We start from the raw sequence: 55,938 nt of genomic DNA, 5'->3' as shown, positions 1-55,938 counted from the left end.
ACGACGTCGACTACGTCTCGATCAAGGTCTCCTCGAGCACCGCCCCGCACAACCCGTGGGCCTTCGACGCCGCGGTCGACGACATCGTCGAGGAGCTGGCGCCGCTGTTCGCCCGGGCCGCTGCCTCCTCGCCGCAGAAGTTCATCAACCTCGACATGGAGGAGTACAAGGACCTCGACCTCACCATCGCGGTCTTCACCCGCATCCTCGACCGGCCGGAGTTCCTCGGCCTCGAGGCCGGCATCGTGCTGCAGGCCTACCTGCCGGACGCGCTCTCGGCGATGATCCGCCTGCAGGAGTGGAGCGCCGCCCGCCGGGCCCGCGGTGGCGCCGGCATCAAGGTGCGCCTGGTCAAGGGCGCGAACCTGCCGATGGAGCAGGTCGAGGCCTCGGTCCACGGCTGGCCGCTGGCGACCTGGAGCAGCAAGCAGGACTCCGACACGAACTACAAGCGCGTCGTCGACTACGCGCTGCACCCGGAGCGGATCCGCAACGTGCGGGTCGGCGTCGCCGGGCACAACCTCTTCGACGTCGCGTACTCGTGGCTGCTCGCCGGCACCCGCGGAGTCCGCGAGGGGATCGAGTACGAGATGCTCCTCGGCATGGCCCAGGGCCAGGCGGAGGCGGTGCGCCGCACGGTCGGCTCGCTCCTGCTCTACACGCCGGTCGTCGCGCCGGCCGAGTTCGACGTGGCGATCGCCTACCTGATCCGCCGGCTGGAGGAGGGCGCGTCGAGCCAGAACTTCATGTCGGCCGTCTTCGAGCTCGAGGCCGACCCGGCGCTCTTCGCGCGGGAGGAGGAGCGGTTCCGCGCCTCCGTCGCCGCCCTCGACGGAGCCGTCCCCCCGGCGCACCGCGTGCCCGACCGGTTCGCCGCGAGCGGCCGTCCGGGACCGGGCGACTTCCGCAGCACCCCCGACACCGACCCGTCCGTCGCCGCGAACCGCGAGTGGGCGCAGGCGATCCTCGCGCGCGTCCCCTCCTCCCGGGCCGGCGCCGACGCGATCGAGGCCGCCACGATCGGCACCCTCGACGAGCTGGAGTCGGTGCTCTCCGGCGCCCGCGGCAGCGGCTGGAGCGACGTCCCGGCCGAGGAGCGCGCCCGCATCCTGCACCGCGCCGGCGACGAGCTGGAGGCGCGCCGCGCCGAGCTGCTCGAGGTCATGGCGGCCGAGGGCGGCAAGACCCTCGACCAGGGCGACCCCGAGGTCTCGGAGGCCGTGGACTTCGCCCACTACTACGCCGAGCGCGCCCTCGAGCTCGACGCGGTCGACGGCGCCCGCTTCCACCCGGCCGCGCTGACCCTGGTCGCTCCGCCGTGGAACTTCCCGGTCGCGATCCCGGCCGGCGGCGTCCTCGCGGCGCTCGCGGCCGGCTCCGCCGTGGTGCTCAAGCCCGCCGGACCGACCGCGCGCTGCGGCGCGGTGGTGGCCGAGGCGCTGTGGGCGGCGGGCGTGCCCCGCGAGGCCCTGCGCCTGCTCCGCCTGCCGGAGGAGGAGCTGGGGCGCGACCTGATCGCCTCCCCGCAGGTCGACCGCGTGATCCTCACCGGCGCCTACGAGACGGCGGAGCTGTTCCGCTCCTTCCGGAATGACCTCCCGCTGCTGGCCGAGACGAGCGGCAAGAACGCGATCGTGGTCACCCCCTCGGCCGACCTCGACCTGGCGGTGAAGGACGTGGTGGCGAGCGCCTTCGGGCACGCGGGCCAGAAGTGCTCCGCCGCCTCGCTCGTCGTGCTGGTGGGCTCCGTCGCGCGCTCGAAGCGGTTCCGCGCGCAGCTGCTCGACGCGGTCTCCTCCCTCACGGTCGGCTACCCGACCGATCCCGCGACGCGGATGGGGCCGGTGATCGAACCCGCCGAGGGCAAGCTGCTGCGCGGCCTGACCGAGCTCGGCGCCGGTGAGACCTGGCTGCTGCAACCGCGGAGCCTCGACGACTCCGGACGCCTGTGGAGCCCCGGCGTCCGCGACGGCGTGCGCCGCGGGTCCGAGTTCCACCGCACCGAGTACTTCGGGCCGATCCTCGGGATCATGACGGCGGCGACCCTCGACGAGGCGATCGCGATCGTCAACGAGGTCGACTACGGGCTCACCTCGGGCCTGCACGCGCTCGACCCGGAGGAGATCGGCACCTGGCTCGACGGGATCGAGGCGGGCAACCTCTACGTGAACCGCGGGATCACCGGGGCGATCGTGCAGCGCCAGCCGTTCGGCGGCTGGAAGAAGTCGGCGGTCGGCCCGGGCACCAAGGCGGGCGGGCCGGACTACCTGCTCGGCCTGGGCTCGTGGACCGCGGCGTCGTCGGAGGCGACCGCTCCGGTCGTCGGACCGGCCGCCCGCCTGCTCGCCGCGTCGCGCGCGGAGCTCCCGGCGGAGGAGCACGCCGCGGTGGAGCGGACGGCGCGCAGCTGCGCGGCGGCGTGGGCCGCGGGTGCTCCTCGCGACGTGACGGGGCTGGAGGCGGAGCGCAACGTCTTCCGCCGCCTGCCCTACGACTCCGCCGTGCTGGTGCGCCTGGCCGCCGGGGAGCCGCTGGGCTCGCTCGTGCGGGTGGCCGTCGCGGCGGCGACCGCGCAGGCACGGGTGGTCGTCTCGAGCGCCGTGGCGCTGCCTCCGCAGCTCGCCGCCGGTCTCGACGAGGCGGCAGGCGCCGTCGTGGTCGAGGACGACGCGGCGTGGGAGGCGCGGGTGCGCGCGCACGGCGCCGGACGGGTGCGTCTGCTGGGCGCGTCCGCCGCGACGGTGACGGCCGTGACGGGCGGGCGCCCCGACCTCGCGGTCTACGCGGGCGCGGCGACCGAGGCGGGCCGGCTGGAGCTGCTGCCGTTCCTCCGCGAGCAGGCCGTGTCGATCACGGCCCACCGCTTCGGCACGCCGGACCATCTCACGGACGGGCTGCTCTGACCGGCGCGATCCGACCGGCGTGATCCGACCGCCCGCCGCGGGATCCCGCTCCGGTGAACCCGCTCCGGTGTGTCGACTACCGGAGCGGCGTCTCGCGGAGAGGGCGACGGAGGAACGACCGGGCGGAGAGGGGTCAGCCGCAGGCCGCACGTCAGTCCGCGTCAGCTCCGCGGCGGGTCCGCAGGGGTGGAGCGCGCGTCGTTGCTGGCGCGCGGGCCCTCCGGGAGGAGCGCGGCGCGTCCCACGCCCGATCGACGGCGGCGGCCGGGGTCAGCAGGATGTGCGCATGACCCGCCAGGAGAACGTCCGGCGCACCGCCGCGCCCGCCCGCGCGCCACGCACGCGCCCGACCGTCGGCTCCGCCTTCGACCCGCGGTCGAACAGCATCAACGCCCTGCGGCTCGGGCTGGCGGTCCTCGTCATCGTGTCGCACTCCTTCCCCCTCGGCGGCTACGGCGACGACCCCGGGTTCGGAGGCTCGACCCTCGGCGCCTGGGCGGTCGGCGGGTTCTTCGCCACCTCCGGCTTCCTGATCACCGCGAGCCGGCTGCGCTCGCGATCGCTGGTCGACTTCCTCTGGCGGCGCTTCCTCCGCATCTATCCCGCCTTCCTCGTCTCGCTCCTGGTCGTGGCCTTCGTCGCCGCACCGCTCGCGTCGCTCCTCCTCGGAGCCGGCGAGTACAGCGCGGCCGGGGCGGTGCGCTTCGTGGTCGCCAATGCGGCCCTCTACATCCGGGAGTACGGCATCGCGGGGATGCTCGGCTCCGTGCCCTACCCGGGCGCGTGGAACGGCTCGCTCTGGAGCCTGTTCTACGAGTTCGTCAGCTACGTCGTGATCGGCCTGCTCGTCTCCCTGGCGCCCGCGCGCTGGGTGCGCCCCCTCGTGGTCGCGGGATTCGCGGGCCTCACCCTCGTCACGGCGGTGCTCGCGACGGACCTCGTCCCGTTCCCGGCGCCCCTCAACCAGACGGTGACGCTCGTCGGGTACTTCCTCGCCGGCGCGGTCGTGCACCTGTACCGCGACCGCCTCCCCCTGACGGGCGCGCTCACCGCTGCCGCGGCCGTGCTGCTCGTCCTCGTGATCGCGACCGGCCTCTACCGCGTGCTCGCCGGCCTCCCCCTCGCCTATCTGATGGTCGCGCTCGGCGCCCGGCTCCCCCTCCGCCGGGTGGGCGCGACCCACGACGTCTCCTACGGGATGTACATCTACGCGTTCCCCGTGCAGCAGCTGCTCTCGCTGGCGATCGTCGGAGCCGGAGCCGACGTGCCGCTCTGGGCGTACATCGCGCTCTCGGTCGCAGCGACGGTCCCCCTCGCGTGGGCGAGCTGGCTGCTGGTCGAGCGCCCCGCGATGCGGCTGAAGCGCCTCACCGCCCGGGCTCCCGTCGACGTCGAGGGCCACGTCCTGCGCTGAGGCGCGGAGCCGAGAGCCCGCAGCCGAGAGCCCGCGGCCGAGAGCCGAGCCGAGAGCACGGAGCCGCGAGCCCGGAGCCGTCCTCGCACATCCGCCTGCCCGCAGCCGTCCATGCCCGGTCGCGCCCCCGGAGCCGCCCGCCCGCAGCCCCCGCCGGTACCCGCGAGCCCCGCGCAGCCGCCGGACTCCGACTCTCCGCGTCAGCCGTCCCAGCCGCCGGGGAGGTCGCGGACCACCCGCCAGCGCGGGTCGAGCTGCGTCGCCGCCCCGCCGTTCCACGCGCGGCTGTGGAACCACGGCGCGATCACGTCGGCGCCGCCGTGCACGTGGTCGCCGAGATGAGCGCCCCAGTACGAGAAGGTCGAGTTCGTCAGCACGAGGCGGCGGGACGCGGCCAGCAGGGCGAGCTGCTGCGGCACCGGCGTCCCCGCCCCCGGGAAGCGCACCTCGAGGCCCTCGAGGACGCGGGCCAGCTTCACCCGGCACCAGTCGAGGTCGTCCGACACGATCAGGACGCTGCGCACGGGCTCCCGCTCGCGGGCCAGGGCGAGCGCCGCGTCGACGTACTCGACCACGTCGAAGGAGTAGCGGCCGCGGAAGGCCGGGACGCTGTAGTAGTCGCCGCGCCGGATGTTCACGGTGAGGTCCGCCGCCGGTCGCGCCGCCGCCGCCAGAGCGGTGAACGGGCCGCCGGGCGGGAGCAGCATCGTCGCGACGAAGTCCGCCAGCTCGTCCGCCGTGAACTCCACGCCGAAATCCTGGTGGACGCTCCCGAGCTCGCGGGGGCTGAAGAACGACATCTCCGCCGGGGGCACCACGAGCTCCTCGAGGACCCGCGGGAAGACCTCCGCCCACTCCGCGGTCCGCCGCGTCGCGCGCACCGCGGTCGGCACCCCGCGGCCCCGACGGGCGTGGGCCTGCAGCCAGAAGTAGGCGAGGTTCCCGACCCCGAACGACTCGCCGGGCAGCAGCACCGTCGTGCCCCGTCGGCGGAGGGGCGCCAGCAGCGCCGAGCGGACGTCGCCGAGCGTCACCACCGCGGGCCTCCCCTGCTCACGAGAGCTCTCCGAGCGCCACGAGCTGGGCGAAGCCGGGGTGCGCGGCCCGCACCTCCTCGAAGGTGCCGGCCCCCTCGATCCGGCCGCCGTCGAGGAAGAGCAGCCGGTCGGCGCCGCGCACGGTCGAGAGCCGGTGGGCGACCACGAGGACGGTCATGCTGCCGTGCAGCTCGGCGACGGCCCGCGAGATCTCGTGCTCCGTGCGGTTGTCGAGCGCCGACGTCGCCTCGTCGAGGACGAGGACGGAGGGGCGCCGGTACAGCGCCCGGGCGAGGCCGAGCCGCTGGCGCTGGCCGCCGGAGAGGCGGACGCCGCGCTCGCCCACGCGGGTGTCCAGACCCTGCGGCAGCCCGCCGACGAACTCCTCGAGCTGCGCCGTCCGCAGCACCTCGCGCACGCGCTCGTGGTCGACCTCGGCCGCCGGCACCCCGAAGGCGACGTTCGCGGCGACGGTCGCGTCCAGGAGGAACACGTCCTGCGGCACCACGCCGAGCCCCGCGTACCAGGCCGCCGGGTCCTCGTCGATCGGCCGCCCGCCGCAGAGGATCCGGCCGCTCGTGGGCGGGAGCAGGCCGAGGACCAGGTCGAGGAGGGTGCTCTTGCCGGCGCCGCTGGATCCGACGAAGGCGGTCGTGGCGTTCCGCTGGATCACCAGGGAGACGTCCCGCACCACGTCCACGTCGGAGTCGGCGTAGCGGTACGTGACGTGCTCGAGCGCGATGTCGCCGGAGTAGCGGCCGCCCGGCCCGGGCGTCTCGTCGTGCGCCCCCTCGGAGGCGAGCTCCTCGACCGCCTCGGAGACGATCCGCAGCCCCGCCTGCCCGCTGCGCACGATCGCGAAGGTGGCCGAGACGCGGTTGAGGGTCGGCAGGGCGCGGAGGGAGGCGGCCGCGAAGACGCCCAGGACGGAGAGCGCCTCGGCGCCGGAGCCGGTGGCGACCAGGATCCCCGAGACGCCCACGACGGCGACGACGAAGCCGATCTCGAGCAGGTACTTCGGCAGCTCCGAGACGAGCGAGAGGGAGCGCAGAGCCTGGGCGCTGCGGCGCTTGGCCCCGCTGAAGCCGGCGACCAGGTTCGCCGCGCTCGAGGTGAGGCGCGCCTCGCGGAACCCGTCGAGCGAGGGGAGCAGGAACTGCCACGACTCCAGCGCCGCCTCCGCCATCTCCTCGCCGATCCGGCCCTGCCGCCGCCGCAGGAGGGCCTGGACTCCGCCGAGCAGCACCGCGAAGAAGACGGCCGCGAACAGGGTCGCGACCGGCGAGGCGACCAGCAGGATCGCCACGATCGCGACGAGCACCAGCAGATCGGAGGCGATGCCGATCACGCCGAGCAGCACGCCGGCCGCCTGCGCGCTGGCGTCGTTGATGGTCCGGTACACCTCGGCGAGGCGCCGGGAGCGGTGGACGGCGTAGGGCGCGAGGACGTACCGCCGCAGCAGCTCCGTCGCAGCGTCGGCCGAGATCCGCGTGGTGCGGCCGAGCAGCCACCACCGGAAGACGATCGTCCCGGCGCTCTTGAGCACGAAGACGACCGCGACGAAGCCGGCGATGATCGGGAGGAGGGTCTGGACGTCCGTCGAGCCGAGGACGCCGGAGAGGACGCCGAGCGCGCCCGTGGTGGTGTCGGTCCCGGTGAGCAGCGCCATGAGCGGCACCATCGCGGCGACGCCCAGGGTGTCGAGGACCGCGAGCGCGAGGGAGCCCGCGACGGCGGCGGTGATCCAGCCCGGAGAGGCGGCGCCGGCCAGCGAGAGGAGGGTGCGCAGTCCCGGTCGCAGGGACCCGCCGCTCACGCCGCCACTCCCTCGTACACGGCGGCGATCCCGCCGCACATGGCGGCGACGTCCCGCACGGCGCGAGGAGCCGCGGCCCTCGACGCCTGCCGCTCCAGCGCCGCGGCCACCGCCTCCGGGTCGTCGGCGTCGACCAGCGAGTCCCGCTCGACGATCTCGGGGTTCCCGCCCACCGCGGAGGCGACCACGCCGATCCCGCGGGCGGCCGCGTCGAGCAGCGTGTAGGAGCAGTTCTCCCAGACCGAGAGCTGGGCGACGACGTCCGCCGCGGCGAGCGCCGCCTCCGGATCGGCGAAGCCGGGGAACGACACGGCGTCGCCGAGGCCGAGCCGCTCGGCCCGGGCGCGCAGGGCGCCGTCGAGCGGACCCTCGCCGGCGACGGTCAGCGTGGCGCCGGGGACGCGCCGGTGCAGCACCGCGAAGGCCTCGAGCAGCGCGTCGAGGCGCTTCTCCGGCGCCAGGCGCGCGAGCGAGAGGACCCGGAGGGAGCCCGGCTCCCCCGGCTCGCGGTCGCGGGGCGCGGCGTCGACTCCGTTGAGCACGACCTGCACCGGCAGGCTCGGCCGCCACTTCTCGATCATGGTGCGGCGGGTGGCCTCCGAGACGGCGATCGCGCCGTCGAAGGACCGCAGCCGCGCGTGGTGCGCCGCCGCGGTCGTCCGCGCCCGCAGGGCGGTGCGGTGGTAGACGTCGGGCCCGGCGATGCCGTGCTCCGTCGTGACGCGGCGGACCCCGCGGGGCAGCGGGGTCGCCGCGGTCACGAGGTCGGCGTGGGCGAGGTGGGAGTGGACGATCGCCGGGCGGAGAGCCGCCGCGGTCGCGCGCAGGGTCGCCGCGGAGGCGGCGGCACCGGCGGACACTCCGAAGCGCCCGGTCGTCACGGCCGAGCCCTGCTCCCGCAGCCGCTCGGCGAGCGCTCCCACCGGGCAGAGCACGACGAGGCGGTGGCCGGGGATCCCGTGCCGGGCGGCGTCGAGGACGTGGCGGGCCACCCCGCCGAACTCGCCGACCGGCACCGCCCAGAGCGCGAGCGGGGTCACAGCCACTCCTCCAGCCGCTCGAGCGCGGTCCAGAAGCCCTCGCCGCTGTTGACGTGCCCCTGCCAGATCTCGGGGATGAACGGCACCCCGGGCGCCAGCTCGTCGAGCGACGCCGCGAAGTCCGGCCAGTCGATCTCGCCCTCGCCGATCTGCACCCCCTCGCCGTCGACACCCGTCGCGTCGACGAGGTGCAGGTGCGCGCTGAGCGGAGCGAGCAGCGCCACCGCCTCCGAGAAGGCGAGCCCGAGGTGGTTCGCCGCGAGCTTGGTGTGCGAGGCGTCGAGGCAGAGCGGCGTGCCGGTCGCGGCCGCGAACTCCGCGGTGTCGCGCGGGTCCACGAAGAGGTTGTGGAACTGCTGCCCGCCCATGAGCCACGGGTAGGGCGGGAGGGTCTGCGCCAGCACGCGGACGCCGCTCGCGTCGATCCGCTCGAGGGCGTCGGCGACGCGCTCGTAGAGGGGAGCGCGCTGATCCGGAGCCACGTGCGCGTGCCGGGTGAAGCCGCCCATCGTGACGACCATCATCGGGTCCTCCTCCTGGCGGAACCAGCGCGCGAGGCTCCGGGTGGTCTCGACGGTGCGCTGCACCTCCGCGATCGAGCGCTCCCACACGTCGTCGTCGAAGGAGGCGAGGTCGACGAGGAAGTCGCCCGCGAACAGGTCCGGCAGGTGGGTGGTGAAGCCGGAGTCGAGGCGGCGGGTGAACACGTCGTCCGGCTCGATCTCCAGGTCGCGGTACGAGAAGTGGAACTCGAGGAAGTCGGCGTTCGACTCCGCGGCGAGCGCCGCGTGGTCGTGGTACCGCACCGGCAGGCCCCAGGGGCGGCGGAACCGGAACGGCCGGCCGGACGGCGTGCTCTCGCGCAGGTCGCCGGCGAAGAAGAACCCCCCCTCCTCGACGTCGCGGTGGAGGGCGCGGCCGAGCAGCTGCGGCAGCTCGTTGGGCTGGAGGCCCCGGCCGGGGCTGCGGACGACGACGTCGGCGGCGCGCACCACGTCCCCGATCGAGAGGTCGCGGGAGGCGACCAGCGACTTCGCGAGCGAGACGCGGTTCATCGACTCCCCCGTCGAGACCGATCGGGCGTCGCGCGTGCCGAGCGAGTCCTCGATGTCGCGGACCTCGCCGACCATGCGGCGGAACTCGTCCGGGAGCAGGGACACCGTGTGGTCGTTGCCCTCCATCCCCCGGTCGACCGTGAAGTGCTTCTCGACGATGCGGGCCCCGCGGGCGACCGCGGCGACGGGGACGTGCCAGCCCCGCTCGTGGCCGGAGTAGCCGACGACGCCGCCGCCGATCTCGGCGAGCCGGTCGAGGTAGGCGAGGTTGAGGTCGCGGTAGGGCGCCGGGTACGTCGACTGGGTGTGCAGCAGGGCGAAGGAGGTGCCGAGCGAGCGCAGCAGCGCGACCGACTCGAGGATCTCGGACTCGCGGGACATCCCGGTGCTGAGCAGCAGGGGCAGCCCCCGGGTGCCGGCGTCCTCGATCAGGCCGTGGTTGGTGAGGTCCGCCGAGGCGATCTTGAGGCCCGGGATCCCGTAGTCGACGAGGGCCTGCACGCTCGGGGCGTCCCACGGGGTGCAGAGGACGTCGATCCCGGCCTCGGCCGCGTGGTCGAAGACCCGGAGGAGCGGCTCGGCGGGCAGCGAGAAGCGGCGCAGGAGGTCGATCGTGTACTGGGCGCCGAGGTCCTCCCCCGCGGTGGCCCCGCCGGCGCGCCGGTAGAGGGAGTCGAGGTCGCGCAGCTGGAACTTCACCGCGTCGGCGCCCGCCTCGACCGCGAGGTCGACCAGCCGCCGCGCCAGATCGACCGAGCCGTTGTGGTTGTTGCCGATCTCCGCGATCAGGAAGGCCGGGTGGCCGTCGCCCACCTCGTGGCGGCCGATCCGCAGCGCCCGGTCGCCCTCGACCGCGATCGCGACGAGGTGCCCGCGATCGTCGACGAGCGGGAGGTGGCTGATCCCGTCGCGGCCGAGCCGGGCGGCGATCGCGGTGGCCGGCTCGTCCGCTCCCGCCGTGCGGACGGCGGTGTTCGCGACGGCGAGGGCCGGGACGTCGAGGGAGGCCGTCGGGTTCGCGATGATCCAGCGGCGGAAGTCGCCGTCGGACACCGACCCGCGGAGGATCCCGTGCCCGTCGACGCAGAAGACGATCCGCTGCTTGTTCGCGTTGATCTTGGCCAGCGCGGTGAGCACCGGGTCCTCGGCGAAGACGATGAACGGGGCGAGGTGCCGGTCGATGATCATGCGCCGCCTCCCGCCGACAGGCCGAGGAGGGTCTGCTCGACCACCGCGAGGTCCGCCTCGGTGTCGATGTCCCCGCCCTCCGCCTCGTCCATGACGAACAGGCCGACCCGGCCGCCGATCCGGTTGCGCTCGCGCTCGTAGACCTCGGTGCGGGTGAGGTAGAGGGACCCGGTCTCGCGGTAGAAGAAGTCGGCCTCGGCGAGGTCCTGGCGCCGCGGCCGGGCCGTGACGTCGTACTGCGGCACGGAGGCGCCCTCCTGCAGCCGCCAGAGGAACGGCGTCTGCGGGACGACGCCCACCAGCGAGTCGACCCCCGTCGAGGCGAACTGCTCGAGCGCGCGGGCGAGGGTGCCCGGGAGCCGGATCGGCGAGGTCGCCTGGAGGAGCATCACCGCGTCCGGGCGGCGCCCCAGCGCGGCCCGGTGCTCGATCGCGTGGAGCACGACGGGCTCGGTCGCCGTCTCGTCGCGCGCCAGCTCGGCGGGCCGGAGGAACGGCACGTCCGCTCCCGCCCCCTCCGCGATCGCGGCCAGCTCGGGGTCGTCGGTCGACACGAGCACGTCGAGACCGGCGGCGAGCGCCTGCTCGATGCTCCAGACCACCAGCGGGCGGCCCGCGACGGGGCGGGCGTTCTTGCGCGGGACGCCCTTCGAGCCCCCGCGCACGGGGATGACGCAGAGAACGGTCACGGGGTGCCTCCTTCGGCGATGGCGAGTGCCCGGCGGGCGACGGCGACGGCCGGCTCGACGGACGGGACGGGCGGAGCCGCGGTCGGCGTCTCCCCGCCCCAGCGCGCGAGCCGGTACCGGCTCCAGAACTCGAGCACCCAGGCGGGCGGGTCCTCGCAGACGACCCACGCGGGGATCCCGGCGGCCGCGGCCTCGAGGACCCCGGTCGAGAAGATCGAGGCGACCGGCCGGGCCTGCGCGGCGAGGTCGCCGCCGCGGAGCACCCGGATGCCGCGGCGCTCCCACCGCGCGTGCTGCCAGCGCGAGCGGCGGTCGACCTCGGCGGGGTGGGGGCGGTAGTCGGCGCCCGCCTCGCGGCAGAAGCGGGAGGCGGTGGCCGCGGCCGTCCGCCGGGGCAGCTCCGCGCCGTGCAGCTGGCCGAGGAACAGGGGCCGCTCCTCGAGCCGCTCGGGGCGCGGGCGGCGCGACGCGGTCCAGAGCAGCTGGCTGCCGACGACCTCGGTCTCCACGTCGCTGCGGCCGGAGGTCCAGAAGGCCGCGTCCTCCTCCGAGAACGCCAGCAGCGTCGCTCCGGGCGGGAGCGGCGGGGCGGAGGGGGTGAGCAGGCCGTGCTGCACGACCAGGAAGCGGGCGCCGAGGATTCCGGACCAGCGGTGGGCGGCCGCTCCCGCCGCGAGGAAGTGGCCGGTGGCGATCACGGCGCGGAGGCCCCGCAGCTCGGCGGGCGGGTCCGCCTCCGGGTCGACCGGGTGCGCCCTCCAGCGGCCCGGCAGCAGCCCGGACAGCGCGTCGCCGGCTCCGGAGGGAGCGAGGACCGCCGCGGGAGCCCCGCCGAGAGGAGCGAGCGAGGCCGCGGTCGAGGCGAGGGCGCTCGCCGTCGACGCCTCCACCGCGAGCAGGACCGCGGGCCGGTCGCCGCGCACGTGCAGCACCAGGCGGGTCGGCTCGGAGCCCCGCAGCGCCGCCCGGGCGGTGCGCAGCGGGTCGCGGCCGCGCTGCCAGCGGCGCCAGGCCTCCAGGTCGGTCGGGTGCGTCAGCGCCACAGGGCCCTCACCTCCCGCATCCGGTGCACGAAGGTGTGCTCGGCGCCGGTGCGGCGCGCGCCCGCCTCGCGGATGCGCCGCGCCCACGAGGGGTCCGCGCCCGCCCGCCGCACGTGCTCGACGAGCTGGTCGCGCTCCTCGAAGACGAGCACCTCGCTGCCCACCTCGTAGAACTCCGCCACCTCGGGCCGGTCGATCAGGGTCAGCGCCCCGACGCCCGGCGCCTCGAAGGCGCGCATCGAGAGTCCGCCGTGGCCCGCGCCGTGCAGAGCCAGGGTCGCGGTCGAGCCGGCCATCACTCCGTAGTAGCCCGCCCGCGGGACGTCGCGGCGGGCGGGGACGCCGGCCGAGCGCCAGCGGCCGGTGCGCGCCACGTCCCAGGGGTGCCGCGACCACTGCCGCCCGTACGCCTCGACCGCGACACCGCCGGCCGCGAGCTCCCGCAGCACGCGCTCGCGCTCGGGGTAGCGGGCGCCGACGAAGGTCACCGCGGCGGAGGGGCGGGGGCGGAAGGAGAGGAGGGAGTCGAAGGCGTCGGGCAGGTGCCCGGCCGGAACCCCCGCGCGGGCGAGCTCGGCGACGTCGGCGGCGGAGTAGCTGACGATCGACACCGCCTCCCCGGCGAGGGAGCGCAGGCGGTCCACGGGGTGCCCCATGTTGCGGAGCTCGTCGTAGAGCCAGAGCACCACGGGGACGCCGGCGCGGCCGACCTCCTCCCACCAGGCGTCGCCGAGGGAGTCGCCCTTCACCACGAGGACGGCCCGGGGCCGGACGGCGCGCAGCGCCGCGATCGCACGGTCGGTCTCGGCGCGCATCGACGAGCGCCGGAGCCGGCCCCCGGGGAGCCGGTGGCCGAGGGCGTCGCGCACGTGGGCCAGCCCGGTCGCGGCGTCGTAGCGGTGGACGACCACGTCGTCGCCCAGGTGGGCCAGCGCCGACTCGAGCGCCTCCCAGTAGCCGTGGAAGACCGGGCTCACCACGAGCACGGGCCCGCTCACCGGGACGCCGCCTCGGCGGCGGCGACGAGCCGGAGCTCGCGCCGGAGGACGGCCAGCGGGCGCACGTCGCTGCCGGCGGCGGCGCGCACCGCGTTGGCGGCGAGGTTCACGGCGGAGGCGGCGCGCAGGGCCGCGGCGAGGGCGGCGGGGCGTCCGCCCCACTTGCGGGCGTAGCGCAGGCGCGAGGCGACCAGCCAGACCAGCCGGCGCGCGGGGTCGGAGGAGCCGCCTCCCGTGTGCTCGGCGACGACGGAGCCGGCGAAGACCGAGGGCACGCCGCGCTCGCGCAGCCGGCGCTGGAGGTCGACCTCCTCGCAGTTCATGTGGAAGGACTCGTCGAACCCGCCGACCGCGCGGAACTCGGCCACCGGCAGCAGCATCACGGCGCCCACCACCCAGTCCACCGGCACCGTCGCGCCCGGGGCGCACCGGGTGTCGTGGCCGACGGCGGCGTGCAGCCGCGGGCGCCAGCGCGCGAGCGGAGTGAGCCACTCCACGACGTAGTGGCGCAGCCGCGGGAAGCGCCGGCCGACCCACTGCCGCTCCCCGCCCGCGTCGACGAGGTCCGGAGCGACGACCGCGGGCAGCCACGGCCGTCCCGCCTCGAGCAGGTCGCGGAGGAAGGAGGGTCCGACGACGAGGTCGCTGTTGAGCACCAGGAGCAGCGGGTGGCGCGCCCGGGCGGCGCCCGTGTTCACCGCGGCGCCGAAGCCGCCGTTCCGCTCGCGCCGCACGACCTCCACTCCGTCGATCCCGGCCGGGAACGGGACCGGGGAGGCGTCGTCGACGACGACGATCTCGAGGGCGGGGGGCGACTCCTGGCTGCGGAGCCGCTCGACGAGGGCGAGCGCGGGCGCGGGGTCGCCGTAGTGCGGGATCACGACGCTCACCCCCTCGGCGGTCACCTCGCGACCGTCTCGGCGGCGCGGTCCCGGCGGAGCGAGCGGCGGGTGCTCCGGACGGTGGCGGCCGGGGGCTCCGCGCCGACGGGCAGAGCACCGAGAGCGGGGAGGATCACCCGGAGCAGGGCGTCGATGTCCTCGACGGCCGCCGCGGCGACGTCCGGTCCGCGCCCGAACGGGTCGGCGAAGTCGTCCTCGGCGCCGTAAGGGGCGGTGTCGTCGGCGAGCAGCCGCAGGAGCGGGACGCCGGGGGCGGCTCCCGCCAACCGAGCCGCCCGGCGGACCGTGGTCGTGCGGCGCGCGGCGGCCGGGAAGTGGCGGGTGACCCACTCGCGCTGGCCCGCCTCGAACACGAGCACGGGGTCGGTGCCGGCGAGCATCCGGCCGTCGGCCTGGCGCGCGCGGTGCCCGGCCGTGGAGAGTCCGCGGGCCCGCAGCGCATCGCTGAGCTCGGGGTCGAGCCCGCGGCCGGCCTCCGCGTGCGTTCCCGCGCTCTCGACCCGCCAGTCGGAGCCCGCGCCGAGCAGGCGCGCCGCGATCAGCTCGGCCGAGGGCGACCGGGCCACGTTCGCATGGCAGAGCAGGAGCAGGCGCCCGCTCATCGAGCCGCCCGGCGGGACGTCTGCGGAGGCAGGGCCCGCGACTCCACCGGGGCGAGCTCGGACCGGCGCGGTGCCGCCGCCGCGCGCTTGCGCCCCGTCGCCGGCTGCGGCTCCGCGTAGTACGCGTTCTTGCGGTCGTAGTAGTAGTACCCGGTGTCGCCGTCGCGGGCGGTGACCATGTTGAGCACGGTGCCGAGCACGCGGGCGCGGACCTGCTGGACGATCCGCCGGGCGGCGACGACCTCGGGCCGGCGCGTCTGGTTCGAGGCGACGACGAAGACGACGCCGTCGACGACGGTCGCGACGATGGACGCGTCCGTGACGGGCAGCACGGGCGGGGCGTCGATGACGACGAAGTAGTCCTTGGAGAGGCGCGCGACCAGGGCGCGCATCGCCTCGGAGCCGAGCATCTCGGACGGGTTCGGCGGGATGTGCCCGGCCGGGAGGGCGTAGAGGCCCGCGGTGCCGGTGGGGCGGATCGCGTCGTCCACGGGGATCTGGTGGCTGAGGACCTCACTGAGGCCGATGGCGCCGTCGATGTCCAGCATCCGCGCCACGGAGGGCCGGCGGAGGTCCGCGTCGACCAGGAGGGTGCGCTGCCCGGACTCCGCGGTGACGCGGGCCAGTCCGGCGGCGATCGTGGACTTCCCCTCGGCCTGGTTGGCGCTGGTGATCACGACGCTGCGCGTCTCCTCGTCGACGCTGGAGAAGCGCAGGCCCGTCCGGAGCGAGCGGAACGCCTCCGCGGTGAGCGCGTCGGTGCCGCGGCGGCCGCCGGTCCGGCCCGGGCGTCCCGCCTTGGGGATGCGCCCGAGGACGCCGACGCCGAAGAGCTCGGTGAGGTCGTCGACGGTCCGCACGCGGATGTCGAGGGCCCGGCGGAGGAAGGCGAGACCGAAGCCGAGAACGAGCCCGCCCAGGGCGCCGAGCAGGATGTTCCGCACCCAGTCGGGGCTCGTCGGAGCGGCGGGCGGCTCCGCGTTCTCGAGCGGGACGACGGTGATCTGCGGTGTGCGGTCGGCGGTGGACTGCGTCTCGATGTCGGTGATGACGGCCGCCAGCGCCGCGAGCGCCCCGTTGGCCAGTGCTGCGGCGTTCTGCGCGGTCCCGGCCGCGGCGGTGACCTCGATCAGGGTGCTGCCCGGAGCGACCCTCGCGGTGAGGCGGCCGCTCAGGGCCTCCCCGCCGGGGTTCGCCTCCGGGTCGGCCTCGATCCGCTCGGAGACGGCGCTGCTCGAGATCAGCGGCAGGTAGGCGTTGGCCCGGGTCACCGCGGTCTGCGACCCGCTGATCGCATCGGCCGAGCTGCCGTCGCTCGCGGCGATCACGAATCCGGCCGAGCTCGACTCGTAGACCTTCGGAGTGAGGAACGAGAAGGCGGCCATCGCCAGGGCTCCGACGAGCACGGCGACCACGAGGGTCCGCCAGTTCCGCCGGATGAATGCGATGAGATCGACGACAGTCACTGCGCACCTTTCTGCGTGCCGCGCATGCGCCGCACGACGATGCTGAGGTGTCGGTCACGCTAGCAATGCGGAGCGCCTTTCCCTAGGCGGTGCCCGACCCCTCGGGAGGCCCTTTCTGCGAGGATGACGACATGTCCGCGCCAGGGGGAGAGATCGTCGTCGAGAGGCGTTCCCCGCTCGTTCACGCGGCCTTTCCGATAGCACATTCCGCTCGGATACTCGATGCCGTCCTGATGGGCCTCCTGGTCTACCGGCTCCCCACCCCCTTCCTCCCGGGGAGCGTCCCGCTGGCCCAGACGGCGCTGGCCGCCCTGGTCCTCGTCAGCCTCTTCCGGCGGCCCACCCGCCGTCTCGGACGGGCCGCGTGGTACCCGTGGCTGTGCCTCGCCCTGCTCGCCTTCGTCCTCGCGGGCTCGTCCTTCGACGGCCTCGACGCCCTGCGCCGGGCGGCGAACATCGCGCTCGTCATGCTCGCCGCGGGCTTCCTCGCGAGCGGGCGGATCGACGTGGTCTCGGGGCTCAAAGGACTCGCCGCGGCGCTGTCGGCGAACGCTGTGCTGTTCGTCGCGGGACTCGCCCCGGACAGCTACCAGGGCGCCCTGACCGGCTTCCTCCAGGACAAGAACGTGGCCGGTCTCGTCTACGGAGCGGCGGCGCTGCTGGTCTCGGCGCTCAGCTCGCGGCTGTGGCTGCGGATCGGCGTGCTCGCGCTCGGGGCCGCCGCGGTCGTCGCCACCGACTCCCGCACGTCCATGGCGGCCTACGCCTGCGCGCTCGTGTGGCTCGTCGCGGCGCCGTACCTGCGCCTGCTCTTCCGCGCGCTCCTCGGCGGCGGCCTCGTCCTGCTGTTCCTCTGGGCCGAGCGGAACCTGGCGACGGCCGGCGACTACGGGGTGGAGCGGGCCGGCTCCGACGCCCTGCGCGCCCGCATCCTCGACGCCTCGGTCGACAAGGTGGCGCTCTCGCCGTGGACCGGCTCCGGACTCGGCGAGGCGACCGCGCGGGTCGACGGGATCGACTGGTTCTTCCACAACTCCTACCTGGCGCTGATGGCCGAGGGCGGCGTCGTGCTGCTCGTCGGCGTCGTCGGCACCGTGCTCGTGGCCGGCTTCGCGACGACGGCCGCCGGGGCCGGGAGCCGCCCGGGGCACGCGGTCGGCGCGGCGAGCATCCTGGTGCTGCTGTGCGCGACGCAGCTGGGCGAGGTGTTCTTCGCCCCGATCTCGTTCGTCGTGATCGGCGCGGGTCTCGCTCTGCTCGCGGAGCAGTCCGCCCGCGCTCGCGCTCTGCCGCCGGAGTAGCGCCTCCCGCGTCCGCCCGATCCGGCGCGGATCCACGGGTCCGGGGCGCGGAGGTCCCGGTCGGCGGGCCCTTCCCGGCGCGACGGAGGTCGCCTGGTGGGGCCCCGGCCGACCGCCGCTCAGACGCGGCCGCGCTCGCGGACCGCGTCGCGGAGGACCGCGCGGACGCCCGCCCACATGTGCCGCGCGTTCAGCTCGGCCAGCACCCGCTCCCGGCCCGCGCGGGCGACCTCGGCCCGCTTCCCGTCGTCGCTCAGCACCGCCTCCAGCACCGCCGCGATCCCCGCTGGATCGTGCAGGGGCAGCGAGAAGGACGTCTCGCCGTCGCGGACGTAGCCGGTCATCGCGGCGCTCGCGGTGACCGCCGTGCAGGTCCCGCAGCCGGAGGCCTCCAGGAGGACGCTCTGTCCCGTCGGGTAGGCGAGGTCGTGGCTGGTGACGACGACGAGCTCGGCGTCGCGCAGGTTGTCGCGGTGCCGACCGACCGGGACGGGATCGTGCAGGACGACGTTGGCCGGCAGCGCCCGGGACGGCCGCCGTGCAGGAGTGGTCACGATGTCGAACCGCCGGTGCGGCAGGCGCTCGGCGGCGGCGACCAGCGAGTCGAAGTCGCGCCCGCGGTCGACCCCGACGGCGAGCACCTCGAACCGCTTCGGACGCGGAGGAACGGGCCGGTAGTAGTCGGAGTCGACCCCGAAGAGGACCGGTGCGATCCGCCGCTCGTCGACGCCGTGGCGGGCGAAGACCTCGCGCTGGTTCTCGCTGAGCACGACGAGCCGGTCCACGCCCTGGAGCAGCCGGACCACCTGTCGGCGCCGCTGCGGCGAGCCGGTGAGCAGCTCCTCCGCCCACCAGCAGGAGAGGACCACGAGCGGCGTGCGGCCGTACGGCCCGAGCCGCGCGCGCCGGAGCAGCGCGGGGAGGCCCGCCTCCGGCTCGAGCACGCAGAGCACCGCGTCGGCCGAGCGGACCGCCCGGAGTGCGCGCAGCTGCGTGTCCACGTTCAGCCCTGTGCGGTGCTCCACGACGTCGCGCAGCTTCACGTGCGCGGGCCGAGACGCGTGACCGGGGACGAGGAGCCGCGTCGAGTCGTCCCGGAGGAGGTCGGCCCGGTACGGCAGCCTCCCGCGGGCGAAGGGCTCGCCCGGAGCCAGGTCCAGTGTCGAGTGCTTGAGGAACAGTCCGAGCACTCTGAGGACTTCCGGTTCGCGGGTCATCGTCGTCCTTTCCCGAGGGAGGAGGAGATGCTCCCCGCGGCATTCCCCGGAAAGCGGATCGGTCTCCTGGCGGGAGGATCAGGAATCATCGGAGAGGGCCATCCGCGCCAGAAGTCCGTCGATAGCCGACTTCCCGGAGGACGGGGAGTAGGAATCGTTCCAGCGGGCACGATCCCTCTCCCGCGACTCCGATAGTCCTCTCTTCTTCCGGGCTCTGATCAGCTCGGCCAGAGCCCGCGGATCCCCGGCTCTGAACGTGGCGTCGATCGACGGGCCGACGACCTCGGGGAGCGCACCGGCATCGCTCACCACCACGGGGACGCCGGCCGACATCGCCTCCGTCACGACCAGGCCGAACGACTCCGGCTGCACCGACGGCACCACCAGGAGGTCGATCCGCGCGAAGAGGTCGCCGGGCTCGATCCACCCCGGCCGGTCCACCAGAGCGGCGACCGGAGCGAGGGCCGCCTCCACCTCGCGACGCTCCCGCTCCGCCACGAAACGGGGCTCGCCCGCCAGCACCAGGCGATACGCGCCCGGTTCCCCGGCCTCCAGCAGCGCCAGCGCCTCGGTGAGGACCCGCACCCCCTTCGCGAGCGAGGGACGCCCGAGGAAGCCGAGGACGGTCGTCCCGTCCTTCCGCGGCCGCGCCTCCGGCAGCTCGACGCGGCGGCTCCAGTTCGGCAGCACGGTCGACCCGGGGACGACCCCCGCGAGGTAGCGAGAGGGGACGAGGGTCGCCAGCGCGCCGCGGCGGGCCACGGGCGCGAGCAGCCGCTGCAGGCCGGACGGGCGCTGGTGCAGATGCACGATCCGCCGCGGACGCCCTGCGGTCGCGACGGCCGGCACCAGCCCGTTGCACCACAGCACGCCCTCGCGGGAGGAGGCGTCCCAGCGCCGCAGCGCGCGCATCCAGGCGGGTCTGCCCACGGCCTCGAGCTCGACGACCCGGTGGCCGGCGGCGAGGGCGGCGGCGACGAGCGCACGCGGCTCCGAGGGGCCGACGACCACGACAGGGACCTCGAGCGCCTCGAGCGCCTCCGCGATGCTCAGCAGCATCACCTCGCCGCCGCCGATGTCGCCGTTGTTGGTCGCGAGCGCCACCGGAGGCCGCCCGGCGCCGCCCGCTCCCCCGTGGATCATCCGCCGCCCCGCCCGCCTCCGTGCGGCGCCCCCGCGGCCCGCGGGCCCATCCTCACCGAGACGAGCGCCCGGCTCCACCGCCCCGGACGGGCTCCGCGGGCCGCGGGAGCGCTGGAATACTGACCGGATGGAGCTCGTGGGCGTTCTCTGGGCCGACGAGGCCGTGCCGCTCGTGTCGGCGTTCGTCCACCGGCGGGCCGACTCGGCGGGCCTGCGCGCACTCGTGCTCAAGGGCCCGACCGCCGCCGCCGACCGGCTCCGGCCGCCCCGCGCCTCCGGCGACGTCGACCTGCTGGTCGCCCCCGACGACCTGCCCCTGATCCTGGCCCTCCTGGCCGCCGACGGCTGGACCGAGCGGCCCTGGCCGGACGGCCCGACGCTCGCGGCCAAGCACTCGCGCTCCTACCGGCACGCCGCCTGGCCGGTCGACATCGACGTGCACTGGCGCTGGCCGGGCTTCCTCGTGCCGCCGCGCGACGCCTTCGAGGCGCTGTGGAGCCGGCACCGGATCGTGGAGCTGGCCGGCCGTCCGGTCGCGACCGCGAGCGTCGCCGACTCGGCGCTCGTGCTGGCGCTGCACGCGCTCCGCGACGCCTGGCAGATCACCGACCCGCGCCTCACACGGCCCTCCGACTACGACCTGCTCGTCGAGGCGGTGGCCGCCCGCGCGCAGCTGCACGCTCCACTCCGGGCGGCGGCGGAGGAGCTCGGCGCCGTCCAGACCGCGCAGCCCTTCCTCGACGCGCTCGGCATCCGCGCGCGCGCCGGGGAGGTGCCCGCGGCCGAGCTGCGGGCGTGGCGGATCAACGCGAGCTCGCCCCACGCCTCCGCGGGGTGGGTGCAGGCCGTGCGCGCGGCCGGCTGGCGGCAGCGGCCGCTGCTCCTCGCCCGCGCCGTCTTCCCCGCTCCCCACGCACTGCGTGCCGCCGACCCCGCCATCGGCCCGCGCCGGATCGACGTGGCGGCCGGCTGGTGGCGGCGGCTGCGCCGCGGCGCCCGCACGGCTCCGCTCGCGTGGGACCACCTCCGACGGACGGACAGGACCTGACATGACCCGCCGGCTGATCCGCGCCCCCTTCGGGCTCGGCGTGCGCTTCACCTTCGACGACACCGTCCCCGACCGCTTCGTGACGGAGGTGGAGGAGTCGTGGAACGACGTGGACGACGACGCCGATCGCCCGGGCTCCGAGTACCGGGTGTCGCTGACCGAGCCGGTCGGGGAGCCGGGAGTGATCGCGCAGCCGACCGAGGACGCCCTCGCCGAGCACATCGGCGCCGCGCTCACCCTCGCGGCGGCCGACGCCTGCGAGGGCCGGCTGCTCAGCGTGCACGCCGCCGCGGTCGCCCTGCCCGACGGCCGCGTCGTCGCGTTCGCCGGCCGGCCCGGTGCCGGGAAGTCGACGCTCGTGAGCCTCGCCGCGCGCCGGTACGGGTACGTGACCGACGAGACGCTCGCCGTCCGCCGCGACGGGCGGGTGCTGCCGTTCCGGAAGCCCGTCGCCCTCCTCGACGGCGGCGACTGGAAGCGGCACCGCTCCCCCGCCGCGATGGGCCTGCAGCCGCTGCCGGACGCTCCGCTGCGCCTGGCCGCCCTGCTCCTGATCGCCCGCGACCCGTCCGGCCCGGCGGAGCCCCGGCTCGAGCCGATCGCCTTCGACGAGGCGCTCTCGGTGCTGCTGCCCGAGCTGAGCCACTTCGCACGACTGCCCGCGGCGCTGCACCACCTCGCCGGGCTGCTCGACTCCGTCGGCGGGGCGCAGGTGCTCCGCTACCGCGAGGCGGAGACCGTGCTGCCGCTCCTGGAGCGGATCGGGGAGCCGTCGCCGGTCGTCGCCGACGCGCCGGAGGCCGATGCGGCGGCGCCCGGCCCGGGCCTGCTCGCGCGAGCCGCCGGCGTCGAGTGGGTCGAGCGCGACGGAGTGGTCAGCTGCCTCCTCGACGAGCGGGTCGAGACGCTGAACGGGATCGGCCCGGTGCTGTGGCGCGCTCTCGGGACGCCCGCGACGGTCGACGCGCTGACCGGGGCCGTCGTCGCCGAGCACGGCGCCCCGCCCGCGGGCGACCCCCGGGCGCACGTCGAGGCCGTGCTCGACGCGATGGTCGAGCACGGCCTCGTGGTCCGCGGCGCCTGACGGCGCCGAGCGGGGCTAGCCCGTGCGGACGTTCGGCCCGACGGAGCCGCGGGCGATGAACAGGTCGAGCAGGTTCACGAGCCCCACCGCGCGGATGTAGAGCGCCGCGACGTCGTAGCGGCCGACGGGGAGCGCCTCGAGGGCGGCCGGCCCGGTCGGGTTGGTCGAGCGGTTCTGCGCGTTGACGTCGATCTGGATGACGTCCCGCAGGGCGGCGAAGACCGGGGTGATCGCGGTGGTGACAACGGCTCCGACAAGAGCAGGCAGGGCCGCGAGCAGCGGGTTCAGCACGTTCAGGACCAGGGTCAAGACGCTGGCGAGCACGCCAGCGCCGTTCAGCGGGATCCCGAGGATCCTGATGTTCTCGCGCAGCCGCTGTGTGAGCACGGTGACCAGCGACGTCGTGAAGGCGGTCAGGGCCGCCGCCGGAACGCCGAGTCCGCTGTCCACGAGGAGCGTCGAGTTCGGCGGGAGGTTGTTGAGGAAGGCGGAGTAGGAGCCGAACTGCGTGTTCCCGGGCTGCCCGGGAGCCGGCCCGAGGAGGGAGGCGAGATCGATGGTCAGTGTCGCCGGAGTCGTCCCGAGGCTCGCCTGGATCGGCTGACCTCCACCCGGCAGGTTCCCCGCGAGGATGGCGGCGGTGTCGACGGTGACAAGACCGATATTGCCGATCGTCGTCAGGGCGGTCGTCACTTGAGTGACGAGAGCTGTCAGCGCCGTCGACGTGAGCACCAGGTTCAGCCTGGTGATCTGGTAGTCGCGCTGCAGGTTGTCCGACCCGGGCACGCAGGCCGACTGAAGAGCTGCGCGTCCGGTGACGGCGCCGATCTGCAGAGTGAGCCCGGCAACGTTGGTCAGGAGGTCAGACAGACCAGGCCCGCCGACGGCGGCGAGGATCGCCTGCAGGTTGACGGTGCCGAAGTCGGGGTAGCTCCCCGACGTCGGGGTCAGCGCCAGCTGGCCGGCATTGGTGATCGCACCGGAGGCTCCGCGGACGGTGCCGGTGGTGCTCGCCTCCGCGTACTGGTTGACGGTGCCGACGCCGGCGGGAGCCGCCAGCGTGAGGAGGGAGGAGAGCGTGCCGGTCAGCCCGGTCGCGTTCACGGCGATGCCGTTCAGTACCGTGGCGTTGACGCCGCCCGTCACGACGACCGGGTCGGGCGGATTCGGTCCCGACGCCGGCGCAGTCGCCGTCACGCCCGAGACACCGGCGACATTGTCGAGGTTCACGCCGCCGAGGAAGCCGCTGAGGAGGCGTCCGCGGGCGACCGCCTGGAAGACCGTGCCCACCGGGAAGCAGCTGATCGAGACGGCGGAGGCGGACTGCGCCAGCATCACCGCGGGCACCGACCAGACCGCTCCGGCCACGACCGTCCGCCGTGCGAAGACGCCCGCGGAATTCGCGCTCTTCTTCTCGCTCTTATCGCTGATATCGCTGGATGCGAGCGGATTAGACTCCGACATTGGCGGCCCTCCGGTGCTGTCGCTCGACGTACACCCCTTGGCGCGTCGGCGGCAAACATAGCGAGAGAGGCGTCGCGATAAGAGGCGCTGGCGGATTTCTACTCGCAGTGGCGGCGATCAGCGGAGAGGACGCGGAGAAGATGGCAGAGGACCCCCGGCTCCTTCTCTGGCGGCGCCGCCCGGACACGGCCTCCGTCGATCTGAACGGGCGCGTCCTGGTGCTCCCGCTGGACGTCTCCCCGATGGGCAGCCCCTACGCGCTGCGCGAGAGCGTGGCCGCGACCTGGCGGGCGCTCGACGACGAGCCGCAGGACTTCTCCGGCCTGGCCGACCGGCTCGCCCGCCTTCACTCCACCGATCCCGGCGCCATCGCCGACGACCTGGCGCGCGTGCTGAGCGGGCTGGAGGAGCTGCTCCTGGTCGAGAGCAGCCCGCGCGGCGAGGAGTCCCCATGAGCGTCGCGAGCGTCGTCGTCCCCAGCTACGCGGGGGCGGCCCGCCTGCCCCGCCTCCTCGCCGCCCTCGCGGCTCAGACCCACCGCGACCTCGACGTGGTCGTGGTCCTCGACGGCGTCGTCGATGCCAGCGAGCGCGCCCTCGACGCCTCCCCCGTGCCCGTGCGCCGCGTCGTGCTCCCCGAGAACCGGGGGCGCTCCGCCGCGCTCACGGCCGGCTTCGACGCCGCGCGGGGCGACGTGCTGATCCGCTGCGACGACGACCTCGAGCCCGGCCCGGGCTGGGCCGCCGCGCACGTCGGGGCCCACCGGGACGCGGTCGTCGGCGTCGTCGGCCTCTGCCCCGACGTCGACCCGGGCACCGCCTACTCGCGCGCCTACGGCCGGCCCGCCGGCGAGCGTTTCCGCCGCGGCGCCTACGCGGCGGGTTCCGACGCCTCCTGGCGCTACTGGGGCGGCAACGTCTCGGTGACGCGGGCGACGTACGACCGGGTCGGCGGCTACAGCACCGACTACCGCGAGTACGGCTGGGAGGACGTCGACTGGGGCTATCGGCTGCACCGCCTGGGAGTGCCGGTGCGGATCGAGCCCGGCGCCGAGGCCCTGCACCACGGCGCCTCCGTCTCGGCGGCGGTCCGCAGCCGGCGCGCGTTCCTCTCGGGGGCAGCCCGCCGCACCTTCGAGCGGCTGCACCCCGAGCAGGTGCGGGAGGCGGTGCCCGCAGCCGGCGCGTGGGACGCGGCCGTGCGACTCCTGGCCCGCGGCGGGAGCGAGCGGCGGACGGCACTGGTCGCGGGATTCGCGGACGCCGCGCTCGGAGTGGTGCCCCGCCCGGTCGGCGAGAAGCTGGTCGCGCTCGCCGTCGAGTCCGCGGCGATCGCGGGCTACGACCGCGGCAGAGGGCGTCCCGCGCACGGGTGACGGCGGCGCGGATCGACGGATCCGCGGGCCCGGCAGCGGCGCCGACGCCGTGCGGGAGCCGATCTAGGCTCCCCCGCATGCGAGTCCTTCTGGTGGGCGGAGCGGGCTACATCGGGAGCCACACCGCCGTCGCGCTCCTCGAGAGCGGCCACGAGGTGCTGGTCGTGGACGACCTCTCGCACGCGAGCGAGCGGACCTTCGACGCGGTGGAGGAGCTGACCGGCTCAGTGGTCCCCCGCCTGATCGCCGACGCGCGCGACACGGCCGCGCTGACCCGCTTCCTCGCCGCCCACGGACCGGTCGACGCCCTGGTCCTGCTCGCCGGGCTCAAGTCGGTCGGCGACTCGGTGCGGCGGCCCCTCGAGTACTGGACGGTCAACGTCGGGCTCGCCACCGCGGCGTTCTCGGTCGCAGCGGAGGCGGGGATCCGCACCGTCGTGTTCTCGAGCTCGGCGGCCGTCTACAGCCCGGGCGGCGCGATGCCGGTCGGGGAGGACTCCCCCGCCGGGCTGAGCGCGGCGAGCCCCTACGGCGCGACCAAGCGCGTCATCGAGGAGATCCTCGGCGACGCCGCGCGCGCAGATCCCCTCCTGCGCGGGGTCAGCCTCCGCTACTTCAATCCCATCGGCGCGCACCCGTCGGGGCGGATCGGCGAGGATCCGGCCACGGCGCCAGGGAGCCTCCTGCCCGTGCTGACGCGGGCCGCGGGCGACCCCTCCCGGTGCGTCGACGTCCTCGGCGACGACTACCCGACCCCCGACGGCACGGGGCTGCGCGACTACATCCACGTCTGCGATCTCGCGGCCGGGCACGTCGCGGCGCTCGAGCGTGCGCGGCCCGGGCACCGCGTCTACAACCTCGGCACGGGCTCGCCGACGAGCGTCCTCGAGCTGATCGACGAGGTCGAGCGGGCGAGCGGGGAGACGGTCCGGTGGCGGGTCGTGGAGCGTCGGCCGGGCGACCTCGCCGCGAGCTGGGCCGACCCGGCACGCGCCGAGCGGGAGCTGGGCTGGCGGGCGGTGCGCACCGTGCGCGAGGGCGTCCGCGACCAGTGGCGGTGGCAGACCCTGCAGCGCATCGGCGTCTCCTGATCCTCCCGGCACGGCGTCACTGAAAGAGTGACTTCTTCTTCTCCGCGACTCTCCTCCATCGTTGTGATCTCCGAGGGAATAGCACCTCCGCGACGAACTCCAGACGATCCTCGCCATTCCACTCGCGGCTTATCCGGATCATCGGACTCTTCTTTCCCCGTCGTTCTGCGACGACTCGTACTCGCCTTTCGATTCCTTCTCCACGAGCCGCTTAGCTTCTACTGCACTGCTGATCGGTCACCGACGACGGATAAGCATTCGGAGCCGCTCCCGTCTCCGGATGGCCGCCCGATCCTCACCGCACGCCCGGGGGAAGGGGCCCATCATCACTGCCGTCATCGACGCGACCACCCGTTCCCGATCCGTCCCCCCGGTCGGTCCCGGCCTGATCGTGCACGAGTGGGTCGAGCGCCGCGGAGGCGCCGAGCGCGTGCTCGAGGCGATGACCGAGGCCTTCGCCGACGCCGACGTCCGCGTCCTCTGGAGCGACTGCGCCGAGGTCGTCGGCAGGCCCGTCTCGGAGTCCTGGCTGGCGCGCACGCCGCTGCGCCGCCACAAGGTCCTCGCTCTGCCGGCGATGCTGCCCACGTGGAGGCTCCCGGTCGGCGCCTCCCGCGAGTGGGTGCTGGTCAGCTCGCACCTCTTCGCCCACCACGTCCGCACCAGCGGACCGACCCGCAAGCTCGTCTACGCGCACACCCCGGCCCGCTACATCTGGGAGCCCGACCGCGACGGCCGCGGCAGCAGCCTCGCCGCCCGCACCGCGAGCCTGCTCCTCAAGCCGATCGACCGCCTCCGCGCCGCCGAGGCCTCCTCCATCGCGGTGAACAGCCTCTTCACCGGGCAGCGGGTGCGCGACGCGTGGCACCAGCCGTCGAGGGTCATCTACCCGCCGGTGAACACCGAGCTGCTCTCGACGATCACCGACTGGCGCTCCCCGCTCGACGACGACGAGCTGCGCCTCCTCGACTCGCTCGCCCGGCCGTTCATCCTGGGCGCCTCGCGGTTCGTCCCCTACAAGCGCCTCGAGAAGGTCATGGACGCCGGAGCCCGCACCGGGCTCCCGGTCGTCATCGCCGGGCACGGCCCCTGGGAGGCGCGGCTCCGCGCCTACGCCGAGGAGATCCGGGCCGACGTGACCTTCGTCATCTCGCCCTCCGACCAGCTGATCCGCGCGCTCTACGCGCAGGCGCTCGTGTACGTCTTCCCCGCCGTCGAGGACTTCGGGATCATGCCCGTCGAGGCGATGGCCTGCGGGACGCCGGTCATCGGGACCGACATCGGCGGAGTGCGCGAGAGCGTGTCCCTCGCCGGCGGGGGCGTCATCGCCGACCTCGAGGGCGATCCCGACTGGAGCGACCTGCTGCGGCGTGCGCTCGCGCTCGACGTCGACGCCTTCCGGGCTCGCACCCGGGTCTTCTCGCGCCGGCGCTTCATCGCCGAGATCCAGGACTGGGTCGCCGAGCAGACCGCCTGACGACGGCGCTCCCCGCCGCGGGAGGCCGTCCGTGCGCGCGTCACCGTGCGTGCGGACGACCCTCCCGCGGAGGGATCAGAACAGGCCGCGCGGGGGCTCGATCGAGGCGAGGACGCCGGGAGCGGCGATCACGCTGAGGCGGCCGACCTCCTCCGGGGTCAGCTCGGGCAGGCGCTGCGCGAGGTCGAGGAAGCGCTCGATCTCGGACTCCTCGAGCACGTCGGCGGCGAGCGTGCGGAACTTCGACACGTACTGCTCGCGGCTGAACGGATGCGCGCCCAGCGGATGCGCGTCCGCCACCGCGATCTCGTCGACGATCGTCGTGCCGTCCGTCATCAGGATCTCGACGCGCGCGCCGAACGCCTTCTCGCCCGGATCGGTGGAGTGGTAGCGGCGCGTCCACTCCGCGTCCTCCTGCGTCGTGACCCGGTGCCAGAGCGCGATGGTGTCGGCGCGGGCGGCCCGCTCGGGGGCGTAGCTGTGCACGTGGTGCCAGGCGCCGTCCTGCAGCGCCACCGTGAAGATGTACGGCACGGAGTGGTCCAGCGTCTCGCGGGACGCGGCCGGGTCGTACTTCTGCGGGTCGTTCGCGCCCGAGCCGATCACGAAGTGCGTGTGGTGCGAGGTGTGCAGGACGATCCGCTCGACGCGCTCGGGGTCGGCGGCCTCGGGGTGCGTCCGGTGCAGGCGGCGGGCGAGGTCGATCAGCGCCTGCGCCTGGTACTCGGCCGAGTGCTCCTTCGTGTACGTGTCGAGGATCGCGCGCTTGGCCTCGCCGCGGTCGGGCAGCGGGACGTCGTAGCTCGCGTCGGCGCCGTCGAGCATCCAGGCGATGACGCCGTCCTCGCCCTCGTAGATCGGCGACGGGCTGGTCTCGCCGCGCATCGCCCGGTCGACCGCCTCGATCGCCATCTTCCCCGCGAAGGCCGGCGCGTACGCCTTCCAGCTCGAGATCTCGCCCTTGCGCGACTGCCGCGTGGCGGTCGTCGTGTGCAGGGCCTGCGCGACGGCCTGCTCGATGGTCGCGACGTCGAGGCCGAGCAGCGTGCCGATCCCGGCGGCGGCCGAGGGGCCGAGGTGCGCCACGTGGTCGACCTTGTGCCGGTGCAGGCTGATCGCGCGCACCAGGTCCACCTGGACCTCGTAGCCGGTGACGATGCCGCGGACGAGCTGCGCCCCGCCGATGCCCGCGTGCTGGGCGACGGCGATCAGCGGAGGGATGTTGTCGCCCGGGTGCGAGTACTCGGCCGCCAGGAACGTGTCGTGGTAGTCGAGCTCGCGCACGGCGACTCCGTTGGCCCAGGCCGCCCACTCGGGCGACACCCGGCGGGCCGGGTCGACGCCGAGGACGACCGAGCCCTTGCCGCCGATGGAGGCGGGGTGCGCGAGAGCCTGCGCGCGGGCGGCGACGACCGGGCGGCGCAGGAGCGACGCGGTGGCGACGGCGGCGTTGTCGATGACCCGGTTGACCACCATCTCGGCGACCTCGTCGTCGATCTCGACCGGATCGGCGGCGACCTCGGCGAGCGCGTGGGCGAGCTGCCCGTGTCGCGGGAGCTCCTCGTCGCTGCGGTGGACGCGGACGTGGTGTTCGTGCACGGGCGGCTCCTTCGTCTCTCCCCCAGGCTATCGCCCGCCTCCGGCCCCGGCCGCGCGGGCAGAATGGGCGGATGTCCTCCCCCACGCGCGTCGCGGCGCTCGACTGCGGCACCAACTCCCTCCGCCTGCTGATCGCCGACGTGGAGGGCGGCCGCCTCCGGGACGTCCAGCGCCGCACCGAGCTCGTGCGGCTGGGCCGCGGGGTCGACCGCACCGGCCGCTTCGACCCGGCCGCCCTCGAGCGGACCCTCGCCGTCACCCGCGAGTACGCGGCCGCCGCGCAGGAGGCCGGCGCCGAGCGCCTCCGCTTCGTCGCCACCTCGGCCACCCGCGACGCCGCCGACCGCGAGGACTTCCTCGCCGCCGTCGAGCGGATCCTCGGCGTCACCCCGGAGACGATCTCCGGCGAGGAGGAGGCGCGGCTCTCCTTCCGCGGCGCGGTCTCGGCCGTCGACTCCGCCCGGCCCGTGCTGGTCGTCGACCTCGGCGGCGGCTCGACCGAGCTCGTGCTCGGCGGAGCGGAGCCGGAGCAGGCGCACTCGATGGACGTCGGCAGCGTCCGCCTGACCGAGCGCCACCGCCGGGCCGCCGAACCGACGGAGGGCGAGCGCGCGGCGATGCGGGCGGACGTGGGCGCCGCGCTGGCCGCCTCCTCCGTCGACCTCTCGCAGGCCCGGAGCGTCGTCGGCGTCGCCGCGACCGTGCTCACGATCACCGCGCACGTCCTCCGCACCACCGACCGCGCCGCGCTCGAGACGTCCCTCCCCCTCTCCGACGTCCTCGCCGCCTGCGACGAGCTCGCCGCACTGTCTCCGGAGGGGACGGCGGCCCTCCCCTGGGTCCGCCCGGGGCGCGAGGACGTGCTGGCGGCCGGCGCGCTGGTCTGGGGCGAGGTCCTCCGCGCGGTCCACGAGGCGTCGCCGGGCGTCGACCGGGTCCGCTCGACCGCGCACGACATCCTCGACGGCATCGCGCTCGGCCTCGCCTGACGCCCGCGCGGGTCAGGCGGTGAGGGCGCTCCCGGAGTCGCGCGGGAGCCGGGCGGCGGCGGCGAGCGGCACGAGGGTCAGCACCGCGAGGGCGAGGAAGGCGACGCGGTACGGGACGAGGCCGGGCCCGATCGCGGTGCCGACGGCGAGCGCCACCGCGCCCACCGCGACTCCGAGTCCGGCCGCGATCTGCTGCGTGGTGGCGTTGAGGGTGTTCGCGCCCGACATCCCCTCCTGCGGGACCTCGGCGAACGTGACGGTGTTGTAGGCCGTGAAGCCCGCCGAGCGGGCCACTCCGCTCAGCACCAGCAGCGCCACCACGAGCGCCACCGGAGTCGCCGGCTCGAGGAACGCCATCGCCGCCATGCACGCCGCCCCGACCGCGCTCGCCGCGACCAGCACCCCGCGGAAGCCGAGGCGCCGCAACAGCGGAGTCGTGGCCGGCTTGATCGCCAGGTTGCCGGCGAAGAGCGCCAGCACCACGGAGCCGGCCTGCACCGGGCTCCAGCCGAACGCGTCCTGGAACAGCAGCGGGAGCAGGAACGGCACCGCGTTCACGGTCGCCCGGTAGAGCGATCCGCTCGCGTTGGCGACCCGGAAGGTGCGGAAGCGGAAGGCGTCGAGCCGCACGAGCGGATGCTCGGCGCGGCGCAGGTGCCGCACGGCGAGCGCCGTCACGACCGCGCCGACGAGCAGCGGCGCCACCGCCCGCCCGTCGAGCTCGGAGCCGGTGAGGAGCCCCGCCGCTCCGACCAGCGCGCCGAGCCCGACCGCGACGAGCACCAGCCCCGTGACGTCGAGCGGGGGCGGCGCGCTCTCGGAGGTGGCGGGGACGATCCGGCGCGCGATCGCGAACGCGACGACCCCGAGGGGCAGGTTGATCAGGAAGATCCAGTGCCAGGAGGCGACGGTCGTGAGCAGCCCGCCGAGGAACGGCGCGATCACGGGGGCGACCAGTCCCGGCCAGACCAGGATCGCGATGGCGTGGATGATCCCCTCCCGCGGAGTCGCCCGCAGCACCGCGAGCCGGCCGACCGGCACCATCAGCGCGCCGCCGACGCCCTGCAGGACCCGGGCGCCGACCAGAAGCGGCAGCGTGGGGCTGAGCGCGCAGAGCAGGGAGGCGAGGGTGAAGACGGCGATCGCGCTGGTGAAGACGCGGCGCACGCCGAAGCGCTCGCTGAGCCAGCCCGAGGCCGGGATGAGGACGGCGACGGTGAGGAGGAACGCGGTGACGGTGATCGAGACCGCGGCGGAGTCGACGCCCAGGTCGGCGGCGATCGCGGGCACGGCGGTCGTCACGATCGTGGCGTCGAGGTTCTCCATGAAGAAGCAGCCGGCGACGAGCAGCGCGAGGGAGCGGTGGCGGGGGTCCGTGCTGTCCTCCTCGGCGTGGGGCTGTCGGCGGCGAGCGTAGCGCGGCGACGGCGCGGCCGCCGGGCGGGTACCGTCGCAGCATGAGCGCTGCAGCCGAGACCAGGACGATCCAACTCCGACGCTACGAGCTGATGGACGGGGTGATGGACGACTTCCTCGCCTGGTTCCCCGAGCGGATCGTGCCGGCGCGCGAGGCCCACGGCTTCCGGATCGAGTTCGCCTACGCCGACCGCGAGGTGAACGAGTTCGTCTGGGCGGTCAGCACGGCCGGCGACGCCGACGCGTTCGCCGAGGTCGAGCGGGCGTACCTGGCCTCGCCCGAGCGCGACGCCGCCTTCGCGGGCGAGCCGAAGCGCGTCGCGGTGCAGCACGTGCGGCTGGTCGAGCGGATCGTCTGACCCGGGCGGCGTCCGAGCCGAGCGGCGTCCGACCCGGGCGCCGTCGTCTCCGGGGCGCCGCCGACTCCGGGCGCCGTCGGGTCCGGGCCCGTCAGCTCCGGGCGCGCCGCACGGCCGCGAGGACGCCGCGGACCACGAGCGTTCCGACCGCGATCGACCCGATCTCTCCGGTCAGGCGCGCCCAGACGTGCTTCGGCCGGTCGATCCCGGCACGGTCGGCGGGCGAGGGGAGCGAGGCGGGCGCGAGCGTGCGTCCCGCGGCTCCCGCCTCGGCCATGTGGGCGAGCCGGCGCACGGCCTCGCGGTTGCGGATCCAGAGGAACGAGTGCATCAGCGGCTTCGGGACGAGCGTGCCCGGGCCCTTCACGGGCGCCTCGTGCATCCGCACCTTCGCGCCGCGTGCGTGCGGCTCGACCTCGACGCGCACCCGGGCCTCGCCGAGCGGCCAGCCGGCGGCCTGGATGACCATCCGGCGCGGCGGGTCCCACTCGAGAACCGTGGTGCGGTCGTCGATCACGAGCGGCCAGAGGCCGAAGGAGTGGTGCAGCTGCGAGCCCACGTGCGGGAAGTCGGCGTCGACCTTCCGCATCCGCGACGCGCCGACGACCCAGCTCGGGAACAGCCAGCCGGAGGCGAGCACCGCGAAGACGGACTCGGGCGGGCAGTGGACGACGCGGGTGGTGCGAGACATCGCAGGCTCCTTCTGGTGGTGGTCGGGCGCGTGGCGGCGCCGTCCCTCAGCCTGGCAGGCCGGGGGCGGCGACGGGCGCAGCGCAACGGCGGCGGCTCAGGCCGGGTGCGCCTCCGGCGACAGGTCGGGCGACTCGCGCACCCCGAACTCGTGCCGCAGCGCGCTGCGGGCGGCGTGCCAGCCGGCCATGCCGTGCACGCCCGGCCCGGGCGGGGTGGACGAGGAGCAGAGGTAGAGCCCCTTCGCGGGCGTCCGCCACGGGTCGGTCGTGGGGACCGGGCGCGAGAGCAGCTGCGCGACGCTCGCGGCGCCGGCGGCGATGTCGCCGCCCAGGTAGTTCGGGTTGTAGGCCTGCATGTCGCGGGCGGTCATCGAGGAGGCGCCGATCACGCGGTCGCGGAACCCGGGGGCGAAGCGCTCGATCTGGGCGGTGATCGCCTCCTGCTGGTCGGCGGGCGAGTACCGGGGGACGTGCGTGTACGCCCAGAGGACGTGCTTGCCCTCGGGCGCCCGGGTCGGATCGGCGATCGAGGGCTGCGCCACCAGCACGTAGGGGCTGCGGCTGTGCCGGCCGCGCTTCACGTCGCGCTCGGCGGCCGCGATCTCGGCGCGGCTGCCTCCCACGTGCAACGTGCCTGCGCCGGCGAGCTCCGGGTTCGTCCACGGCACCGGCCCGTCGAGGGCGAAGTCGACCTTGGCCACGCCGTTGCCGTAGCGGAAGCGCTGAAGTGCCGCCGCGTACGCCGGGGGCAGCCGGTCCCCCGCCATCGCGAGCAGCGCCGTCGGCGTGCCGTCGACGAGCACGGCGCGGGCCGGGGGCAGCTCCGAGAGCGAGGTCACCTCGACGCCGGTCTCGATGGTGCCGCCGTGCGCCCGGAGGTCGTCGGCGAGCGCGTCGACGATCGACTGGCTGCCTCCGATCGGCACCGGCCAGCCGCGCGCGTGGGCGTAGGCGCCGAGCGCCAGGGCGGCCGCGGCCGTCGACGGGCTCGGCATCGGGCGGATCGAGTGCGCGGCGACCCCGGAGAACATCGCCGGGGCGACGTCCTCGCGGAAGCGCAGATTCCACACCGGGGTGCCCTGCTCGAGCACCCGCAGTCCGAAGCGGATCAGCACGCTCGGGTCCGTCGGGATCCGCAGCAGCGCGTCGTTGGTGAAGCCCGCGACGCGGTCGGCCCGCTCGGAGAGAGGTCCCATCAGGGCGCGCCACGCCGCTCCGTCGCGCCCCAGCGCCTCGACCGTGCGGTCGAGGTCGCGGTAGGCGATGCCCGCGCGGCCGCCGTCGAGAGGATGCGCGTACGAGATCTCGGGGACGACCAGCTCGATGCGCCGGTCGAGCCCGAAGGCGCGGAAGAAGCCGGACGCGAGCGCCATCGGGTGCACCGCCGAGCAGACGTCGTGGTGGAAGCCGGGCAGCGTCAGCTCCGCCGTGCGCGCGCCGCCGCCGATCGTCTCGTTGCGCTCGAGCACGGTGACCGAGAGCCCGGCCCGCGCGAGCGTGACCGCGGCGGCGAGGCCGTTGGGCCCCGCCCCGATGACGACGGCGTCGACCACGGTCACTTCCTCCGCAGGGCCGAGACGACGCCCGCGGCGCCGGCGGCGAGGGCCGCGGCGGCCCCCGCGTAGCTCAGGGCGCGGTGGCGGATCATCCAGATCTGGGGCGTCATGGTGTGCGCGCGGTCGCTGAAGAGGCCGCGGGCGCCGTGATCGCCGGGGACCGGCTCGTAGACGTTGTTCGGCAGCATCGGCTCCGTCTTGTCGGGGGCCTGCTGACCGTCGAAGGCGCTGCGGGCGAGGTACCAGTCCATGAAGCGCCCGGCGAAGCGGTCGCCGAGGATGGTGCCCGCGGTCGGCTCGCCGACCCAGGTGCGGCGGCGCGGCTTGTCGGCCACGTCGGCGATCGCGATCGCGCCCACCTCGGGCTCGTAGATCGGCGGCACGGGCTGCGGGTGGTGCGGCAGCTGCGACTTCACCCAGTTGAACTGGATGGTGTTGAGCGCCGGCATGTCGACCTCGGACAGGCGCACGCGGCTCTTCGCGTGCAGCAGCTCCGCGGTGACGGCCTCGGTGAAGCCTCGGGCGCCGAACTTGGAGGCGCAGTAAGCGGCCTGCAGCGGGATGCCCCGGTGCGCGAGGGCGGAGCCGACCTGGATGACGTGCCCGCGGTCGCGCGGGGTCATCCGGGAGAGGGCTGCGCGGGTGCCGTTGACGAAGCCGAAGAAGTTGACGCCCACGGCGCGCTCGAAGTCGGCGGGCTCGGTCGACAGGAACTCGCCGAAGACGCCGACCATCGCGTCGTTGACCCACAGCTCGATCGGGCCGAGCTCGGCCTCGACCCGGTCGGCCGCCGACTCGACGGCCTCGCGGTCGGCCACGTCGGTCGGGATGCCCAGCCCGCGCCGGCCCTTCTGCTCGATCTCGGCCACCGTGGCTGCCAGTCCGTCCTCGCCGCGCGCCAGCACGGCGACGTCCCAGCCGCGGGAGGCGAGCTCGCGGACCGTGGCGCGTCCGAGCCCGGCCGTGCCGCCCGTGACGACGGCGACTCCGCGGCTCATGCGCGGGCCTCGCGGGAGGAGGTCTCGAGGCGGGGGTGCTGCGTCATGGTGCGGGCTCCTTCGTGAGGGCGCGGTGTGCGTCGGGAGTCCCACGCTAGGCGGGAGCGGCGGCGCGGCGCGCGGGGTTGCGCCCGATCGGTGGAGAGCTCGGTGGATCCGCGCCCGGGGAGGAGAATCGCTCCCGACAGCTCCCGGCTCTCCTCCAGAGACCGCCGCCAGACTGACCCCCGCCCGAGCACCCTCCGACCGGATCGACGCATGACCTCTCTCCTCGACCTGAGCCTCGTCTCCGGCCCCCTCGTCGTCGCCGTCTACGTGCTCGCGATCGGAGCGCTCCTCCTCCTGCTCGCCGCCCACGTCCGCGCTCCCCGCCGCGGGCGCTCCCGGCGCGGCGGGATCGCCGTCGCGGTCCTCCTCCTGGGCCTGATCGGCGGCGCCGCCCTGGCCGCCCTCGTCGACGGGCCCGACGGCCCGTTCGGCGTCGACTTCACGCCGGTCACCCGGGTCGCGATCGGCCTCGGGATCGGCGGGCTGGGCGTCGCCCTGGTCGTCCTCGGGCACGCGATCGCCCGCCGCCGCGCGCGGGGGGTTCTCGCATCGCTCGCGGCCGGAGTGCTCGTCGTCGCGGCGGCCGCGATGACCGTCAACATCGACTTCGGCCAGTACCCCACGGTGCGCAGCGCGCTCGGGATCAGCGCGTACTCCGACTCCTCCGTGCCGGTCGCCGCCGCGGACGGACCGCACTCGGACCTCGCGACCTGGACGGCCCCGGCCGGGATGCCCGCCGTCGGCTCGGTCTCGACGGTCGCCATCCCCGCCACCGCGTCGGGCTTCCCGGCCCGCGACGCGGTGGTCTACCTCCCGCCCGCGGCCCTCACCGCGGCACCGCCGCTGCTGCCGGTGATGATCATGCTCTCGGGGCAGCCGGGGTCGCCCTCCGATCCGCTCTCGACCGAGAAGTTCCAGCAGACCCTCGACGCCTACGCCGCCGCTCACGCCGGCCTCGCGCCGATCGTCGTGTCGCCCGACCAGCTGGGCGATCCGGACAGGAACCCGATGTGCGTCGACTCGCCGCTCGGGAAGTCCGCCACCTACCTCACCGTCGACGTCCCGAACTGGATCCGCGCCAACCTGCCGGTGCTCGGCGACGCGCAGCACTGGGCGATCGGCGGCCTCTCGCAGGGCGGGACCTGCTCGATCCAGCTCGGCGCCGGCCACCCGTCGCTCTTCGGCAACATCGTCGACGCCTCGGGCGAGCTCGCGCCGACCCTCGGCAGCGAGGCGGCGACGGTCGCGCAGGGGTTCGGCGGCGACCAGGCCGCCTACGAGACCGCGAAGCCGGTGAACGTCCTCGCGGCGAACGCCCCCTACACCGGCACCGTCGCGATCTTCGGAGTCGGCGCCGAGGACACCTCGTTCCTCCCCGGAGCGAAGACCGTCTACGCCGCGGCCGTCGCCGCCGGCATGAGCGCCACCTACCTCGAGGTGCCGGACAGCGCCCACGACGTCACGGCGTGGTCGGCGACCTTCGACAAGGGCCTCGAGATGCTCGCCGACCGCTGGAAGCTCGTCCCCGCCTCCTGAGCGGCTCCGGGCCTCAGGCGCTCTCGACCAGCCGGACCGCCGCCTCGATCCCGCCGCTCCACGGCGCTCCGTGGCCCGGGACCACCCAGCGCGCCCCGGTGGGCAGGAGCGCCCGGAGCGACGCGAGCGCCTGCTCCGGCTCGTCGGTGAAGGGCGCGGGCTGCGGACCCGTGCGGCCGGTGAGCACGTGGCGGGTGGTCAGCCCGTCGCCGACGAAGACCGCGTCGGCCGGCGGCACGTGCACGGCGATGCTCCCCGGGGAGTGACCCGGGAGCGCGATCACGCGGGGAGCGCCCGGCAGGTCGAGCGTCTGCCCGTCGTGCACTTCGACGACCTCGGTGAGCGGCGGGACCGTCGCGATGCCCTTCCGCAGCGCGTAGGCCGCGAAGCCGAGGAGCGGCAGGACGCGCAGCCGCGGTGTCGCGGTCCTCGGCTTCGCCCCGCCCTTCGCCCGCTCGGCGTCGGCGGCGTGCACGTGGACCGGCACGCCGTGGTCGCGGCGCAGGCGCTCGGCGAAGCCCACGTGGTCGGAGTCGCCGTGGGTCAGCACGACGCCGCGCACGTCGTCGAGGGTGCGGCCCATTGCGCGCAGCTCGGCCAGGAGCTCCGGCCAGAGACCGGCCGGCCGCGTTCCTCCTCGTGACGGCCCCCGCTCCCGGCACGCCCGTCGCCCCCCAGGAGTACCGCGACGCGGCGAGCGCCCGCCTGCTGGACCTCACCGCGCAGCTGGCGGGCGAGGAGGACGCCCTCGAGGCGGCGCGCACGCTGACCGCCTGGGCGACGGGGTTCATCGGGATGGAGATCACCGGCGCCTTCACCCTCGGCGGCGATGTGGAGAGCGCCTGGCGCTTCGGGCTGGGGCGGATCGTCTCCGCGCTCGCTCCGGCCGCGTCGCGCTGAGCGCCGCCGCTCAGGCCCGGCGGAGCGCCGCCTCGTCCTCGAGGAACCGCGGACGGCACGCGACGATCCCGCTGACCAGCAGCACCGCCACTCCGGCGAACAGCAGCGCGTACGCGCCGCCCCAGTCCCCCTGCGCCTCGTAGAGCACGCCGATCAGCAGCGGACCGAGGCAGGCGAGCCCGTAGCCGAGCCCCTGCGTGGCGCCGGAGAGGGTCGAGGAGCCGGTGGTCGTCCGCGTCCGCGCGTTCACGAGCGTCAGCGTCATCGGGAACGTGCTGACGCCGAGCCCGAGGCAGACCACCCACGCCACGGCACCCTCCAGCGGAGCGACGACGAGGCCCGCGTAGCCGACGGCGAGCAGCACGCAGCACACCACCACGACCACGACCGGGTTGCGCATCCCCAGAGTCAGCGGCGGCACCACGAAGGCGGCGGCGAGGCCGAACACCGAGAACAGCGCCAGCAGCGCCCCGCCCTGCGCCGGATCCGCGCCCGCGTCGACGAGGATCGTCGGCAGCCAGGTGATGATCCCGTAGGTGTGCAGACCGGTCATCCCGAGCATCAGCACCATCGCCCAGAGCAGCGGCGTGCGCCACGCCCCGTCCACGCGGCCGCCGGCGGCGGCCGGAGCCGCCCCGCCTCCTCCGCGGGCCGCGAGCGCCGCCCAGAGCAGGCAGGCCGCGGCCGTCATCACGGCCCAGATCCCGATCGCCCAGCGCCACCCCGCCGTCGAGGCCAGCGGCACCGCGACCAGCGGAGCGACGAACTGGCCCACCTGCAGCAGCGCCAGGTAGAGCGAGCTGACCGTCTTGATCCGCTCGGCGAAGTACCGCTTCACGATCGGCACGATGAGCACGTTCGTGGTGCCCACGCCCGCGAAGGCGACGACGGTCGAGAGCACCAGAGCGACCGGGCTCGGGCTCAGCGCGCGGAGGGCGATGCCCAGCGTGGTCACCAGCGTCGCGATCGCGAGCGTGCGCTCCAGGCCGATCCGGCGCGAGACGGCCGCGGCGACGAAGCCGAAGACGGCGAAGGAGGCGGTGACGATCGTCCCCAGCGCCCCGTAGAGCGAGGGCCCGAAGCCGAGATCGGTGCCGATCGTGTCGAGCAGCGGGCTGAAGCCGGTGACGGCGGTGCGGAGGTTCAGCGCGGTGATCGCGATGGCGGCGAGGGCCAGGAGGGCGGTGGCGCGGAGCGTCGGTGCTGCGGTCATGGAGTCCCCGAGAGATAGGATGATGGGATGAATCCTGGCGAGTCTAGCCCCGCGGCGCCGTTCCAGCGCGAGAGCGTGATCGACCACGTCACGGCGCTGTTCCACGAGGAGATCCGCTCGGGCCGCTGGGCCGTCGGCGAGCGGATCCCGGTGGAGGCCGAGCTCGCCCGCTGGACCGGCGCCGGACGCAACTCCGTCCGCGAGGCCGTCCAGGCCCTCGTGCAGGCGGGCCTCGTGCGGCGGGAGCAGGGGCGCGGCACGTTCGTCACCGCGCGCTCGCAGCTCGCCGAGTCGCTGCGCCGCCGCATCCCGAGCGCCGCCCGCCGGGAGGGCCTCGAGCTGCGGTTCGCGATCGACGGGGCGACGGCCGCGCTGGCGGCCGAGTGCCGCACCGGGGAGGACGTCGCCGCCCTCCGCTCCCTGCTGGCCCGCCGGGCCCGCTCGTGGGAGGCGCCGGAGCTCGCCGAGCGGATCGCCGCCGACACCGCGCTGCACCGGGCCGTCGTCGTCGCGACTCACAACGACCTGTTCGTCGAGCTCTACGACGGCCTCACCGGCATGTTCGAGTCGGTGCTGGAGGAGGACGTCGTCGGCGAGGAGGACGTGCACGCCCGCCAGCACGCCGAGCTGGTCGAGGCGATCGCCGCGGGCGACGCCGAGGGGGCGCGCCGCCGGATCGAGGAGCTGCTCGCGCCGCTGCTGGCCGAGGCGCAGCACGGCGACGGCTGAGGGGGATCCTCTGCGGCGGGCGGCGGGCGGCACGCGCTCACGGCCGGCGTCGTGCCGCCCGGCGAGCGGGATCCGATGAGAGGGATCAGCCCCGCGGACGACGGGTCGACCAGAGCGCCCACGCCACCAGCAGCGGCTGGAACGCGAGGCGCACGGCGCGCTTGCGGTCGGTGTCGAGGCCGAAGGCGCTCGTCCGCGTCACCCACTGCGAGACGTTGCCCGGGAAGATCGCGGTGAAGAAGGCGGCGGCCGCGGCTCCGACCAGCGGCGCCCGGCGGCGCGCGAGCACCAGGGAGGCGCCCAGGCCGATCTCCACCACGCCCGAGGCGAGCACGACCGCGTCCTTGTCCAGCGGCACCCACTCGGGGACCTGCGCCTGGAACTCCTCCCGCTTGCGGGTGAGGTGGCTCACCCCCGCGAAGAGGAGGGCGGAGCCGAGGAGCACCTTGGCGCCGGTGCGGAGGAGGGACGGGGAGGAGGATGTCATGCGCTCCATCGTTCCCGATGCGGGCCGCCGCCGCCGCCGTGGCGCGGCCAGTGCGCACGAACGTGCCGGTGTCGGAGGCGGCGCCTAGTCTGATCGCGTGACTGACCGCATCCTCGTCCTCACCACCGGTGGCACCGTCGACAAGGAGTACTCGCTCGCGGGCGAGCTCGAGATCGGCGCCCCGATGGTGCCGCGCCTGCTCGCCCCGGTGCTCACCACGCTCGAGTTCCGCGTCGAGGAGGTCCTCGCCAAGGACAGCCTCGAGCTCGACGACGCCGATCGGGCCCTCATCCGCGAGCGGGTGCTCGCCGCCGAGGAGGACCGGATCGTCCTCACCCACGGCACCGACACGATGACCGCGACGGCCGAGGCCCTCGGCGTCGTCCGCGATCGGGTGGTCGTCCTCACCGGCGCGATGCAGCCCGCACGGATGCTTGACAGCGACGCCGCGTTCAACCTCGGCACCGCGGTGGCCGCCGTGCAGCTGCTGCCGCCGGGCGTCTACCTCGCGATGAGCGGGCGGGTGCTGCCCGCCGGCTCCGTGGTGAAGGACCGGTCGATCGGCGTGTTCCTCCCGGCCTGAGCCGAACGCCGGGCCAGGGTCGCCCGCGGACGGGCTCCCGGCCGGACCACCCTCAGGCCTCGGCGAGCCCCGCGGTGCAGGCCGCGCAGAGCCCGAAGACGTCCACGACGTGGTGCGCGTCCGTGAAGCCGTTCTGCGACGCGACCGAGCGCGCCCACTCCTCGACCTCGTCGGCCGCGATCTCGACCGTCAGCCCGCAGCGGCGGCAGATCAGGTGGTGGTGGTGCGTGCCCGGCGTGCAGGCGCGGTAGAGGCTCTCGCCCTCGGGCGACTGCAGCGAGTCGGCCTCGCCCTCCACGGCCAGGTCCGAGAGCGCGCGGTAGACCGTCGCGAGCCCGATCGGCGAGCCGGAGGCGTGCAGCGCACTGTGCAGGCCCTGGGCGCTGACGAAGTCCTCGCGACGCCCGAGAGCCTCGCGCACCGCCTCGCGCTGCCACGTGTTGCGCTTGACCACTGGACCACCTCCACTCCGCACGACCCGGGCCACGCTACCGCCCCCCGCCGACGGCGAGCCGGGAGCGCCGGACGCCCTTCCGGCCGATGATCCGGCAGACCGCGTAGATCGCGAACGAGATCGTCGTCACGTAGGGGCTGATCGGGATCGATCCGCCCAGCGCGAGCAGGATGCCGCCCACCAGCGCGCCGACGGCGAAGAGCACGCTCAGCAGCGGCACGACCACCGGCGAGGCGGAGAGGCGCAGCGCCGCGGCCGCCGGCGTCACCAGGATCGCGAGCACGAGCAGCGAGCCGACGATCTGCACCGAGACGGCGACCGCGAGGCCGAGCAGGAGCATGAACGCGATCGAGAGCGCCCGGGTGGGGATGCCGCGCGCGGCCGCCACGTCGGCGTCGACGCTCGCGAAGGTGAGGGGGCGCCAGATCAGCGCGAGACCGACGAGGACGACCACCGAGATGCCGATCAGCCACCCGAGCTGCGGGTCGTCGACCGCGACGATCTGACCCGTGAGCAGGCCGAACTTGTTCGCGCTGCGGCCCGGGTAGAGGGCCAGGCAGAGGATGCCGATGCCGAGTCCGAACGGCATCAGCACCGCGATGATCGAGTTGCGGTCGCGGGCGCGCGAGCCGAGCACGCCGATCAGGACCGCCGCGATCAGCGAGCCGACGATCGATCCCTCGACGACGCCGACGCCCAGCAGCAGCCCCGCGGACGCCCCCGCGAACGAGAGCTCACTGATGCCGTGGACCGCGAAGGCCATGTCGCGCGACATCACGAAGACGCCGATGAGCCCGCCGACCACTCCGAGGACCGCGCCGGCGATCACCGAGTTCATCAGGAGCGACAGCAGCGCTCCGTAGTCCGAGAAGTCGAAGATCTGCGACCAGACGTCCGTCACGACTGCCCCTCCTCGTGCTCGTGCACGTGCGAGTGGTCGGGGGCGCCGACCACGATGACCCGGCCCCGGGCGCGGATCACGTCGACGGGTGCGTCGTAGAGCTCGCTGAGCACCTCCGAGCGCAGGACTTCGTCGGGGGTGCCGATCCGGAACCGGCCGCCGGCGAGGTAGAGCACGCGGTCCACCATGCCGAGCACCGGATTCACGTCGTGCGTGACGAAGAGGACGCCGAGGTTCCGCTCGCGGCGGTGCCGGTCGATCAGCTCGCTGACCGCCCGCTGGTGGGCGAGGTCGAGCGCGATCAGCGGCTCGTCGCAGAGCAGGAGCGCCGGGTCGCCCGCGAGCGCCTGGCCGACGCGGACGCGCTGCTGCTCGCCGCCGGACAGGCTGCCGATGGGGGCGTCGGCGAAGGCGGTGGCGCCGACGGCCTCGAGCAGCGCGTCGACGGCCGCGCGCCGGGAGCGGGAGGGCAGGGGCAGGCCGAACCGGTGGCCGTCGATCCCGAGCCCGAGCAGATCGCGGGCGCGCAGCGGAGTGCCCTCGTCGGCGAGCTTCTGCTGTGGGATGTAGCCGATGCGCCGGTTGCCGCGGTGCACGGGCTCGCCGAGCACCTGCAGCTCCCCCGCGCTCAGCTGCTGCTGGCCGAGCACCGCGCGCAGGAGGCTCGTCTTGCCGGAGCCGTTCGCGCCGAGCACCGCGACGAACTCGCCGGCGCGCACGTCGAGGTCGACGCCGCTCCACAGCTCGCGGTCGCCGAAGCGGAGGCCGGCGCCGCGCAGCCGCAGCACGGACGCCGAAGGGCCCGCCTCCGGGGAGACGGGCCTGGTCGGGGAGTCGTGGCTCACTGGGAGAGTGCTCCCTCGATCGCGTCGAGGTTGGCGGTCATCCAGCCGGTGTAGTCGTCGCCCTCGGGCAGCGTCTCGGTGACGGGGACGGCCGGGATCCCGGCGGCCTTCGCGGCGTCGAGCACCGCGTCCGTCTGCGCGCCCTCGGTCTGCTCGTTGTAGATCAGCGCGTCGACGGCCTCGCCGGAGAACAGCGCCAGCGTCTCCTGGAGCGTGGTCGCGGGGACGTCGGTGCCCTCCTCGACCGCCTCGCTGAAGGCCTCGGGAGTCGCGTCGGTCAGGCCGAGCGCATCGGTCATGTACAGCGGGACGGGCTCGGTGATCGCGATGGAGCGGCCGGAGAGCGTGCCCTTCAGCTCGTCCTCGCGGGCGATCAGCGCGTCGAGCCCCTCGTCGAGGGTGGCGAGATTGGCGGAGTAGGCGGAGGCGTTGTCGGGGTCGAGCGCGGCGAGCTCATCGCCGATCCGCCCCGCGACCTCCTTCATCACCGAGAGGTCGTACCAGACGTGCTCGTTGAACTCCGCGTGCTCGTGCCCGCCCTCCGACTCCTCCTCCTCCGCGTGGTCGTGGACGTCCTCCAGGCCGGCGATCACGGTGGCCGTGATGACGGGGGCCTCGGTGCCGGCCGCGCTGATCATGGTGTCGAGGAAGTGGTCGTAGCCGCCGCCGTTCTCGATCACGAGGGTCGCGCCGGACACGGCGAGCTGGTCGCGGGCGGTGGCCTCGTACTCGTGCGGGTCCTTGTCCGGGCTGTCGATGATGCTGGTCACCTCGACCAGGTCGCCGCCGATGCTCGAGACGAGGTCGCCGTAGACGTTCGTCGACGCGACGACCTTCACGGGCCCGCCCGCGGCGGCGGCGGAGGAGCTGTCGGAGGCGCTGCCCGCTCCGGAGCAGCCGCTCAGGGCGAGCGCGGTGCTGCCGAGGAGGGCGGTGAGGGCGAGGAGGCGGGTCTTCACGGTGAGCCGATCTGGGTCAGGGGCCGGGCGGGTGCTCCCACGCTAACGGCTATTGATAACGATTGTCAAAATCGTGCAGAGGCGCCCGCCGGTCATCCGCCGACACACGCGGACACGGGGCGACACGCGCCTCGCTCCGGGCACCTCGCCCCTGGCACAGTCGCTGCACACCGCCCCCGACGAGACGAGGACACCGTGACCACCACCGCACCGACGACCATCGGCACCGACGCCGCGACGACGATCGGCGCCGCCGCCGAGCACTGGACGGACGCACCCCGGCCCGACTCCCCCGACGCCTGGCTCGTCCGCGCCGAGGAGGTCGCCGCCGTGCTCGCGACCGACGCCCTCGAGCGCGACCGCGCCGGCGCCGCCCCCTTCGCCGAGGTCGCCCTGCTCAAGGCGGCCGGCCTCGTCACGCTGCTCGGGCCCGCCGAGCACGGCGGCGGCGCCCAGGAGTGGACCACCGCCCTCCGCGTCGTCCGCACCGTCGCGCGCGGCGACGGCTCGATCGGCCAGCTGCTCGGCTACCACTACCTCTGGGCCTGGGCGGCCCGCCTCGTGGGGACCCCTGAGCAGATCATCGCGGTCGAGCAGCTCGCGACCGAGGGGGACCTCCTCTACGGAGGCGCGGTGAACCCGCGCGACTCCGACCTCACCGTGCGGGAGGAGGGCGACGAGTTGGTCTTCACCGGCCGCAAGTCGTTCTCGACCGGCGGCGTGGTCAGCGACCTGACCGTGCTCGAGGGGGTGCTCGAGGGGACGGACACCCACCTCTTCGCGATCGTGCCCACCGATCAGGAGGGGATCGTCTTCGGCCGCGACTGGGACAGCCTCGGCCAGCGCCTCACCGAGTCCGGCTCCGTCGAGATCCGCGGCGTCCGCGTGCCGTGGGCGGCGGCGGCCGGCTTCGTCGACAAGGTCTACCGTCCGCTCGTCTACAACACCCTCAACGTGCCCGTCATCCAGCAGGTCTTCGCCGAGTTCTACCTCGGCATCGCGCAGGGAGCGCTCGAGCGCGCGGCGCAGTACACCCGCGAGCGCACCCGGGCCTGGCCGTACGGCGGCGACGACAAGGAGCGCGCCGGCGACGAGTGGTACGTGCTCGAGGGATACGGCGACCTGCAGTCCCGGCTCTGGGCCGACGAGGCGCTGATCGACGCGACGGGGGCCGCGCTCTCGGCCGCGCTGCACGCTCCGCGCGAGGAGCTGACGCCTCGGCGCCGCGGCGAGATCGCCGTGCGGATCGCCGCGGCCAAGGCGCGGATCGTGGAGGACGGCCTCGCGACGGCGACCCGCGTCTTCGAGCTGACCGGCGCCCGCGCCTCCGCGAGCTCGGTCGGACTCGACCTCTACTGGCGGAACCTCCGCACCCACTCCCTGCACGATCCGCTGCCCTACAAGCGCCGCGAGGTCGGCGTCTTCGCCCTGCTCGACACCGTCCCCGAGCCCAGCTGGTACACCTGATCGGCCGCGGGGCGCGTCCTGCTCCGGCGACGCGCCCCGCCCGCACGCCGCCCCGGCGTCGATCCGCGACAGGCCGGAGCGGAGCCCCGGGGTAGCGTGAGGGCCGAGCGGAGGGAGGACCGTGGCCGTCACGCTGCACGACGTCGCCCGCGCCGCCGACGTCTCGATCAAGACCGTCTCGAACGTGATCAACGACTATCCGCACGTGCGCCCGGCCACCCGCTCCCGGGTGCAGGCGGCCATCGCGCAGCTGGGCTACCGCCCCAACCTCTCCGCGCGGAGCCTGCGCCGCGGCCGCACCGGCGTGATCGGCCTCGCCCTGCCGGAGCTGAGCCTCCCATACTTCGCCGAGCTCGCCGACAGCGTGATGCGCGCCGCCGACGAGCGCGGCCTGACGGTGCTGATCGAGCAGACCGGCGGCGACCCCGAGCGCGAGCGGAGCGTCCTGGCGAGCGAGCGCCGGCAGCTCACCGACGGCCTGCTCTTCAGCCCGCTGGGCCTCGCCGACGAGGACGCACTCGCGGTCGGCTTCCCCCTGGTGCTGCTCGGCGAGCGGATCTTCACCGGGCTGGTCGACCACGTCACCATGCAGAACACGGCGGCGGCGCACGCTGCCACCGCGCACCTGCTCGCCTCCGGCCGGCGCCGGATCGTGGCGCTCGGGACCCACCCCGACGCCGCCGTCAGCTCGGCGTCGCTCCGCCTCGAGGGCTACCGCGCCGCGCTCGCCGAGGCCGGCATCGCCTACGACGAGCGGATGATCGGCGTCTCGGGCCCGTGGCGGCGCTCCGGCGGCGCCGAGGCGATGCGCCGCCTGCTCGCCTCCGGGCTCGACTTCGACGCCGTGTTCGCGCTCAACGACACCCTCGCGCTCGGCGCGGTCCGCGCGCTCCAGGAGGCGGGGGTCCGCGTCCCCGAGGAGGTGGCGGTGATCGGCTTTGACGACATCGACGAGGCGGGCTACTCCTCCCCCAGCCTCTCCAGCGTGGACTCGGGGCGCGACGAGATCGCGCGCACCGCGGTCGAGGTGCTGCAGGCCCGGATCGAGGGCACCCGCACCGGCCCGGGGACGCTCCACGAGGCGGCGTTCACCGTGGTCGCCCGGGAGTCGACCGCGGGCCGGCCGATCGCGGAGGACCCGCCGGTCGGCCGGGCGTCGACCGGGGCCTAGGCGCAGGTCCCGCTGCCGCAGATCTCGCGGCGGATCCACGCTCCCGCGTCCGCGACGGCCAGCTTGCCGCGGCGGAGGAGCCGACTCCACTCCACGGCCCGCCTCGTCAGCCGGTCGTCGGCCGAGCCGCGGACGTCGCCGCCGACGGTCCGGAGGAACAGGTGCGCGAGCGAGCCGCCGAGGTACAGCGTGGCGCCCGCGACGCCGGCGAAGTGGCGGGCCTGGCCGCGGGTGCCGTCGTCGTAGGGGCGGCGGAAGCCCTTCCCCCGGACCCGGTTGCGGCCGCCGTGCGCCAGGTCGAGAGCGCCGAGCGGGGCGCTGCGGATGCCGGCGACGTCCTTCGCGACGGCCGCGAGGAACGCGCGCGGGCGGGGATGCGACGCCGCGAGGGCATCGGCGCGGTCGGCGAGCTCGGAGCAGGCGTCGGTGACGGCATCGGAGGAGGGCACCCGCCCAGTCGAGCACAGGTGCGCTGAGCGGCGGCGGGGAGGGCCGACGCGCGAGGAGGTCTGCCGACCTCGGCAGCGGCGCAGCGAGGCGGGTGGGGCCCGTGCCGCTCTTGACAGCAGCGGAGGCGGGGCGGACCATCGTGTACAACGTTAGAAAGACCGCTCGCCGCCGAGCCCGCTGCGGGAGCCCGAAGCCCGAAAGGCCCTCATGACCGACGCCCCCGCCGCCACCGCGCGCATCAGCCTCGACCCCGCCGCGGTCGTCGCCCCCGTCACTCCGCGCCTCTTCGGCTCGTTCGTCGAGCACCTCGGCCGCTGCGTGTACGACGGCATCTACGAGCCCGGCCACCCCGCCTCGAACGAGGACGGCTTCCGCCTCGACGTGGTCGAGCTGGTCAAGGAGCTGGGCACCACGACGATCCGCTACCCCGGCGGCAACTTCGTCTCGGGCTACCGCTGGGAGGACGGCGTCGGCCCGCGCTCCGAGCGCCCCCGCCGCCGCGACCTGGCCTGGCACTCGCTCGAGACCAACGAGGTCGGGCTGGACGACTTCGCGAAGTGGGCGGAGCTCACCGGCAGCGAGATCATGTACGCCGTCAACCTCGGCACCCGCGGCGTCCTCGAGGCGCTCGACGTCCTCGAGTACGCCAACGGACCGGCCGGCACCGCTCTCGCCGACCAGCGCATCGCCAACGGCGGGACCGAGCCCTACGACATCCGCATGTGGTGCCTCGGGAACGAGATGGACGGCCCCTGGCAGGTCGGCCACATGAGCGCCGACGACTACGGCAAGCTCGCCTCCCGCACCGCCAAGGCCCTCAAGATCGCCGACCCCTCGCTCGAGCTGGTCGTCTGCGGCTCGTCGAGCTCGTCGATGCCGACCTTCGGCGAGTGGGAGCGCGTGGTCCTCGAGCACGCGTACGACGACGTCGAGTACGTCTCGTGCCACGCCTACTACCAGGAGTACGACGGAGACCTCGGCTCCTTCCTCGCCTCCTCCCTCGACATGGAGTACTTCATCGCGACCGTCGCGGCGACCGTGGACCACGTGAAGTTCAAGCTCAAGAAGACGAAGGACATCAAGCTCTCCTTCGACGAGTGGAACGTCTGGTACCTCGAGGAGTGGCAGGCCAAGGAGAAGGCCGACGCCGAGGGCGACCAGAGCACCCGCGAGTGGGCCTACGCCCCGCGCCTGCTCGAGGACGTCTACTCCGTCGCCGACGCCGTCGTCCTCGGCAACCTGATGATCACGCTGCTGAAGAACTCCGACCGGGTCACCTCCGCCTCCCTCGCGCAGCTCGTCAACGTGATCGCGCCGATCATGACCGAGCCGGGCGGAGCCGCGTGGCGCCAGACCACGTTCTTCCCGTTCTCGACCACCGCGCGCCTGGCCTCCGGCTCGGTGCTGCGCCCCCGGATCGACGCGGGGACCTACTCGACCGCCCGTCACGGCGACGCTCCGCTCATCGACTCCGTCGCCACCGTCGACGAGGGCCGCGCGGCCGTCTTCCTGGTGAACCGGTCGCAGACGGAGCCGATCGAGGTCACCGTCGACGTCAGCGGCCTCGGAGTCTCGAGCATCGCGGAGGCGCTGGCCCTGTTCGACGAGGACCCCTACGCGAAGAACACGCGTGACGACCAGAACCGCGTGCGCCTGCGCGAGGCCACGGCGACGCTCGAGGACGGCGTGCTGACGCTGACCCTCCCGCCCGTCTCGTGGACGGCGGTCGCGCTCACGGCGTAGCGACGTCCGACCCGCGGGACCGCGTCCGGCTTCCCGGAGCCGCGCGGACCCGCGGGCCCCGTCGGGAACCGTCCCGGCTCAGGCCGCGGGCCACAGCGGGGAGGAGGCGCTCGAGCTGGTCCGCGAGGTCGTCCGCCACCCCCACGAGTACGTGGCGGGGATCGGGCTCGACAACCTCGAGACGGCGGGTCCGCCCGAGCGCTTCGCCGACGCCTACCGCCTCGCCGGGGAGGCCGGCCTGGGCCGGACCGCCCACTCCTCCGAGCACGCCCCGACCGCGGCCAACACGACGACCTGCCTCGATCTGCTGGGCTGCGACCGGATCGACCACGGCTACTTCGTCCTCGAGGACCCCGCCGTCGTCGAGCGCGTCCGCGAGCAGGGCGTCGTGTTCACCGTCGCCTCGACGACCTCGCGCCGCTCCTGGCGGCCCTGGCGGCGCGCGTCCATCCGGGCGATGCTCGACGCGGGACTGCGGGTCGTGCCGTGCTCCGACGATCCCGGGATGTTCCCGACCACGCTCGCCGACGAGTACCGTCTCGCCGCCGGCCCGATCGGCGCGACCGCCGCTCAGCTGCGCGCGATGGCGCTCACCGGAGCGGAGGCCTCCTGGCTGCCCGCCGACGAGAAGGAGAGTCTGCGCGCGTCGTTCGCCGCGGAGCTGGACGCGCTGGACGCGGAGTTCGGGCTCGTCTGAGGCCCGGGACGCGACGGGCTCCCCGCCCTGACAGAGTGGACGGATGAGCCCCCTCCCCGATCCCCTGGCCTTCGACCTCGAGGCGCTGCGCCGGGAGGTGCTGCCGGACGACGGGGGCGAGGTCGACGACAGCATCCCCGCGCTCGCGGACGCCGACCCGGGACTCTGCGCGATCGCGCTCGTCCTGCCCGACGGGTCCGTCCGCGCGAGCGCCGACGCGGAGTCGGGGTTCAGCATCCAGTCGGCCGTCAAGCCGTTCCTGTTCGCGCTCGCGCTCCTCGACACCGGCGGTGACGCGCTCGACCGCGTCGGCATCGAGCCCACCGGCGAGGCCTTCGACGCCCTCAAGCTCGAGAGCGGCACCGGGCGTCCGCCGAACCCGATGGTCAACGCGGGAGCGCTGCTGACCGCCGCCCTGGTCGACGGGGGCGACGCCGACGGCCGGAGCGAGCGGATCCTCCGCGGCCTCTCCGCCTTCGCCGGCCGCCCGCTCTCCGTCGACGAGAGCATCGCCGCCGACGAGCACCTCCTCGGCGACCGGAATCACGCCCTCGCGCACCTGATGCGCGCGGAGGGCACCCTGCACCGCAGCGCCGACGACGCCGTCTCCGCGTACGCCCGGGCGTGCGCCGTGCTGGTCGACGTCCGCGACCTGGCCGCGATGGGCGCGACGCTCGCGTTCGGCGGCGTGCACCCGGGGACCGGCGAGCGGGTCGTGCCGGCCTCGGTCGCGCGCGACGTGGTCGCGGTCATGGCGACGTGCGGCGTCTACGACGGCTCGGGCCGCTGGATGCGCGCGGTCGGCGTCCCCGCCAAGTCGAGCGTCTCGGGCGCCCTCGTCCTCTCCGCTCCCGGTCGCCTCGGCGCCGCCGTCGTCAGCCCGCCGCTGGACCCCCAGGGCACCAGCGTCCGCGGCGCCCGCGTCGCCGCCCGCCTGAGCGACGCCCTCGCCCTGCACTCCTTCGCGGTCGCCCCCCGCTGACCGCTGCCGTTCCCCCGCTCTCCCCGCTCCACGAAACGCCCCACCTCGTACAGCCGACCGCGGAACGGATGACGACGAAGGAGGAATCCGCCCGATCGAGCACCGCCCAGCTCACCGCCGAATCGCGTTCCAGCGATTCGCCGTAGCGGTACGCTCCCCGCTCCACGAAACGCCCCACCTCGTACAGCCGACCGCGGAGCGGATGACGACGGAGTAGGAATCCGCTCAATCCAAGAGCAGCGCCGGTTCCTCCAGCACGCTGGCGACGTCGGCGACGAAGCGGCTGACGACGTCGCCGTCGACGACGCGGTGGTCGAAGGAGCCGCCGACCGTGGTGACGAAGCGGGGGCGGACCTCGCCGTCGACGACCCAGGGCTTCTGCTTGATCGTGCCGAGGGCGATGATCGCGACTTCGCCGGGGTTGAGGATGGGGGTGCCCGTGTCCATCCCGAACACGCCGATGTTGGTGATGGTGATGGTGCCGTTCTGCATGTCGGCGGCGGTGGTCTTGCCGTCGCGGGCGTCGAGGGTGAGCTTCTCGAGGGCCTGCGCCAGTTCGAGGAGGCTCATCGACTGGGCGTCCTTGACGTTGGGGACGAGCAGTCCGCGCGGGGTGGCCGCGGCGATGCCGAGGTTGACGTAGTGGCGGACGACGATCTCGGTGTCGGTCCAGGCGGAGTTGACGGTGGGGTTGCGGCGGACGGCCCAGATGATGGCCTTGGCCATGATGAGCAGCGGCGAGACCTTGACGCCGGCGAAGTCGGGCGAGTTCTTGAGGCGCTTGACGAACTCCATGGTGCGGGTCGCGTCGACGTCGACGAAGACGCTGACGTGGGGCGCGGTGAACGCGCTCGTCGACATCGCGGCGGCGATCGCCTTGCGGACGCCGCGCACGGGGATGCGCTCCTCGCGGTCGTCGCCCCAGGCGGGGGTCTGGATGTTGCGGAAGACGCTGGCCTGGGAGGCGTGGCGGATGACGTCGTCGCGGGTGACCTCGCCGGCGAGGCCGGTGGCCTGCACCTCGAGGAGGTCGACGTCGAGGTCCTTCGCGAGCTTGCGGATCGGCGGCTTCGCGATGACGGGGAGCGCGGCGGCGGCCGGCACGGAGGCGGGCCGGACCGGGGCCGTCGGGCGGGCGGCGGGCGCGGCGGCCGGGGCGGTGGCGCCCGGTCGGCGGCGGCGGGTCTGGACGTGTCCGCCGGCGGTGCCGTAGCCGACGAGCGCGGCTCCGGAGCCCTCGCCCGGCTCGGTGGTGGAGGGGGCGGGCGGGGCGGCGGCCTGCGCGGGGTGGGCCGGGATCGCGGGCACCTCGGAGCCGATCGAGCCGGCTCCGGCCTGGACGGTGATGATCGCGGTGCCGACGTCGACCGTCTGGCCCTCGTCGACGAGCACGTCGACCACGGTGCCGCTGAACGGCGAGGGGAGCTCGACGAGCGACTTGGCGGTCTCGATCTCGACGAGGACCTGGTTGACGGCCACCTCGTCGCCGACCTTGACCTTCCAGGCCACGATCTCGGCCTCGGTGAGACCCTCGCCGACGTCGGGGAGGAGGAACTGCTCTGTCATCGGGGGGACTCCTGTGGGCTCGTGCGGGCGGATGTCGCGCGCGTCAGTACGCGAGCGAGCGGTCGACGGCCTCGAGCACGCGGTCGACGTCGGGGAGGAAGAGCTTCTCGACCTTGGCGGGCGGGAAGGGGGTGTCGAAGCCGGCGACCCGGAGGACCGGCGCCTCCAGCGAGAAGAAGGCGCGCTCGGTGACGGTCGCCGCGATCTCGGAGCCGAGGCTCACGTTCGCGGACGCCTCCTGCGCGACGACGAGCCGACCGGTCCTGCGGACCGACGCGAGCAGCGGCTCCCAGTCGATCGGGGAGAGTGAGCGCAGGTCGACGACCTCGACGCTCGTGCCCTCCTCGCCCGCGAGCTCGGCGGCCTGGAGGAGGACCGCGACCATCGGGCCCCAGCCGACCAGCGTGACCTCCGTGCCCTGGCGGACGACGCGGCTGGCGTGCAGCGGCGCGGCGGAACCGCTGAGGTCGACGTCGCCCTTGGGCCAGTAGCGGCTCTTGGGCTCGAAGAACATGACGGGGTCGTCCGAGGCGATGGCCTCCTGGATCATCCAGTAGGCGTCGTTGGGAGTCGACGGGCTGACCGCGCGCAGGCCCGCGGTGTGCGCGAAGTACGCCTCGTTGCTCTCCTGGTGGTGCTCGACCGCTCCGATGTGCCCGCCGTAGGGCACGCGGATGACGACGGGCATGGTGATCGCACCCTCGTGGCGGTTGGTCATCTTGGCCAGCTGCGAGGTGATCTGGTCGAACGCCGGGTAGATGAACCCGTCGAACTGGATCTCGCAGACCGGGCGGAAGCCGCGCATCGCGAGCCCGATCGCAGTGCCGACGATGCCGGACTCGGCGAGCGGCGTGTCGAGCACGCGCTTCGCCCCGAACTCGGCGTGCAGGCCCTCGGTGATGCGGAAGACGCCGCCCAGGGGGCCGATGTCCTCGCCCATCAGGAGGACTCGGTCGTCCTGCGTCATCGCGCGGCGGAGGCCGGCGTTGAGCGCCTTGGCCATGGACATGGACTCGAGCTGCGACCCGGTGAGGGGCGGCTGCGCGGCCGTCGTGCTGGTGTCGATCGTCATCACTCGCCTCCGAACGATTCTTCGTAGCGCTGCAGCCACGCCTTCTGCTCCTCGACGAGCACGTGCGGCTCCGAGTAGACGTGGTCGAACATGACGCCCGTGGGTGGGACCTCGAGGGCGAGGAGGCGGCGGCGGATGTCGGACGCGAAGTCCTTCGCCTCCTCGTCGACCTCGTCGAAGAAGGACTGCTCCACGCCCTCGCTCCGCAGGAACGCGGCGAAGCGGGTGATCGGGTCCTTCGCGACCCACGAGGCGAGCTCGTCGTCGGTGCGGTACTTCGTCGGGTCGTCGCTCGAGGTGTGCGCGCCGATCCGGTAGGTCAGCGCCTCGATGAACTGGGGACCGCCGCCGGAGCGCGCGTCCTGCAGGTGCTTGGCGGTGACCGCGTAGCTCGCGAGCACGTCGTTGCCGTCGATCTGCACGCCGGGGATGCCGAAGCCGGAGGAGCGGAGGTAGAGGGGGCTGCGCGACTGCGTGGCCACGGGTACCGAGATCGCGTAGTGGTTGTTCTGGAGGAAGAAGACCTCGGGAGCCTGGTAGCTCGCGGCGAAGACCATCGCCTCGCTGACGTCGCCCTGGCTGGAGGCGCCGTCGCCGAAGTAGACGACGACGGCCGCGTCCTTCTCGGGGTCGCCCGTGCCGGTCGCTCCGTCGAGGGTGAGGCCCATCGCGTAGCCGGTCGCGTGCAGGGCCTGCGAGCCGAGCACCAGCGTGTAGAGGTGGAAGTTCCCGTTCGTCGGGTCGGTCGGGTCCCAGCCGCCGTGCGTCGTGCCGCGCAGGAGCGCGAGGACGCCGAGCAGGTCGATGCCGCGGATCTTGCCGACGACGTGCTCGCGGTAGGAGGGGAACACGTGGTCCTGCGGGCGCATCGCGAACGCGGAGCCGACCTGCGCCGCCTCCTGCCCGTGGCTCGGGACCCACAGTCCGAGCTGGCCCTGGCGCTGCAGGTTCGCGGCCTCGGTGTCGAAGCGGCGGACCACCGCCATCTCGCGGTAGAAGGAGCGGTGCTGCGCCTCGTCCACCCCGTCGAGGTAGGAGGCGTACTGCTCGGCCGCGGGGGTCGGCGAGAACCGCCCGTCCGCGGAGAGGAACTGGACAGTCGGCGACTCCGTGCTGGTGGCTACCACCCGACTAACCTATCCGTCTCGCGGGGTGGCCCTCGGGGAGGGAAGCCACAATCTCGGCCGCCGCGCTGAGGAGCTTGTCGACAGAGCGCGCCTCGCCGACGGAGACGCGGATCCCCTCCGGCGGGAACGCGCGGACCACGACCCCGGCGCGCTCGAAGACCTCGGCCGCCCGCGCCGTGTCCTCGCGGGTGTCGAACCAGAGGAAGTTCGCCTGCGGCTCCGGGATCGTCCAGCCCTGGTCGAGCAGCGCCCGCCAGAGGTCGTCGCGGAGGCGGGTGATGCGGTGGACGCGCTCGAGGAGCTCCTCGCGGTGCTCGAGGGAGGCGACCGCCGCGGTCTCGGCGAACCGGGTGACCGAGAGCGGGATGGCGGTGGAGCGGGCGGCGTCGAGGATCCGCGCGTGGCCGATCGCGTAGCCGACGCGGAGGCCGGCGAGGCCGTACGCCTTGGAGAAGGTGCGGGCGATCACGAGGTTCGGGTAGCGGCCGAGCAGGCGGGTGCCGTCCACGGCCCGCTCGTCGTCGACGAACTCGGCGTACGCCTCGTCGAGGAGCACGAGGACGTCTCCCGGGACGCGCTCGAGGAGCGCCTCGACGTCGTCGGCGGTCGCGACGGTGCCGGTGGGGTTGTTGGGGCTGCAGACGATCAGCAGGCGGGTGCGCTCGGTGACGGCCTGCGCCATGGCGTCGAGGTCGTGGGTGTCGTCGGCGCGCAGCGGCACGCGCACGCTGGTGGCGCCCGCGGTCGTGACGAGCGAGGGGTAGGCCTCGAACGAGCGCCAGGCGTAGACGACCTCGTCGCCCGGGCCCGCCGCCGCGGTGATGAGCTGGGCGATGACCGCGACGGAGCCGGCTCCGACGATCACCTCCTCGATCGGGACGCCGTACTCCGCGGCGAGCGCTGTGCGCAGGGCGGTCGCCGCCGCGTCCGGGTACCGGTTGAAGTCGTCCACTTCGCGGACCCGCGCGAGCACGGAGGGCAGCGGGTCGAACGGGTTCTCGTTGGAGGAGAGCTTGAAGGCGTCGGCGGCGGCCGCGCGGCCCTGCTTGTAGGCGGGGAGCGCCAGGATCTCGGGGCGGAGGCGGACGGGAGGCTCCTGCTGGTCGGTCACCCGCCCCATGCTAGGCGGCGCGGCGGCGGGCGCCCCGCCGTTCCGCGCGCGCCGTCCCCCGCCCTCGACGGGTGTGCGCCGGGCCCCCTTCCCACCGGTCGAGCGCCGTGGGTGCGGCCCGGAGGTGCGGCCGACCCGGGTCTCGGATGCGCGAACCGCCCCGCTGACCGGCGCCCACGGCGGCCGTCCCCCGATTAGGGTGCAGTGATGCGGAGTCGAGGGCGAGCCGAGCGGCGCGGGGGTGCGCGCCCGCTCCTCCGGGGCGCCACGGCCGCGATCGCCCTGCTCGTCGCCGCCGGCGCGCTCACCGGATGCACGCCCTCCGCGGAGGGCACGCAGGCGACCCCGACTCTCCGCGAGACGTCCATCGACGTCGCCGCGCCTCCGGCCTACACCGCCGCGCGCGAGGCCGGCCTCGCGCTGCGGGACGACTCGCTCGCGCTCCTCACCGCGACCGACGGCACCGTCGCGGGCGCGGCCCGCACCGATCTGCTGGTGGCGATCGGATCCCTGAACGCAGCGCTCGAGGGAGTCTCGGCCGACGCCATCACCACCGCGACGACCGCGGCCGGGGAGCAGCGGACGGCGCTGGCCGAGCGCGTGCTCGGCCTCGCCACGTCGACCCTCGCCTCCGGTCGCGGATCGACGTCCCGGCGGGCGGTGCTGACCGACGCGGTCGAGCAGCTCCGGAGCGCTCTCGCCTCGGGAGCCGCGGTCGCTCCGCTGGCCGTCGCCGTGATCGAGGCGCGCGAGCCGCTCGTCCCGGAGCCGGGCAGCGGATTCGCTCCTCCCCCGCGCCCCGCGCCTCCCGCAGCTCCCCGGCCGACCAGTGCGCCCGAGCCGACCCAGGAGCCGACGCCCGATCCCCCGGCTCCGGAGCCGGCTCCCGCGCCCGCCCCCGAGCCGACCGAGGCCCCGCAGCCGACGGCGGAGCC

Annotated in this window: 50 protein-coding genes and 1 pseudogene (1 of these 51 only partly in view); 21 read left to right on the top strand and 30 right to left on the bottom strand. The window is 74.7% G+C overall.

All coding sequences use genetic code 11. The annotated features are described in order from the left end of the window. Window positions 1–2,903: the 3' portion of a bifunctional proline dehydrogenase/L-glutamate gamma-semialdehyde dehydrogenase gene (locus C5C54_RS03490; protein WP_104287816.1), read on the top strand. 559 nt of this gene lie to the left of the window's left edge; only the last 2,903 of its 3,462 coding nucleotides appear in the window; its start codon lies beyond the left edge, outside the window; the stop codon is at window positions 2,901–2,903. 286 nt (window positions 2,904–3,189) lie between these two features. Next, window positions 3,190–4,317: an acyltransferase gene (locus C5C54_RS03485; protein ID WP_104287815.1), complete on the top strand. Its 1,128-nt coding sequence runs from the start codon at window positions 3,190–3,192 to the stop codon at window positions 4,315–4,317. A 200-nt stretch (window positions 4,318–4,517) separates the two neighbouring features. On the opposite strand, the gene C5C54_RS03480 is transcribed toward C5C54_RS03485, so the two are convergent. The 10 genes from C5C54_RS03480 to C5C54_RS03435 are packed head-to-tail and all read right to left on the bottom strand — an operon-like array spanning window position 4,518 to window position 16,153. Next, window positions 4,518–5,354: an alpha-1,2-fucosyltransferase gene (locus C5C54_RS03480; protein ID WP_104287814.1), complete on the bottom strand. Its 837-nt coding sequence runs from the start codon at window positions 5,352–5,354 to the stop codon at window positions 4,518–4,520. Window positions 5,355–5,370: 16 nt separating this feature from the next. Continuing rightward, on the bottom strand, window positions 5,371–7,170 hold the full coding sequence (locus C5C54_RS03475) for an ABC transporter ATP-binding protein (protein WP_104287813.1): 1,800 nt from the start codon (window positions 7,168–7,170) through the stop codon (window positions 5,371–5,373). Beyond that, window positions 7,167–8,210 carry a glycosyltransferase family 4 protein gene (locus C5C54_RS03470; RefSeq protein WP_104287812.1) on the bottom strand — a complete coding sequence of 348 codons (1,044 nt, stop codon included), beginning with the start codon at window positions 8,208–8,210 and terminating at the stop codon, window positions 7,167–7,169. The genes C5C54_RS03475 and C5C54_RS03470 overlap by 4 nt, the downstream gene beginning before the upstream one ends. Further along, window positions 8,207–10,453, bottom strand: coding sequence for an N-acetylneuraminate synthase family protein (locus C5C54_RS03465; RefSeq protein WP_104287811.1), 2,247 nt, complete (start codon window positions 10,451–10,453; stop codon window positions 8,207–8,209). Before C5C54_RS03465 ends, C5C54_RS03470 begins: the two co-directional genes overlap by 4 nt. Continuing rightward, complete coding sequence (locus C5C54_RS03460) at window positions 10,450–11,142, bottom strand: cytidylyltransferase domain-containing protein (protein ID WP_104273571.1); 693 nt, start codon at window positions 11,140–11,142, stop codon at window positions 10,450–10,452. Before C5C54_RS03460 ends, C5C54_RS03465 begins: the two co-directional genes overlap by 4 nt. Then, window positions 11,139–12,185, bottom strand: coding sequence for a hypothetical protein (locus C5C54_RS03455; protein ID WP_104273572.1), 1,047 nt, complete (start codon window positions 12,183–12,185; stop codon window positions 11,139–11,141). Before C5C54_RS03455 ends, C5C54_RS03460 begins: the two co-directional genes overlap by 4 nt. Continuing rightward, window positions 12,176–13,183, bottom strand: a complete 1,008-nt coding sequence (locus C5C54_RS03450; RefSeq protein WP_104258156.1) for a glycosyltransferase — start codon at window positions 13,181–13,183, stop codon at window positions 12,176–12,178. Before C5C54_RS03450 ends, C5C54_RS03455 begins: the two co-directional genes overlap by 10 nt. After that, entirely contained in the window at window positions 13,180–14,088 is a 909-nt protein-coding gene (locus C5C54_RS03445; RefSeq protein ID WP_104287810.1) for a glycosyltransferase family 2 protein, read from the bottom strand. Before C5C54_RS03445 ends, C5C54_RS03450 begins: the two co-directional genes overlap by 4 nt. Further along, window positions 14,085–14,687, bottom strand: a complete 603-nt coding sequence (locus C5C54_RS03440; RefSeq protein WP_104227202.1) for a hypothetical protein — start codon at window positions 14,685–14,687, stop codon at window positions 14,085–14,087. The genes C5C54_RS03445 and C5C54_RS03440 overlap by 4 nt, the downstream gene beginning before the upstream one ends. Then, complete coding sequence (locus C5C54_RS03435; RefSeq protein WP_104224518.1) at window positions 14,684–16,153, bottom strand: polysaccharide biosynthesis tyrosine autokinase; 1,470 nt, start codon at window positions 16,151–16,153, stop codon at window positions 14,684–14,686. The genes C5C54_RS03440 and C5C54_RS03435 overlap by 4 nt, the downstream gene beginning before the upstream one ends. Before the next feature lie 233 nt (window positions 16,154–16,386). Between C5C54_RS03435 and C5C54_RS03430 the strand changes: the two genes are divergently transcribed. Beyond that, on the top strand, window positions 16,387–17,454 hold the full coding sequence (locus C5C54_RS03430; protein WP_104287809.1) for an O-antigen ligase family protein: 1,068 nt from the start codon (window positions 16,387–16,389) through the stop codon (window positions 17,452–17,454). Between the two features lie 119 nt (window positions 17,455–17,573). On the opposite strand, the gene C5C54_RS03425 is transcribed toward C5C54_RS03430, so the two are convergent. Beyond that, entirely contained in the window at window positions 17,574–18,671 is a 1,098-nt protein-coding gene (locus C5C54_RS03425; protein ID WP_104287808.1) for a glycosyltransferase family 4 protein, read from the bottom strand. Between the two features lie 78 nt (window positions 18,672–18,749). Continuing rightward, complete coding sequence (locus C5C54_RS03420; protein WP_104287876.1) at window positions 18,750–19,814, bottom strand: glycosyltransferase family 4 protein; 1,065 nt, start codon at window positions 19,812–19,814, stop codon at window positions 18,750–18,752. A 127-nt stretch (window positions 19,815–19,941) separates the two neighbouring features. On the opposite strand from C5C54_RS03420, the gene C5C54_RS03415 reads away from it, so the two are divergent. Together C5C54_RS03415 and C5C54_RS03410 are read left to right on the top strand one after the other, a co-directional pair. After that, the gene (locus tag C5C54_RS03415; protein ID WP_181127844.1) at window positions 19,942–20,862 is read left to right on the top strand and encodes a nucleotidyltransferase family protein; all 921 of its coding nucleotides are present in this window, start codon (window positions 19,942–19,944) and stop codon (window positions 20,860–20,862) included. Window position 20,863: 1 nt separating this feature from the next. Then, the gene (locus C5C54_RS03410; RefSeq protein WP_104287806.1) at window positions 20,864–21,946 is read left to right on the top strand and encodes a PqqD family protein; all 1,083 of its coding nucleotides are present in this window, start codon (window positions 20,864–20,866) and stop codon (window positions 21,944–21,946) included. A 15-nt stretch (window positions 21,947–21,961) separates the two neighbouring features. On the opposite strand, the gene C5C54_RS03405 is transcribed toward C5C54_RS03410, so the two are convergent. After that, window positions 21,962–23,410 carry a choice-of-anchor G family protein gene (locus tag C5C54_RS03405; protein ID WP_146078778.1) on the bottom strand — a complete coding sequence of 483 codons (1,449 nt, stop codon included), beginning with the start codon at window positions 23,408–23,410 and terminating at the stop codon, window positions 21,962–21,964. Window positions 23,411–23,550: 140 nt separating this feature from the next. On the opposite strand from C5C54_RS03405, the gene C5C54_RS03395 reads away from it, so the two are divergent. The 4 genes from C5C54_RS03395 (at window position 23,551) to C5C54_RS03380 (ending at window position 27,353) form a co-directional block, all read left to right on the top strand. Then, complete coding sequence (locus C5C54_RS03395) at window positions 23,551–23,865, top strand: hypothetical protein (RefSeq protein ID WP_146078777.1); 315 nt, start codon at window positions 23,551–23,553, stop codon at window positions 23,863–23,865. Continuing rightward, complete coding sequence (locus C5C54_RS03390; RefSeq protein WP_104287802.1) at window positions 23,862–24,785, top strand: glycosyltransferase family 2 protein; 924 nt, start codon at window positions 23,862–23,864, stop codon at window positions 24,783–24,785. Before C5C54_RS03395 ends, C5C54_RS03390 begins: the two co-directional genes overlap by 4 nt. Window positions 24,786–24,862: 77 nt before the next feature. Further along, window positions 24,863–25,876: a UDP-glucose 4-epimerase GalE gene (gene galE / locus C5C54_RS03385; RefSeq protein WP_104269538.1), complete on the top strand. Its 1,014-nt coding sequence runs from the start codon at window positions 24,863–24,865 to the stop codon at window positions 25,874–25,876. A 280-nt stretch (window positions 25,877–26,156) separates the two neighbouring features. Continuing rightward, a complete protein-coding gene (locus C5C54_RS03380) occupies window positions 26,157–27,353 on the top strand; it encodes a glycosyltransferase (protein WP_104224527.1) in 1,197 nt (398 codons plus the stop codon). 75 nt (window positions 27,354–27,428) lie between these two features. On the opposite strand, the gene C5C54_RS03375 is transcribed toward C5C54_RS03380, so the two are convergent. After that, entirely contained in the window at window positions 27,429–28,952 is a 1,524-nt protein-coding gene (locus C5C54_RS03375) for an MmgE/PrpD family protein (protein ID WP_104287801.1), read from the bottom strand. Between the two features lie 71 nt (window positions 28,953–29,023). Here C5C54_RS03375 and C5C54_RS03370 point away from each other — a divergent pair, with 71 nt between their 5' ends. Next, entirely contained in the window at window positions 29,024–29,941 is a 918-nt protein-coding gene (locus C5C54_RS03370; protein WP_104248006.1) for an exopolyphosphatase, read from the top strand. 12 nt (window positions 29,942–29,953) lie between these two features. Here the strand turns inward: C5C54_RS03370 and C5C54_RS03365 are convergent, their stop codons facing one another. Further along, window positions 29,954–31,267, bottom strand: coding sequence for an MFS transporter (locus tag C5C54_RS03365; RefSeq protein WP_104287800.1), 1,314 nt, complete (start codon window positions 31,265–31,267; stop codon window positions 29,954–29,956). Window positions 31,268–31,398: 131 nt separating this feature from the next. Between C5C54_RS03365 and C5C54_RS03360 the strand changes: the two genes are divergently transcribed. Then, window positions 31,399–31,716, top strand: coding sequence for an NIPSNAP family protein (locus C5C54_RS03360; RefSeq protein WP_104224531.1), 318 nt, complete (start codon window positions 31,399–31,401; stop codon window positions 31,714–31,716). Window positions 31,717–31,807: 91 nt separating this feature from the next. Here C5C54_RS03360 and C5C54_RS03355 read toward each other — a convergent pair whose 3' ends face one another. The 3 genes from C5C54_RS03355 to C5C54_RS03345 all read right to left on the bottom strand — a co-directional run bounded on the left by C5C54_RS03355 (window position 31,808) and on the right by C5C54_RS03345 (window position 34,962). Then, window positions 31,808–32,407, bottom strand: a complete 600-nt coding sequence (locus C5C54_RS03355; RefSeq protein ID WP_104287799.1) for an SRPBCC domain-containing protein — start codon at window positions 32,405–32,407, stop codon at window positions 31,808–31,810. Between the two features lie 96 nt (window positions 32,408–32,503). Continuing rightward, the gene (locus C5C54_RS03350; protein WP_374953123.1) at window positions 32,504–33,961 is read right to left on the bottom strand and encodes a phytoene desaturase family protein; all 1,458 of its coding nucleotides are present in this window, start codon (window positions 33,959–33,961) and stop codon (window positions 32,504–32,506) included. A gap of 2 nt (window positions 33,962–33,963) precedes the next feature. Beyond that, the gene (locus C5C54_RS03345; protein ID WP_104233564.1) at window positions 33,964–34,962 is read right to left on the bottom strand and encodes an SDR family oxidoreductase; all 999 of its coding nucleotides are present in this window, start codon (window positions 34,960–34,962) and stop codon (window positions 33,964–33,966) included. 258 nt (window positions 34,963–35,220) lie between these two features. Between C5C54_RS03345 and C5C54_RS03340 the strand changes: the two genes are divergently transcribed. Then, window positions 35,221–36,546: an esterase family protein gene (locus tag C5C54_RS03340; RefSeq protein WP_104287798.1), complete on the top strand. Its 1,326-nt coding sequence runs from the start codon at window positions 35,221–35,223 to the stop codon at window positions 36,544–36,546. Between the two features lie 13 nt (window positions 36,547–36,559). Here the strand turns inward: C5C54_RS03340 and C5C54_RS03335 are convergent, their stop codons facing one another. Further along, a complete protein-coding gene (locus C5C54_RS03335; RefSeq protein ID WP_258063216.1) occupies window positions 36,560–37,147 on the bottom strand; it encodes an MBL fold metallo-hydrolase in 588 nt (195 codons plus the stop codon). A 38-nt stretch (window positions 37,148–37,185) separates the two neighbouring features. Between C5C54_RS03335 and C5C54_RS03330 the strand changes: the two genes are divergently transcribed. Next, the gene (locus C5C54_RS03330; RefSeq protein WP_104247999.1) at window positions 37,186–37,446 is read left to right on the top strand and encodes a TetR-like C-terminal domain-containing protein; all 261 of its coding nucleotides are present in this window, start codon (window positions 37,186–37,188) and stop codon (window positions 37,444–37,446) included. Between the two features lie 10 nt (window positions 37,447–37,456). Here C5C54_RS03330 and C5C54_RS03325 read toward each other — a convergent pair whose 3' ends face one another. Further along, entirely contained in the window at window positions 37,457–38,659 is a 1,203-nt protein-coding gene (locus C5C54_RS03325; protein WP_104261300.1) for an MFS transporter, read from the bottom strand. 27 nt (window positions 38,660–38,686) lie between these two features. Here C5C54_RS03325 and C5C54_RS03320 point away from each other — a divergent pair, with 27 nt between their 5' ends. Continuing rightward, window positions 38,687–39,388: a FadR/GntR family transcriptional regulator gene (locus C5C54_RS03320; RefSeq protein WP_104287796.1), complete on the top strand. Its 702-nt coding sequence runs from the start codon at window positions 38,687–38,689 to the stop codon at window positions 39,386–39,388. Window positions 39,389–39,473: 85 nt separating this feature from the next. Here the strand turns inward: C5C54_RS03320 and C5C54_RS03315 are convergent, their stop codons facing one another. Continuing rightward, window positions 39,474–39,884 (bottom strand): hypothetical protein, encoded by a 411-nt coding sequence (locus tag C5C54_RS03315; RefSeq protein ID WP_181027249.1) that lies wholly within the window; start codon window positions 39,882–39,884, stop codon window positions 39,474–39,476. Window positions 39,885–39,972: 88 nt separating this feature from the next. On the opposite strand from C5C54_RS03315, the gene C5C54_RS03310 reads away from it, so the two are divergent. Next, the gene (locus C5C54_RS03310; RefSeq protein WP_104224541.1) at window positions 39,973–40,458 is read left to right on the top strand and encodes an asparaginase domain-containing protein; all 486 of its coding nucleotides are present in this window, start codon (window positions 39,973–39,975) and stop codon (window positions 40,456–40,458) included. A gap of 52 nt (window positions 40,459–40,510) precedes the next feature. Here the strand turns inward: C5C54_RS03310 and C5C54_RS03305 are convergent, their stop codons facing one another. Genes C5C54_RS03305 through C5C54_RS03290 form a run of 4 tightly spaced genes read right to left on the bottom strand, consistent with a single transcriptional unit; the run spans window position 40,511 to window position 43,617 of the window. Further along, entirely contained in the window at window positions 40,511–40,912 is a 402-nt protein-coding gene (locus C5C54_RS03305) for a Fur family transcriptional regulator (protein ID WP_104224542.1), read from the bottom strand. A 34-nt stretch (window positions 40,913–40,946) separates the two neighbouring features. Continuing rightward, window positions 40,947–41,750 (bottom strand): metal ABC transporter permease, encoded by an 804-nt coding sequence (locus C5C54_RS03300; RefSeq protein WP_104224551.1) that lies wholly within the window; start codon window positions 41,748–41,750, stop codon window positions 40,947–40,949. Between the two features lie 59 nt (window positions 41,751–41,809). Then, on the bottom strand, window positions 41,810–42,658 hold the full coding sequence (locus tag C5C54_RS03295; protein ID WP_104227225.1) for a metal ABC transporter ATP-binding protein: 849 nt from the start codon (window positions 42,656–42,658) through the stop codon (window positions 41,810–41,812). After that, on the bottom strand, window positions 42,655–43,617 hold the full coding sequence (locus C5C54_RS03290) for a metal ABC transporter solute-binding protein, Zn/Mn family (protein WP_104287795.1): 963 nt from the start codon (window positions 43,615–43,617) through the stop codon (window positions 42,655–42,657). Before C5C54_RS03290 ends, C5C54_RS03295 begins: the two co-directional genes overlap by 4 nt. Before the next feature lie 195 nt (window positions 43,618–43,812). Between C5C54_RS03290 and C5C54_RS03285 the strand changes: the two genes are divergently transcribed. Beyond that, window positions 43,813–45,084 (top strand): acyl-CoA dehydrogenase family protein, encoded by a 1,272-nt coding sequence (locus C5C54_RS03285; protein ID WP_258063199.1) that lies wholly within the window; start codon window positions 43,813–43,815, stop codon window positions 45,082–45,084. A 121-nt stretch (window positions 45,085–45,205) separates the two neighbouring features. Then, entirely contained in the window at window positions 45,206–46,255 is a 1,050-nt protein-coding gene (locus C5C54_RS03280; RefSeq protein WP_104287794.1) for a LacI family DNA-binding transcriptional regulator, read from the top strand. Here the strand turns inward: C5C54_RS03280 and C5C54_RS03275 are convergent. Beyond that, the gene (locus tag C5C54_RS03275; RefSeq protein WP_104287793.1) at window positions 46,252–46,704 is read right to left on the bottom strand and encodes a hypothetical protein; all 453 of its coding nucleotides are present in this window, start codon (window positions 46,702–46,704) and stop codon (window positions 46,252–46,254) included. The two genes, C5C54_RS03280 and C5C54_RS03275, sit on opposite strands and share 4 nt — an antisense overlap. 208 nt (window positions 46,705–46,912) lie before the next feature. Here C5C54_RS03275 and C5C54_RS03270 point away from each other — a divergent pair, with 208 nt between their 5' ends. The 3 genes and pseudogenes from C5C54_RS03270 (at window position 46,913) to glsA (ending at window position 50,127) form a co-directional block, all read left to right on the top strand. After that, window positions 46,913–48,448, top strand: coding sequence for an alpha-N-arabinofuranosidase (locus C5C54_RS03270; protein WP_104227228.1), 1,536 nt, complete (start codon window positions 46,913–46,915; stop codon window positions 48,446–48,448). Window positions 48,449–48,560: 112 nt separating this feature from the next. Then, window positions 48,561–49,145: pseudogene (locus C5C54_RS03265) on the top strand (adenosine deaminase); the annotation flags it as partial. A gap of 43 nt (window positions 49,146–49,188) precedes the next feature. Beyond that, entirely contained in the window at window positions 49,189–50,127 is a 939-nt protein-coding gene (gene glsA / locus C5C54_RS03260; RefSeq protein ID WP_104287792.1) for a glutaminase A, read from the top strand. A gap of 225 nt (window positions 50,128–50,352) precedes the next feature. Here glsA and C5C54_RS03255 read toward each other — a convergent pair whose 3' ends face one another. From C5C54_RS03255 to hisC, 4 genes are all read right to left on the bottom strand, one after another. Continuing rightward, window positions 50,353–51,693: a dihydrolipoamide acetyltransferase family protein gene (locus tag C5C54_RS03255; protein ID WP_104287791.1), complete on the bottom strand. Its 1,341-nt coding sequence runs from the start codon at window positions 51,691–51,693 to the stop codon at window positions 50,353–50,355. A 43-nt stretch (window positions 51,694–51,736) separates the two neighbouring features. Further along, on the bottom strand, window positions 51,737–52,702 hold the full coding sequence (locus C5C54_RS03250) for an alpha-ketoacid dehydrogenase subunit beta (RefSeq protein WP_181027250.1): 966 nt from the start codon (window positions 52,700–52,702) through the stop codon (window positions 51,737–51,739). 62 nt (window positions 52,703–52,764) lie between these two features. Next, on the bottom strand, window positions 52,765–53,892 hold the full coding sequence (locus tag C5C54_RS03245; RefSeq protein WP_104226633.1) for a thiamine pyrophosphate-dependent dehydrogenase E1 component subunit alpha: 1,128 nt from the start codon (window positions 53,890–53,892) through the stop codon (window positions 52,765–52,767). 4 nt (window positions 53,893–53,896) lie between these two features. Next, window positions 53,897–55,012: a histidinol-phosphate transaminase gene (gene hisC / locus C5C54_RS03240; RefSeq protein WP_104287790.1), complete on the bottom strand. Its 1,116-nt coding sequence runs from the start codon at window positions 55,010–55,012 to the stop codon at window positions 53,897–53,899. A 198-nt stretch (window positions 55,013–55,210) separates the two neighbouring features. Between hisC and C5C54_RS17855 the strand changes: the two genes are divergently transcribed. Next, window positions 55,211–55,938, top strand: a 728-nt coding sequence (locus C5C54_RS17855; RefSeq protein WP_374953279.1) for a hypothetical protein, incomplete at its 3' end; no start/stop codon positions are given.

Origin of the sequence: Rathayibacter sp. AY1F2 (assembly GCF_002930885.1) — a bacterium.
Classification (GTDB): Bacteria; Actinomycetota; Actinomycetes; order Actinomycetales; family Microbacteriaceae; genus Rathayibacter.
The sequence above is the reverse complement of the archived record's forward strand: the minus strand, read 5'-3'. Positions and strand labels throughout refer to the sequence as shown.

Excerpts from the sequence above, each read along its gene's own strand:
- C5C54_RS03255 (WP_104287791.1), bottom strand. The coding sequence starts at position 51,693 with ATGACAGAGCAGTTCCTCCTCCCCGACGTCGGCGAGGGTCTCACCGAG.
- C5C54_RS03300 (WP_104224551.1), bottom strand. The coding sequence starts at position 41,750 with ATGAACTCGGTGATCGCCGGCGCGGTCCTCGGAGTGGTCGGCGGGCTC.
- C5C54_RS03250 (WP_181027250.1), bottom strand. The coding sequence starts at position 52,702 with ATGTCCATGGCCAAGGCGCTCAACGCCGGCCTCCGCCGCGCGATGACG.
- C5C54_RS03325 (WP_104261300.1), bottom strand. The coding sequence starts at position 38,659 with ATGACCGCAGCACCGACGCTCCGCGCCACCGCCCTCCTGGCCCTCGCC.
- C5C54_RS03360 (WP_104224531.1), top strand. The coding sequence starts at position 31,399 with ATGAGCGCTGCAGCCGAGACCAGGACGATCCAACTCCGACGCTACGAG.
- C5C54_RS03270 (WP_104227228.1), top strand. The coding sequence starts at position 46,913 with ATGACCGACGCCCCCGCCGCCACCGCGCGCATCAGCCTCGACCCCGCC.
- C5C54_RS03410 (WP_104287806.1), top strand. The coding sequence starts at position 20,864 with ATGACCCGCCGGCTGATCCGCGCCCCCTTCGGGCTCGGCGTGCGCTTC.
- C5C54_RS03405 (WP_146078778.1), bottom strand. The coding sequence starts at position 23,410 with ATGTCGGAGTCTAATCCGCTCGCATCCAGCGATATCAGCGATAAGAGC.
- C5C54_RS03320 (WP_104287796.1), top strand. The coding sequence starts at position 38,687 with ATGAATCCTGGCGAGTCTAGCCCCGCGGCGCCGTTCCAGCGCGAGAGC.
- C5C54_RS03425 (WP_104287808.1), bottom strand. The coding sequence starts at position 18,671 with ATGACCCGCGAACCGGAAGTCCTCAGAGTGCTCGGACTGTTCCTCAAG.
- C5C54_RS03440 (WP_104227202.1), bottom strand. The coding sequence starts at position 14,687 with ATGAGCGGGCGCCTGCTCCTGCTCTGCCATGCGAACGTGGCCCGGTCG.
- C5C54_RS03355 (WP_104287799.1), bottom strand. The coding sequence starts at position 32,407 with ATGTCTCGCACCACCCGCGTCGTCCACTGCCCGCCCGAGTCCGTCTTC.
- C5C54_RS03415 (WP_181127844.1), top strand. The coding sequence starts at position 19,942 with ATGGAGCTCGTGGGCGTTCTCTGGGCCGACGAGGCCGTGCCGCTCGTG.
- C5C54_RS03365 (WP_104287800.1), bottom strand. The coding sequence starts at position 31,267 with ATGGAGAACCTCGACGCCACGATCGTGACGACCGCCGTGCCCGCGATC.
- C5C54_RS03395 (WP_146078777.1), top strand. The coding sequence starts at position 23,551 with ATGGCAGAGGACCCCCGGCTCCTTCTCTGGCGGCGCCGCCCGGACACG.
- C5C54_RS03315 (WP_181027249.1), bottom strand. The coding sequence starts at position 39,884 with ATGGAGCGCATGACATCCTCCTCCCCGTCCCTCCTCCGCACCGGCGCC.
- C5C54_RS03465 (WP_104287811.1), bottom strand. The coding sequence starts at position 10,453 with ATGATCATCGACCGGCACCTCGCCCCGTTCATCGTCTTCGCCGAGGAC.
- C5C54_RS03380 (WP_104224527.1), top strand. The coding sequence starts at position 26,157 with ATGGCCGCCCGATCCTCACCGCACGCCCGGGGGAAGGGGCCCATCATC.
- C5C54_RS03390 (WP_104287802.1), top strand. The coding sequence starts at position 23,862 with ATGAGCGTCGCGAGCGTCGTCGTCCCCAGCTACGCGGGGGCGGCCCGC.
- glsA (WP_104287792.1), top strand. The coding sequence starts at position 49,189 with ATGAGCCCCCTCCCCGATCCCCTGGCCTTCGACCTCGAGGCGCTGCGC.
- C5C54_RS03430 (WP_104287809.1), top strand. The coding sequence starts at position 16,387 with ATGGGCCTCCTGGTCTACCGGCTCCCCACCCCCTTCCTCCCGGGGAGC.
- hisC (WP_104287790.1), bottom strand. The coding sequence starts at position 55,012 with ATGGGGCGGGTGACCGACCAGCAGGAGCCTCCCGTCCGCCTCCGCCCC.
- C5C54_RS03345 (WP_104233564.1), bottom strand. The coding sequence starts at position 34,962 with ATGAGCCGCGGAGTCGCCGTCGTCACGGGCGGCACGGCCGGGCTCGGA.
- galE (WP_104269538.1), top strand. The coding sequence starts at position 24,863 with ATGCGAGTCCTTCTGGTGGGCGGAGCGGGCTACATCGGGAGCCACACC.
- C5C54_RS03485 (WP_104287815.1), top strand. The coding sequence starts at position 3,190 with ATGACCCGCCAGGAGAACGTCCGGCGCACCGCCGCGCCCGCCCGCGCG.
- C5C54_RS03420 (WP_104287876.1), bottom strand. The coding sequence starts at position 19,814 with ATGATCCACGGGGGAGCGGGCGGCGCCGGGCGGCCTCCGGTGGCGCTC.
- C5C54_RS03340 (WP_104287798.1), top strand. The coding sequence starts at position 35,221 with ATGACCTCTCTCCTCGACCTGAGCCTCGTCTCCGGCCCCCTCGTCGTC.
- C5C54_RS03370 (WP_104248006.1), top strand. The coding sequence starts at position 29,024 with ATGTCCTCCCCCACGCGCGTCGCGGCGCTCGACTGCGGCACCAACTCC.